The sequence below is a fragment of the Pseudacidovorax sp. NFM-22 genome, from assembly GCF_021401245.1.
In the GTDB taxonomy this organism is placed as follows: Bacteria; Pseudomonadota; Gammaproteobacteria; order Burkholderiales; family Burkholderiaceae_C; genus Xenophilus.
The window spans coordinates 55,027-112,697 of the sequence record NZ_JACBFY010000001.1; the positions used below are offsets into that span (position 1 = coordinate 55,027).

The following is a 57,671-nucleotide window of genomic DNA, read 5'->3' on the forward strand; positions in this document are numbered from 1 at the left end:
GCCGTCGATGACCTTGTCGAACATCGCCTCGGTGACGCCGACCTCGGCCAGGCCCTTGGGCAGGCCGAGGCGGGCATTCATGTCGCGGATCGCCTCGCCGATGTCGCCCGGCTGGTCGAGGTGCATGGCGCGGGCCATGCGCTGCAGGCGCAGTTCCTTCTGGACCGACTCGGCGCCCGCGTTGAAGCGCACCACGGCGGGCAGGAAGAGGGCGTTGAGGGTGCCGTGGTGCAGGCGCGGATCCACGCCGCCCAGGCTGTGGCTCAGGCTGTGCACGCAGCCCAGGCCCTTCTGGAAAGCCATCGCGCCCTGCATCGAGGCGCTCATGAGGTTCAGGCGGGCCTCGCGGTCGCTGCCGTCCTTGGTGGCGCGCTCGATGTGGTTCCAGGCGCGCTCCAGGCCGTCGAGTGCGATGCCGTCGGCCGGCGGATTGAAGGCGCCGGCCATGAAGGTCTCCATGCAGTGGGCGATGGCGTCCATGCCCGTGGCGGCCGTCAGCCTGGCGGGCAGGCCGAGGGTGAGTTCGGGGTCGCAGATCGCGGCCTTGGGCATCAGATGCCAGCTGTGGAAGCCCAGCTTGCGGTGGTCGTCCACGATGATGATGGCGCCGCGGGCCACTTCGCTGCCGGTGCCGGCCGTGGTGGGCACGGCGATCAGCGGCGCCACCTGCTCGGTGATCTTCGGCGAGCCGCCTTCGATGGTGGCGTAGGTCTTGAGCGGCCCCTCGTGCGTGGCGGCGATGGCCACGCCCTTGGCACAGTCGATGGCCGAGCCGCCGCCCACGGCGATCAGCCCGTCGCAGCGGCCCTGGCGGTACACCTCGACGGCGGCGCGCACGGCGGCCTCCGTGGGGTTGGAGGGCGTCTGGTCGAAGACCGAGGCCTGCAGCCCGCCGAGTGCGGCGAGCGTCCTGTCCAGCAGGCCGGCGGCACGCACGCCGGCGTCGGTCACGACCAGCGGGCGTTCGATGCCGATGCGCCGGCATTCGTCGGCTAGCAGGCGCAGCGCGCCGAACTCGAACTGGATCTGGGTGAGGTAGTTGATGAGCGCCATCGTCGGTTGTCTCCGCGTTGAGGATTCGCCCGCATCCTAAAGCGAAGCCCCGCCGCGGCCATTCAACCCGGAGACAGGCTGCAGGTCCTCGGCCCCATCGCTGCGCGCTGTTGCCCCCGCGACCGGGGCCGCGCGCGACCGTCCACTACGATGGCGCACCGTTTCGCTGACCCTTTTCCCCACTTCGCATGCCTCCCGAATCCTCGGCCATGGCCGGCCTCACGCCCCGCATGGCGGGCGTGGTCGAGCGCATGGCCCGCGCCGGCCACCCGCCCCTCAACGCCCTCACGCCCGCCCAGGCCAAGCAGGCCTACGAAAAGGGCGCCGCCGTGCTCGAAGTGCCCCGGCCAGAGCTGGCGCGCATCGAAGACCTGCACATCCCTGCGCGCGACGGCACGCTGCTGCCCGCCCGGCTGTATGCGCCCTCCGCGGGGCGCCTGCCGGTGCTGCTGTACTTCCATGGCGGCGGATTCGTGGTCGGCAGCGTCGCCACCCACGACACGCTGTGCCGCGTGCTGGCGCAGCGCTCGGGCTGCGCGGTGCTGTCGGTCGACTACCGCCTGGCGCCGGAACACCGCTTTCCCACCGCCGCGAACGATGCCTGGGACGCCTTCCAGTACATCGCCGGCCATGGCGCCGAGGCCCTGGGCCTGGACGGCGCGCGCCTGGCCGTGGGCGGCGACAGCGCCGGCGGCACGCTGGCCGCGGTCTGCGCCATCCTGGCCCGTGACGCGGGGTTGCCGCTGGCCCTGCAACTGCTCTTCTACCCGGGCACCGGGCCGTCGGCCGACACTGATTCGTACCGCCGCTTCGCCGAGGGGCCGGTGCTCACCAAGGCGCTGGTGGACTGGTTCTTCGCCCAGTACATCGACGCCGCGGACCGCCACGACTGGCGCTTCGCGCCGCTGCTGGCCGAAGACCTGGACGGCGTCGCGCCGGCCTGGATCGGGCTGGCCGAGCACGACCCCGTGGTCGACGAGGGTGTGGCCTATGCCGACCGGCTGCGGCTGGCGGGCGTGCCGGTCTCGCTCGAGATCTACCGCGGCGTCATCCACGAATTCATCAAGATGGGCCGCACCCTCCCCGAGGCGCAGCAGGCCCATGCCGATGCCGCGCATGCCCTGGCGGCCGCGCTGCAGCCCTGATTCCCATGCCGGCCCGGCCGGACCTTCCCATTCCAGGACCATGAGCACCGAGACATTGCCCCGCCGCGCAGACTTCCGTTTCTTCCACCGCCTGCGCGTGCGCTGGGCCGAGGTGGACATGCAGAAGATCGTCTTCAACGCCCACTACCTGATGTACTTCGACACGGCCATCGCCGACTACTGGCGGGCGCTGGCCATGGCCTACGAGTCGTCGATGCATGCGCTCGGCGGCGACCTGTACGTGCGCAAGGCCACGGTCGACTACCGCGCCTCGGCCCGCGTGGACGACGTGGTCGACGTGGCCATGAAGTGCGTGCGCATCGGCAATTCGTCGCTCGTGTTCGAGGGCGCGCTGTTCCGCCAGGACCAGTACCTGGTCGGCTGCGAGCTGGTCTATGTGTATGCCGACCCGGCGACGCAGACTTCGAAGCCGGTGCCGCCCGTCCTGCGGGAGATCCTTCTTGGCTACGAAGCCGGCGAGCCTGTGTCGGAGGTGCTCACCGGCGACTGGGCCACGCTCGGCGAGGCGGCCGGCGCGCTGCGCCGTGCGGTCTTCGTGCAGGAGCAGGGCATTCCCGAGGCGCTCGAATGGGATGACGACGACGCCACCAGCCTCCACGGCGTGGCGCGCAACCGCCTCGGCCACGCCATCGCGACCGGCCGGCTGCTGCCGGCGGATACGCAGGGCGTCGCGCGCATCGGCCGCATGGCCGTCGAGCGCGTGCTGCGCGGCCAGGGCCATGGCGAGCGGGTGCTGCGTGCGCTCGAAGACGCCGCCCGCGCCCGCGGCGACAAGGCGGTGGCGCTGCATGCCCAGCGCAGCGCCGAGCGTTTCTATGCGCGCTTGGGCTACGAGCCCGTGGGCGAGCCCTTCGAGGAGGCGGGGATCGCGCACATCACGATGCAGCGGGCCCTGTAGTCCATCCACGCGCGGCGGCGCACGGGCCCGCATCCGGCCCGTTCACCTTTTCAGATGTCTTCCAGCAGCGGATAGGGCAGGGGCTGGACGGTCAGCGGCGCATCGCCCGCGCGCAGGGGGCCGGCCTCCAGGGCCGCGGTCTGCATCGACACGAACGCCGCCCAGCCGCCGCCCGGTGCCGGGGCCGCCGCCGCCACGGTGCCGACGGGCTGCTCGGGGTCGGTGCCGAAGACCTCCTGGCCGGCCGCCAGGGGCGCCTCGGCCGTCATCACATAGCCGCGCCGCTTGAGCGTGCCGCGGAACTGGCTGCGGGCCACCACCTCCTGGCCGGGGTAGCAGCCCTTCTTGAAGTTGACGCCGCCCACGGACTCGTAATTGAGCATCTGCGGCACGAAGGCATCGACCACCGGCGCGCTGATGGCCACCACGCCGCTCCTCACCTCGCTCCAGGCCCAGGTCTCGGGGCTCAGCGCGGTGCCGGCCGGGGCGGGCGTGCCCGCCGGGGCCAGCCACAGGGCACGCGGCACGCCTTCGCAGCCGTGCAGGGCCACGACGCTCAGGCCCTCGGCGGGCGCCAGGCGCTGGCCGGGCGCCGCGGCAGGGTCGGCGCCGGCCGCCGCGATGGCCGCACCGGCCAGGCCGCGTACATCGAAGTCGGCCGTGGCGTCGCTCAGCTTGACCTTGGCGCGCAGCACGAACATCGACAGCCGCTTGAGCGTGGGCGCCAGCAGGTCGCGCGCGCAGACCAGCAGGAACTGATCCGGCGCCTGCCGCCAGGCGACGAAGCTGGCCAGCATGCGGCCCTTGGGCGAGCACAGCGCCGCCAGGCGGGCCGTGTCGTCCTTGAGCAGCAGGAAGTCCTGCGTGAGCTGGCCATGCAGGAAGGCCGCCGCATCGGCGCCCTCCGCGCGGATCACGCCCAGCGCCGCAAGCGGGGGCGTCACACCTTGAAAAAGGGGAGAGGTCATGCCTGAATTATCATGGCCGGCTTTTGGCGGCGCCTTGCGCGGGACACTCGCTCCAGCCCGCGCCGCCGGCCCCGGCGGCCCGCCGATCCCGCCCTTCGGCCGTTCCCGATCCACCCATCCGCCGTGCGTCGCTTCTTCGCCTCCCTGTTCCTGCTGGTCTTGCTGTCGGTGCTGGCCGTGGGCGGCTGGGCGCTCTGGTGGCTGCACCAGCCCCTGCGTCTGCCAGCGGCCAGCGTCGACCTCTCGGTCGAGCCCGGCACCACGCCGCGCGGCGTGGCGCAGGCGGTGGCTGATGCGGGCGTGGCGGTCGATCCGCGGCTGCTCTATGCCTGGTTCCGTGTCTCGGGCAAGGACAGGCAGATCCGCGCCGGCAGCTACGAGATGGACGCCGGCGTCACGCCGCGCCTGCTGCTGGAGATCCTGGTGCGCGGCCGCGAGGCCACGCGCAGCGTGGTGCTGGTCGAGGGCTGGAACATCCGCCAGGTGCGCGCGGCGCTGGCCAAGGCCGAGATGCTCAAGCCCGAGACTGCCGCACTCTCCGATGCCGACCTGATGGCGCGCCTGGGCCGGCCGGGCCAGCATCCGGAAGGCCGCTTCTTCCCCGACACCTACACGTATTCCAAGAACTCGACCGACGTGGCGCTGCTGCAGCGCGCCCTGCGCGCCATGGACCGCAAGCTCGACGCCGCCTGGGCCGCCCGCGCGCCCGACCTGCCGCTCAAGTCGCCCGAGGAGGCGCTGATCCTCGCCAGCATCGTCGAGAAGGAAACCGGCAAGGCCAGCGACCGCGCCGAGGTGGCCGGCGTCTTCATCAACCGGCTGCGCATCGGCATGCCGCTGCAGACCGACCCGACCGTGATCTACGGCCTGGGCGATGCCTTCGACGGCAACCTGCGCAAGCGCGACCTGCAGACCGACACGCCCTGGAACACCTACACGCGCCAGGGCCTGCCACCCACGCCCATCGCGATGCCGGGCAAGGCCTCGCTGCTGGCGGCCGTGCAGCCGGCGCGTACCAAGTCGCTGTACTTCGTGTCGCGCGGCGACGGCACCAGCCAGTTCAGCGAGACGCTCGACGCGCACAACCGTGCGGTCAACCAATACCAGCGGGGAGGGCGGTGAGCATGGATCAGCAGGCGGGCCGGGGACGCTTCATCAGCCTGGAGGGCATCGACGGCGCCGGCAAGTCCAGCCACCTCGATGCGATCGAGCGGCTGTTCGCTGAGGCCGGTCGCGAGGTCGTGCGCACGCGCGAGCCCGGCGGCACGCCGCTGGCGGAGTCGCTGCGCGCGCTGGTGCTGAACGAAGCCATGGACCCGCTCACGGAGTCGCTGCTGGTCTTCGCGGCCCGGCGCGACCACGTCGTGCAGGTGATCCAGCCGGCCCTGGCGCGCGGTGCCGTGGTGCTGTGCGACCGCTTCACCGATGCCACCTTCGCCTACCAGGGCGCGGGCCGCGGCTTCGACCTTGCGGTGCTGCAGACGCTGGAGCGCTGGGTGCAGCAGCAGGAAGCCGGCGCCGCCTTGCTGCAGCCCGAACTCACGCTGTGGTTCGACCTGGCGCCCGAGGTGGCCGCCGAGCGCCTGGCCGGCGCCCGCATGCCCGACCGCTTCGAGGCCCAGCCGGCCGAGTTCTTCCGCCGCGTGCGCGAGGGATACGCCAGGCGCGCCGCGGAAGAGCCCGGCCGCTTCGCCCGCATCGACGCCGACACGCATCGCGAGGCGGTCTGGGCGCAGGTCGAAGCCGCCCTGCAGGAGCGCGGATGGCTGAAGTGAACGAGGCGCCCGCGCTCTCGCCCTGGCTGGCCCGGGCCCGCGACCAACTGCTGCGCCAGCGCGGCCATGCGCTGCTGCTGCAGGGGCCGTCGGGTCTCGGCCAGTACGACCTGGCGCTGGCCCTGGCCGCCGCGTGGCTGTGCGAGCAGCCCACGTCCGAGGGCGCCTGCGGCCACTGCCCGAGCTGCCATGCCATCGCCGTGCGTACCCATGCCGACCTGGCGGTGCTGATGCCCGAGGTCGCCATGATGGAGCTGGGCTGGCCCATCGACGAAAAGGCCCAGGCCGAGATCGACGACAAGAAGCGCAAGCCCAGCCGCGAGATCCGCGTCGAGGCCATGCGCGATGCCGTGGGCTTTGCCCAGCGCACCAGCGGCCGCGGGCGCGGCAAGGTGGTGCTGGTCTATCCGGCCGAGCGCATGAATGCCATCTCCGCCAATGCGCTGCTCAAGACGCTGGAGGAACCCGTCGGCGACGTGCGCTTCGTGCTCGCCACCGAAGCCGCCTGGCAACTGCTGCCCACCATCCGCAGCCGCTGCCAGGCCTTCACGCTGCCCTGGCCGGCCGAAGGCGAATCGGAAGCCTGGCTGGCGACGCAGGGCGTGCCGGCGGCCGAGGCCCATGCGCTCCTGCGGGCGGCAGGCGGCCGGCCCTCCGACGCGCTGCGCCTGGCGCGCGGCGGCACCTCGGCCAAGGGCTGGTCGCTGCTGCCGCAGGCCATGCGCCGCGGCGACGTGACGGCGCTGGCCGACCAACCGCCCCCCGCCGCCATCGACACGCTGCAGAAGCTCTGCCACGACCTGATGGCCGTGGCCGGCGGCGGGCAGCCCCGTTTCTTCGAGGCCGCCTCGCTGCCGGCACCGCCGTCGGCGCCGGTGCTGGCGCGCTGGTCGGCGTCGCTGCTCAAGGCGGCCCGCACGGCCGAGCATCCGTTCAACGCGGGGCTGATGATCGAGGCCCTGGTGAGCGAGGCGCAGGCCGCCCTAAACTCCCGCAGCCCCGAACGCCCATGAACGCGACCGCCGCCCCGTCCGCCCCGATCCCGCGGCCCAGCGTCATCCAGCTGGCCATCAAGGAGAAGGGCGCGCTGTACGCGGCCTACATCCCGCTGTTCGCCGATGGCGGCATCTTCATTCCCACCGCGCGCGAGTACCGCCTTGGCGACGATGTCTACGTGCTGCTGACCCTGCCGGAGGATCCGCAGCGCTACCCGGTGGCGGGCAAAGTGGCGTGGATCACGCCGCCACAGGCCGCGGGCAACCGCTCGCCGGGCATCGGCATCCGCTTTCCGGGCGACGAGAAGTCGCGCCAGCTCAAGGCCCGCATCGAGGAGATCCTCGGCGCCAGCCTGGCCTCCGACCGGCCCACCCAGACCCTCTGACGCGCCGGCCTCGCACGAGGCGCCGCGTCCCTTGCCTTCTTCTTTGCTTCGCCCATGTTCGTCGACTCCCACTGCCACCTCACCGAGCCCTCGCTGCTGCACGACATCGACCGCATCCGCGCCGACATGGCACAGGCGCAGGTCGACCGCGCGCTGTGCATCTGCACCACGCTGGAGGAGTTCGAGGCCGTGCAGGGCCTGGCCGCGCGCTTCGACAACTTCTGGGCCAGCGTGGGCGTGCATCCGGACAACGAGGACGTGCGCGAGCCCGACGTGGACCTGCTGGTCGCGCTGTCGGCGCAGCCCAAGGTGGTGGCCATCGGCGAGACCGGCCTGGACTACTACCAGATGGACGCCCGCAAGGGCGGTCGCACCGTGGCCGACCTGGACTGGCAGCGCGAGCGCTTCCGCGTGCACATCCGCGCCGCGCAGCGGGTGGCCAAGCCGCTGGTGATCCACACGCGCGAGGCCTCGGCCGACACGTTGGCCATCCTGCGCGAGGAGGGTGAGGACGGCCGCGAGGGCGCCGCTGGTGGGGTCTTCCATTGCTTCACCGAGACGGCCGAGGTGGCCCGCGCCGCGCTCGACCTGGGCTTCTACATCTCCTTCTCGGGCATCCTGACCTTCAAGAACGCCCAGCACCTGCGCGATGTGGCCGCCTTCGTGCCCATGGACCGCGTGCTGATCGAGACCGACAGCCCCTACCTGGCGCCCGTGCCCTATCGCGGCAAGACCAACAACCCGTCGTACGTGCCCTATGTGGCCCGGCAGATCGCCGAACTGCGCGCCATGACGGTCGAGGCGGTGGCCGAGGTCACCAGCCGCAACTTCGAACAGCTTTTCAAGGTCCACGCCCAATGAGCCTTCCTGCCCGCGCCTCCATCGCCCGCCGCACCCTGTTCGCCTTCGCGGCTGCCCTTGCCGCGGCCTCCTGCGCCACGGCCAGCCCCAGCGACGACTTCTTCCGCGCCGTCATCAGCGACAACCCCGGCGCAGTGGAGCGGCTGCTCAAGCAGGGCTTTGACCCGAACGGCCGCGATCCCAAGGGCCAGACCGGCCTGCTCCTGGCGCTGCGCGAGCCTTCGCCGCGCGTGGCCAAGGTGCTCATCGCCTCGCCGCGCGTCAACGTCGACGCCACCAACGCCAGCGACGAGACGCCGCTGATGATGGCGGCCCTCAAGGGCCAGAAGGAATACGTCGACCTGCTGCTGGCCCGCGACGCGGCCGTCAACAAGCCGGGCTGGGCGCCGCTGCACTACGCGGCCACCAACGGCCACATCTCGATCATGAAGCAGCTGCTGGAGCAGCATGCCTTCATCGATGCGCAGTCGCCCAACGGCACCACGCCGCTCATGATGGCCGCCATGTACGGCTCGGCCGAGGCCGTGAAGCTGCTGCTGGACGAGGGCGCCGACATCGCCATGAAGAACCAGCTGGGCATGACGGCGCTGGATTTCGCCAAGCGGGGCAACCGTCCCGACGCAGTCGAAATGCTTACCCGCGCGCAGCAGCTCAAGCCCCGTCCAGCGGGCGCCGGCAAGTGGTGAAAGGCCGCTCCTAGAACTTTCGGATTCAACGCTTCGCCGGGCTGACAAGCCCGGTTCGAAAGTGCTTGCAAGCGTGCGGCAAGCGATGGCCCAATGCCCGCGTAACGTCCCGTTTCAAGGTGATATCGGGCGTGCGGCTTGACGGCCGTGCCGCCACGATGCCGCCCTGTCCTGCGGCCCGGGCGTGGGGCCGCCGTCCAGTGTCTATGAGTTCCCTTTCCGTCTCTGCTCCGGCCATGCATGCCGAGCACCTCGACGCGGCCGAGTTGCGTCGCATGGTGCGGCACGACCAGATGGTCGCCGTGCGCCACAGCGTGCTGGCCGCCATTCCCATCAATGCCGTGCTGACCGTGGCGGCGCTGCTCATGGCCTACAGCGGTGGCGAGCTGGCCATGGGCGTGGTGTGGGCGATGCTGTCTGCCCTGGTCAACATCACCCGCGCCATCGTGTGCCGGCTGCCGTACCGTGGGTCCGAAGAGGTCACACCGGGCCAACCCGCCGCGCCGGCCCTGAGCGGGCGCTGGTGGCGCACGCGCAGCGTCGAATGGCACCTGCGCGCCGCGGCGCTGCTGGGCCTGTGCTCGGGCGGGGTGTGGGCACTGGTTCCGCTGCTGTGCGACGGCTACACCTCGCCGCAGACCCTCTTCTACCTCACGGTGGTGTGCGGCATCACCGCCGGCTCGGTCACCTACGGCATCGCCTATGCGCGGGTGCCCATCCTCTTCATCACGCCGGCCCTGCTGTCGGTGGCGGGCTGCCTGCTGGTCGCTGGCGGCTTCGAGCGGCAGATGCTCGCGCTGATGGTGTTCGTCTACCTGGCCGCACTGATCCGCAGCGGCGTGCAGAGCGAAGCCGCCTTCAAGCGCGGCAGCCTGCTCAAGAACGAGGCCACCGCCATGGCCGAACGCCTGCGCCAGGCCCACGAGTCATCGCAGGCGGCGGCGCGGGAGCTGGAGTTCCGCGCCATGCACGACCCGCTCACGCGGCTGTTCAACCGCGACGGCTTCACGGATACCGCCGGCCGTCGCCTTCAGGCGGCCGGCGAGCGCGAGCAGTGCCTGCTGATGCTGGACCTGGATGGCTTCAAGGCCATCAACGACGTGTTTGGCCATGGGGTGGGCGACCGCGTGCTGCAGGACGTGGGTGCCTGGCTCAGCCGCGAGCTGGAGCGGCTGGATGCCGTGGTGGGGCGCTGGGGTGGCGACGAGTTCGTGGTGCTCTACGACGTGCCCGGCTCGGCGCAGTCGCCCGAGCAGCTGGCGCGGCTGCTGACGCAGCGCATTCCGCAGGCCAGCGTGATGGAGGGCGGCCAGCTGGGCGTGAGCGTGGGCCTGTGCGTGGGACGTGGCCTGGGCGTGATGGACATGCTGAGCTTCGCGGACGAGGCGCTCTACAGCGCCAAGCGCGCGGGCGGCGACAGCTTCCGCTTCTTCGACCATGGGCTGCAGCAGGCGCTGATGGTGCGCCGCGACGTGGAGCGCGACCTGGGCCTGGGGCTGGAGGCGGGCGGCATCGTGCTGTGGTACCAGCCCATCTTCACCGCGGGCGGCGAACTGCACAGCTTCGAGGCGCTGCTGCGCTGGCTGCATCCGCGGCACGGCTGGGTCTCGCCCGAGCAGATCGTGCATGCCGCGGCGGCCACGGGCCTGGCGCGGCGGCTGCTGAACCATGTGCTCACCCAGGTGTGCCTCGCCGCGCGCCAGCTCGATGCCGCCGGCATGGGCCATCTGCCGCTGGCGGTGAACGTCTCGCCGCGCGAGATGGCGCATCTGGATGTGGACGAACTGGTGCTCGACACGCTGCAACGCCATGGCGTGCCGCCGCGGCGCCTGCAGTTGGAGATCACCGAGGAGGTGGCCCTCAACGCCGAGAGCACGCAGGGCAAGCTCGCGCGGCTGGCCGCCGCGGGGGTGGCGATTTCCATCGACGACTTCGGCGTGGGCTATTCCTCGCTGGCCTCGCTGCGCGGGGACCATGTGCGGCAGGTCAAGATCGACCGCAGCTTCATCTCGGGCCTGGATGCCTCGCGCGACAACCGCCTGCTGGTGGGCACCATCCTGCAGATGGGCCGCTCGCTGGGCATCGACGTCGTGGCAGAGGGCGTGGAGCGGGTGGAGGAGCTGATGGCCCTGCGGGCGCTGCAATGCCCGCTGATGCAGGGCTACCACCTCTGTCGCCCGGCGCCGCTGGACGAGATCGTCCACACGCGCTGAGCCGCGGCGCCCGCAGCAGCGCCTGCCTCAGGTGCCGGCCGCGGCCAGCAGCCGCCGCGCCGCCGTCGCGATGGCCGCGGCATCCACCCCGAAGAAGTCGCGCAGCGCGGCCCGCGTGTCGCTGCGGCCGAAGCCGTCGGTGCCCAGCGTGAGGTAACGCCGGCCCTCGGGCACGTAGGCGCGGATGGACTCCGGCACCGCGCGCACGTAGTCGGTGGCGGCGATCACCGGGCCTTCGCTGGCCGCCAGCAGGCGGGTGATGAAGGGCTCGATGCGCACGGCCGCGGCCTCGCTGGTCAGCAGCCGCGCCTCGCAGGCGACGCCCTCGCGCGACAGCTCGCTCCAGCTGGTGATGCTGAACACCGTGGCCTCGATGCCTTCCATGGCAAGCGCCTGCGCCGCCTTGACCACCTCGGTGAGGATGGCCCCCGAGCCCAGCAGCGTGACGCGCTGCGTGGCCGCCGGTGCGCCGTCGGGCCGTTGCCAGCCGTCGTAGCGCCAGCCGCCGCGCAACAGGTCCTCGTGCGCGCTCTCTGGCACGTCGGGCTGGGCGTAGTTCTCGTTCATCAGCGTGATGTAGTGGAAGACGTCGCGCTGCTCCACCAGCATCTCGCGCATGCCGGCATCGACGATCACGGCCATCTCGCCGGCGAAGGCCGGGTCCCACGCGCGGCAGTTGGGAATGGTGGCCGCCACCAGGTGGCTGCTGCCGTCCTGGTGCTGCAGGCCCTCGCCGCCGAGCGTGGTGCGGCCGGACGTCGCGCCCAGCAGGAAGCCGCGCGCCCGCTGGTCGGCTGCCGCCCAGATGGCGTCGCCCACGCGCTGGAAGCCGAACATCGAGTAGTAGATGTAGAAGGGCAGCATGGCCAGGCCATGCACGCTGTAGCTGGTGGCGGCGGCCGTCCAGCTGGCGATGGCGCCGGCCTCGCTGATGCCTTCCTCCAGGATCTGGCCGTCGATGGCCTCGCGGTAGCTCAGCACCGAGCCGATGTCCTCCGGCGCATAGCGCTGGCCCACGCTGCTGTAGATGCCCACCTGCTTGAACAGGTTGGCCATGCCGAAGGTGCGTGCCTCGTCGGCCACGATGGGCACGATGCGCGGGCCCAGCTCGCCGTCCTTGAGCAGGTTGCCCAGCAAACGCACGAAGGCCATGGTGGTGCTCATCTCCTTGCCGGCGGCCTCGGTGGCGAAGCGGGCGTAGCTCGCCAGCGGCGGCACGGGCAGCGTGGCGCAGTCGGTGCGGCGCTGGGGCAGGGCGCCGCCCAATGCGGCGCGGCGCTCGCGCAGGTAGCGCATCTCGGGGCTGTCTTCGGCCGGCTTGTAGAAGGCCAGCGAGGTGGCCTGTTCATCGCTCAAGGGCAGGTTGAAGCGGTTGCGGAAGCCGATCAGGTCGGCCTCGTCCAGCTTCTTCTGCGAGTGTGTGGTCATCCTGCCCTGGCCGGCCGTGCCCATGCCGTAGCCCTTCTTGGTGTGGGCCAGGATCACGGTCGGCTGGCCGCGATGCGCGGCGGCCGCGGCATACGCTGCGTGGATCTTCACCAGGTCGTGCCCGCCGCGCTTGAGGCGGTCGATCTGCTCGTCGGTCATGCCCTGGGCCAGGCGTTGCAGGGCCTCGTTCTGGCCGAAGAAATGGTCGCGGTTGAAGCGGCCGTCCTTGGCGGCGAAGGTCTGCATCTGGCCGTCCACCGTCTCGGCGAAGGCGCGCAGCAGGGCGCCGACGGTGTCGCGCGCGAACAGGCCGTCCCAGTCGCTGCCCCAGACCAGCTTGACCACGTTCCAGCCGGCGCCGGCGAAGAGCTTTTCCAGCTCGTCGATGATGCGGCCGTTGCCGCGCACCGGGCCGTCCAGGCGCTGCAGGTTGCAGTTGACCACCCACACCAGGTTGTCCAGCTTCTCGCGCGCGGCGAGCGTGAGGGCGCTCATGGACTCGGGCTCGTCCATCTCGCCATCGCCGAAGAAGCCCCAGACCTTGCGTCCTTCGCAGTCCAGCAGGCCGCGGTGGGTGAGGTAGCGCATGAAGCGCGCGTGGTAGATGGCGCTGATCGGCCCGATGCCCATGGAGCCGGTCGGGAACTGCCAGAAGTCCGGCATCAGCCACGGGTGCGGATAGCTCGACAGGCCCCGGGCGCCGTTGATCGGCGCGGTGATCTCCTGGCGGTAGTGGGCCAGGTCGTTTTCCGTCAGGCGGCCTTCGAGGAAGGCGCGGGCATACACGCCCGGCGCGCTGTGCGGCTGGAAGAACACCAGGTCGCCCCCGTGCACGTCGGTGCGGCCGTGGAAGAAGTGGTGGAAGCCCGTCTCGAACAGGTCGGCCGCGCTGGCATAGCTGGCGATGTGTCCACCGAGCTCCCCATAGGCCTGGTTGGCGCGCACCACCATCGCGAGCGCGTTCCAGCGCATCAGCGAGCCGATGCGCTCTTCGATGGCCAGGTCGCCAGGGAAGGGGGGCTGGCGATCCACCGGCACGGTGTTGGCATAGGGCGTGGCCAGCTCCGGTTGCCAGCCGATGCGCTGGGCGCGGGCCAGGCGGGCCAGCTCATCCAGCATCCAGCGGGCGCGCTCGGGGCCATGGGCATGCACCAGCGCGACGAAGGCCTCGCGCCATTCGGCGGTCTCGACAGGGTCGGCGTCGGCGGAACTGGAGTCGGTGGCGGCGAGGGCCAGCAGTTGCGCGGCGGGGATGGAGGCGTTCATGCCAGGCACTTTAGGCAGGCAGCCGGCGAATGTGCTGTCGGAATCGGGCGCGTCGACCCGGAGGCCGCGGCATAAACTGCCGCCAAACTGTTTGGATGCCGCATGAACAACTTCCCGCTCGACGCCACGGACCTGCGCATCCTCGACGAGCTGCAGCGCGATGGCAGCCTGTCGAACGTGGAACTGGCCCGGCGCGTGCATCTGTCGCCCTCGCCGTGTCTGGCGCGCGTGAAGGCGCTGGAGGCCGCGGGTGTCATCGCCCGCTATGTGGCGCTGTGCAACGCGCCGGCCCTCGGCCTGGGCCTGAACGTCTTCATCTCCATCAGCCTGCGCACGCAGAGCAAGGAGTCGCTCGCGTCCTTCGAGCGACGCATCGCCGAGCACGACGAGGTGATGGAGTGCTACCTCATGACGGGCGACAGCGACTACCTGATCCGCGTCGCCGTGGCCGACATGGCGGCGCTGGAGCGCTTCATCCTGGAGCAGCTCACGCCGATCCCCGGTGTCGAGAAGATCCGCTCCAGCTTTGCGTTGAAGCAGGTCCGCTACAAGACGGCACTGCCGCTGCCGTTGCGCTGAGCGTACCGGTCCGCAGGGTCCGGCAGGGGTTTAAGTCGTGCCTAAGCGATGGCTTCCACAGTCACGCCATCGCAACTCGACACGCAGCCAGGAGGCTCACCATGAACACCCAGACGATCCTGCAATCGCCCAAGCGGCTGGTGATCGCCCTTGCTGCCGCAGGCGTGCTCGGCGCCGCGGCCGGCGGGGCCTACACCAGCGCCCATGCCCTGGGCTCCGCACCCCAGCCGCCGGTGGTGGCCGCCGCGCCCATGGTGGCGCCCATCGCCGCGCCCGACTTCTCGGTCATCACGGCCCAGCAAGGCCCGGCGGTGGTCAACATCAGCGTCTCGGGCATGACCAAGACGGCGCTGGACACCAGCGGCGATGACGACGACAGCGGCAGCGCCGCCATGCCACCCGGCATGTCGCCCAACGATCCGTTCTACCAGTTCTTCCGCCAGTTCGGCGGCGTGCCCGGCCACCGCCAAGGGCCCCAGCGCTCGGTGCCCACGCGGGCCGAAGGCTCGGGCTTCATCCTGAGCCCCGACGGCATCATCCTGACCAACGCCCACGTGGTCGATGGCGCCAAGGAAGTGACCGTCAAGCTCACCGACCGCCGCGAATACCAGGCCAAGGTGCTGGGCGCCGATCCCAAGACCGACGTGGCGGTGCTCAAGATCAATGCCAAGGACCTGCCCACGGTCAAGCTCGGCAGCCCCAAGGACCTGAAGGTGGGCGAATGGGTGTTGGCCATCGGCTCGCCCTTCGGCTTCGAGAACAGCGTGACGGCCGGCGTGGTCAGCGCCAAGGGCCGCTCGCTGCCCGACGACGGCTTCACGCCCTTCATCCAGACCGACGTGCCGATCAACCCCGGCAACTCGGGCGGCCCGCTGTTCAATGCGCGCGGCGAGGTGGTGGGCATCAACTCGCAGATCTACAGCCGCAGCGGCGGCTACCAGGGTGTCTCGTTCTCGATCCCGATCGACATCGCGATGCGCGTGAAGGACCAGATCGTCGCCACCGGCCATGCCGACCATGCCAAGCTGGGCGTGGCCGTGCAGGAGGTGAACCAGGCCTTTGCCGATTCCTTCAAGCTCGACAAGCCGCAGGGCGCGCTGGTGTCGAACGTGGAGAAGGGCGGGCCTGCCGACAAGGCCGGCCTCCAGTCGGGCGACGTGATCCTGAAGGTGGACGGCGCGCCGATCACCACCTCGGGCGACCTGCCGGCCATCATCGGGCAGATGGCGCCGGGCCAGAAGGCGCGCATCGAGGTCTGGCGCGATGGCAGTGCCAAGGAGCTGACGGCCCAACTGGGCAACGCCAGCGAGAAGACCAAGGTGGCCAAGGCCGACGAGACCGTCGGCAAGGGCAAGCTGGGTCTGGCGCTGCGCCCGCTGCAGCCCCAGGAGCAGAAGGAGGCCGGCACCAACGGCGGCCTGCTGATCGAGGACGCGCGTGGCCCCGCCGCCAGTGCCGGCATCCAGCAGGGCGACGTGCTGCTCGCGATCAACGGCACGCCGGCCAGGAGCGTGGACCAGGTGCGCCAGGCGGTCGCCAAGTCCGACAAGTCGGTGGCCCTGCTGATCCAGCGCGGCGACGAAAAGATCTTCGTGCCGGTGCGCATCGGCTGAGGCGGTAGGCGGGCTCAGCCGGCCGGCCGGCGGGCGGCCCGCGGCACCGCCACCCCCAGCCGCCCCGCCAGCCGGGCAAGGTTGGCCCGGTCCATCCCCAGGGCGCGGGCGGCGGCCGCCAGGTTGCCGGGATGGGCGGCGAGGGCGGCCTCGACCTTGCGGCGCTGGAAGCCATCGACTTCCTGGCGCAGATCGCAGGCGGCCACGGTGCCGCCTGCGGCCGTTTCCGTGCCTCCGGCCATCGCGCCGCCCGGGGTCGATGGCGCCTCCGCGGCGTCGAGCGCCAGGTCCTCCCGCTCGATGCTGACGATGGGGCCGAGCCCCGAAGCCAGCCCCGTGCCCCCATCGCCACGTGCCCGCGCACGCAGCGCGGCCCGGGCGACCAGGTACTCCAGCTCCCGCACATTGCCGGGCCAGTCGTGGGCCAGCAGCGCGTCCTGCGCGTCGGCCGACAGGCGCAGCCCGCGCAGGCCCATGCGGCGGCGGTTCTCCTCGATGAAGCTGCCGGCCAGCAGCAGCACGTCCCGGCCCCGCTCGCGCAGCGGCGGCACACGCAGCGGAAACACCGACAGCCGATGGAACAGATCGGCGCGGAAGCGGCCCGCTTTCACCTCGGCCGCCAGGTCGCGGTTGGTGGCGGCGACGAGCCGCACGTCCACATGGTGCTCGCGGTCGGAGCCCACGCGCTGCAACTGGCCCTCCTGCAGGGCCCGCAGCAGCTTGGCCTGGACGGCCAGCGGCAGCTCGCCCACCTCGTCGAGGAACAGCGTGCCGCCATCGGCCATCTGGAACTTGCCGTGCCGGTCGCCCACCGCGCCCGAGAAGGCGCCCCGCACATGGCCGAAGAGTTCGCTTTCGACCAGGTGCTCCGGCAGCGCCGCGCAGTTGATCGTGACCATGGGCTTGTCGGCCCGGCCCGAGCGTGCGTGCAGCTGGCGCGCCACCAGCTCCTTGCCGGCACCGGTCTCGCCGGTGAGCAGCACCGTCAGGTCGGCGGGCGCCACCAGGTCGATCTCCGCGGCCATCTGGCGGAAGGCGGGGCTCTGGCCGACCAGCGTGGCCGGTGCCGGGGCGGCGCCGTGGCGGTAGGCATCGGCCCGGCGGCGCTCGTCCTCGACCCGCAGCGACAGCTGCTGCAGCCGGCGGGTGGCGGCCACGGTCGCGGCGGCCAGGCTGGCGAAGGTGTCGAGCAGCGCCAGCTCCGCGCCGGAGAAGCGGCCGGCATCCAGCGCGTCGAGCGTGAGCAGGCCCCACTGGGCGCCATCCACCCGCAGGGCGCAGCCCATGCAGTCGTGCACGTCCAGGTGCTCGGCCGCCCCCTCGATCAGCCCGTCGTAGGGATCGGGCAGCGCACAGTCCAGCGGAAAGCGCAAGGCGCCCGGTGCATCGAGCAGCGCCCGCAGGCGCGGATGCGCCGCCACCGCGAAGCGACGGCCCAGGGTGTCGGGGCTCAGGCCCTGCACCGACACCGGCACCAGCGCGTCGCCCTCCAGCCGCAGCAGCGCGGCCGCGTCGCAGGGCAGCAGCTGGCGCAGCACGGTCAGCAGCCGCTGGCAGCGCAACTCCATGGGCAGGTCATGGGCCAGGTCCGCGATCAGCGGGGCGATCAGGGCGAGGGGATTGGCGGGGGAGGTCATCCTGACTCGAAGTGCAGCCGCAGCAGGTCGTTTACGCAGGTCGATTTGACCTGATCGGCGCTGCAAGTCCTTGATCCACCTCATGGCATGGCCTGGCATCGCTCATGCGAAAGGGAGGACATCGTTGAACCCCGAGGACATCCATGCTCACCGACGCCCAGCGCGACATCGTCAAGGCCACCGTTCCCCTGCTCGAAACGGGCGGCGAGGCGCTCACCACCCATTTCTACCGTGTCATGCTCGGCGAATACCCGCAGGTGCGCCCGCTCTTCAACCAGGCGCACCAGACCGCCGGGACGCAGCCGCGGGCCCTGGCCAACGCCGTGCTGATGTACGCCCGCCACATCGACCGGCTGGAGGCGCTGGGGCCGCTGGCCTCGCAGATCGTCAACAAGCATGTGGCGCTGCAGATCCTGCCCGAGCACTACCCCATCGTCGGAGCCTGCCTGCTGCGCGCCATCCGCGAAGTGCTGGGGGCCGAGGTGGCCACAGATGCCGTCATCGACGCCTGGGCCGCCGCCTACCAGCAACTGGCCGACATCCTGATCGGCGCCGAGGCGGCCGTGTACGACGCCCTGGCCGCCGCGCCGGGCGGCTGGCGCGGTGGGCGCGCCTTCACGGTGGCGCGCAAGGTGCGCGAGAGCAGCGAGATCACGTCCTTCCACCTGGTGCGGGTGGATGGCGGCCCGGTGGTCGACTTCAAGCCGGGCCAGTACATCGGCCTGAAGCTGGTGGTCGGCGGGCAGGAGGTGCGGCGCAACTATTCGTTGTCGGCGGCGCCCAACGGCGCGAGCTACCGCATCAGCGTCAAGCGCGAGCCCGAGGGCGTGGTGTCGACCCACCTGCACGACCAGGTGGGCGAAGGCGATGTGCTGGAACTCTTCCCGCCCGCGGGCGACTTCACGCTGGACGCGAGCCTGCGCCCGCTGGTGCTGATCAGCGGTGGCGTGGGCATCACGCCCACGCTGGCGATGCTGGAGTCGGCCCTGGCCGACTCGCAGCGCGAGGTGGTGTTCGTACACTACGCCCGCAATGCCGAGGTGCATGCCTTCGGGGGTGTGCTGGACGACTGGGCCCGGCAGCATGCCGATCGCCTGCGCGTGCACACCGTCTACGAGCAGCCGGCGCCTGCCGGCCCGCGCGCGCCTGCGGCCATCGGCCGGCCCGCGGCCGACCAGCTGGCGGCCTGGCTGCCCCCCGGCCGCGACTTCGACGCCTACTTCCTCGGCCCGAAGCCCTTCATGGCCTTCATCAAGCGCACGCTGCAGGACATGGGCGTGCCGCCCGAGCGCGCCCGCTACGAATTCTTCGGCCCGGCCGAGCAGTTGGGCTGACAGCGCGGCCCCGGCGCCGTGGGGGGATCGGCGGCCGATTCAGTTTCGGCTAAGTGCGGGGCCGCAGCATGGGTTCAAGCCGGGCCGTGGGGCCCGTGCTCCACTGAAAGGAATCCCATGCAACTCAAGGACAAGGTCGCCTACATCACCGGCTCGGCCAGCGGCATCGGCAAGGAGATCGCGACGCTCTTCGCGCAGGAGGGCGCCAGGATCGTCATCGCCGACCTGAACAAGCAGGCGGCGGACGCCGCAGCCGCCGAGCTGAAGGCGGCAGGCGGCCAGGCCATCGGCGTGGCGGTGGACGTCACCGACGAGCAGCAGGTCGATGCGTCCGTGGAAGAGGCGGTGAAGGCCTTCGGCGGCATCGACATCCTGGTGAGCAATGCCGGCATCCAGATCGTCCACCCGGTGGAGGAATTCGGCTTTGCCGACTGGAAGAAGATGCTGGCCATCCACCTGGATGGCGCCTTCCTCACCACCCGCGCCTGCCTCAAGCACATGTATGCGCAGGGCCGCGGCGGCAGCGTGATCTACATGGGCTCGGTGCACTCCAAGGAGGCCTCGATGCTCAAGGCACCCTATGTCACCGCCAAGCATGGCCTGATCGGCCTGGCCAAGACGGTGGCCAAGGAAGGCGCCAAGCACGGCGTGCGGGCCAACGTGATCTGCCCCGGCTTCGTGCGCACGCCGCTGGTGGAAAAGCAGATTCCCGAGCAAGCCAAGACGCTGGGCATCTCCGAGGAGGAGGTGGTCAAGAACGTGATGCTCAAGGAGACGGTGGATGGCGAATTCACCACCACCGACGACGTGGCCCGCGTGGCGCTGCTGTTCGCTGCCTTCCCGAGCAATGCGCTGACCGGCCAGTCGCTGGTGGTCAGCCACGGCTGGTTCATGCAGTGAGCGTCATCGACCAGCGCTCGGCCACCAGCGGGCCGCTGCCGTAGCCCTCGTGCGGCTCGCTGGTGTCGAGCGCAAAGCCGCGTGCGGCATACATGGCGCGGGCGGCTTCGAGGCAGCTGTGGGTCCACAGGATCATCTGCGTGTAGCCACGGGCGCGGGCGAAGGCGATGCATGCGTCGACCAGCTTGCCGCCCAGGCCCAGGCCCCGCGCTTCGGGCCTCAACACCAGCAGGCGCAGCTGCGCCACGCCGGGGCTGTGGCGGATCACGAAGACGGAACCGACGCGCTGGCCGTCCAGCTCGGCGATCCAGCCTTTCTCCCAGGCGGGGTCGGTGGTGCGCAGCCATTGGGCGGCGATGTCGGCGACGGCGGCCTCGAAGCGGCCGTCCCAGCCGTACTCGCGGGCGTAGACCTCGCCATGCTGCTGCACCACCCAGCCCAGGTCGCCCGGGGCAGGGTCGCGCAGCACGGCAGTGCGCAGGGGCGCGGGCCTGGCGTCGAACAGCGTCTCCACCCGTGCAAGGGCCCGGACCAGCTCGTCGCGCGCTGCTGGCGCGAGCGGCGCCAGCAACGCGGCCGCGGCATCGCGCGAGCGCTGCTGCAGCGGTGAGAACGCCGCATGGCCCGCCTCGGTGAGCGACAGCCGCTGCTGCCGCGCGTCGCGCGCATCGGCGGCCCGCGCGAGCCAGCCCAGCGACTCGAAGCGCTTGAGCAGCCGGCTGAGGTAGCCCGCATCCAGGCTCAGCGCCTGGGCCAGCTCGCGGGCGGTCAGCTCGGGCTGGTGCGCCAGCTCATAGAGCACCCGCACCTCGGTCAGCGAGAGATCGCTGCCGAGGTAGGGCTCCAGCACGCCGATGCGCTGGGTGAAGAAGCGGTTGAAACGGCGCAAGGCCTTGACGGCCTCCACCGGAACGGCGGAGGCGACGGGCGACGAGGCAGAAGCGGGCAGTTCAGGCATGCGTGCCATTGTCAACCAATGAAGTTGACGAAAGCAACTAAAACGGCTTCTGCCTTGCCTCGCACGTCCTCAAAGCGCTTGCGTGTCCCCATCCGCCGCCAGCCGCTCGGCGCTGCGGCGGCCGAACAGCCAGAACAGCGCCGGCGTCAGGAAGGTGTCGAGCAGCGTGGCGCTCACCAGTCCCGAGAAGATCACCACCGCCACCGGATGCAGCACCTCGGTGCCCGGCCGCTCGGCCTCGAACAGCAGCGGCGCCAGCGCGAAGGCCGTCACCAGCGCCGTCATCAGCACCGGCGACAGCCGCTCCAGCGAGCCGCGCACGATCATGCGCGGGCCGAAGGACTCGCCCTCGAAGCGCATCAGGTTGACGTAGTGGCTCACCTTGAGGATGCCGTTGCGCACCGAGATGCCCGCCAGCGTGATGAAGCCCACCAGCGCCGCCACCGACAGCGGCTGCCCCGACAGCGCCAGGCCCGCCACGGCCCCCACCAGCGCCAGCGGGATGTTGGCCATGATGAGCACCGACAGCACCGCCGAGCGGTAGCGGCTGTAGAGCACCACGAACATCAGCGCCAGCGAGACCAGCGACAGCAGGCCGACCAGCCGCGAGGCCTCTTCCTGCGCCTGGAACTGCCCGCCCAGGGTGATGAAGTAGCCGGCCGGCAGCGGCGTCTGCGCCACCACCGCCCGCATGTCGGCCACCACGTCCGACAGCGGCCGGCCCGAGGCATTGGCCGAGAGCACGATGCGCCGCCGCCCGTCGTCGCGGCTGACCTGGTTGGGCCCGTCGCCTTCCTCGATGGTCGCCAGGCGCGACAGCGGCACCGGGCCCAGCGGCGTGTCGATCAGCAGCCGGCCCAGGCCGTCGACCGAGCGCGCCGGCTCGGGCAGGCGCAGCACCAGCGAGAAGCGGCGGCCGTCCTCCACGATCTGCGATAGCTTCTCGCCCTCGACCATGCGTTCGAGCGTCTGCAGCACCTGCGGCGCCGGCACGCCGTACTGGGCGGCGCGGTCGTAGTCCACGCGCACCTTGATCTGCGGCGCCAGCACCTGCTTCTCGACCTCCAGGTCGGCCACGCCGGGAATGGCGGCCAGCCGCGCCCGCAGCAGCTCGGCCTGGCCGCGCAGCACGTCCAGGTCTTCGCCGAAGACCTTGATGGCGATCTGCGCCCGAACGCCCGAGAGCATGTGGTCGATGCGGTGCGAGATCGGCTGGCCGATGCCGATGGCGGCCGGCAGCGGGGCCAGGCGCTGGCGGATGTCGGCGGTGATGGCGGCCATGGGGCGCGTGAGTTCGCTGACGGGCTTGAGGCCCACGTCCAGCTCGCTCACGTGCACGCCCTCCGCATGCTCGTCCAGCTCGGCCCGGCCGCTGCGGCGGCCGACGTGCGTCACCTCCGGCACCTGGCGCACCAGGCGCTCGGCCTGGCGGGCGAGGGCGCTGCTTTCCTCCAGCGTCACGCCCGGGTTCAGCCGCAGGCCGACGAGCAGCGTGCCTTCGTTGAAGGGCGGCAGGAAGGTGGTCGGGAAGAAGGGCACGGCCACGGCCGCGGCCGTCACGGCCACCGCTGCGGCGGCCACCGCGATGCGGGGCCGGCGCAGCACCGCCTCCAGCCCGCGCGCATAGCGGGCCTTGAGCCAGGCCAGCAGCCGCGTGTCGCCGTGCTCCAGCCGCTTCATGCGCGGCAGCAGCCAGTAGCTCAGCACCGGCGTCACCGTCACCGACACCAGCAGCGAGGCCAGCGTGGAGACGATGAAGGCGATGCCCAGCGGCACGAAGAGCCGGCCTTCCAGCCCTGGCAGCGCGAAGAGCGGCACGAAGACCAGCACGATGATCACCGTCGCATAGAGGATGGCCGAGCGCACCTCCATCGAGGCGCGCGTGACCACCGTCAGCACGCCCAGCCGCTCGGCCTCGGGCCGGGCGCGGTTCTCCTTCAGGCGCCGCATGATGTTCTCCACGTCCACCACCGCGTCGTCCACCAGCCCGCCGATGGCGATGGCCAGGCCGCCCAGCGTCATGGTGTTGATCGACAGCCCGAAAGCGCGGAACACCAGCGCCGTCGCCAGGATGGAGACCGGAATGGCCACCAGCGCGATCAGCGTGGGCCGCAGCGTGCCCAGGAAGAAGAACAGGATCAGCGCCACGAACACCGCCGCGCCCACCAGCTTGCCCTGCAGGGTGTCGATGGAGGCCTCGATGAAGCTGGCCTGGCGGAAGGTGACGCGCGGCTTTTCCATGCCGGGCGGCAGTGCGGCGGCCAGGCCGTCGAGCGCGGACTCGATCTGCCGCGTGAGCGCGATGGTGTCGGCCGCCGGCTGCTTCTGCACGCCCAGGATGACGGCGGGCCGGCCTTCGAAGCCGGCGTCGCCGCGGCGGATGGCGGGCGCGAAGTCCACCTGCGCCACCTGCTGCAGCAGGATCGGCTGGCCGTTGCGCGCGCCCAGCGCCAGGCGGCGCAGGTCGTCCAGCCGCGCGGTGCGGCCCAGGTGGCGGATCAGGTACTCGCGGCCGTTGAGCGACAGGAAGCCGCCCGAGGTGTTGGCCGCGAAGCCGCGCAGCGCGGTGGCCAGCGACTCGGCCGAGATGCCCAGCTGCGCCATGCGCGCCGCATCGGGCTGCACCTGGAACTGCCGCACCTCGCCGCCGATGGGAATGACCTGCGCCACGCCCGGCACCGACATCAGCCGCGGGCGCAGGACCCAGTCCGCGTACTCGCGCACGGCCATGAGGGATGTGGCCCCCACGCTCTCTTCGCTCGCTGCCCCCCGAGGGGGCGCAGCCTGGCTTGGGAGCGGCCCGGCGCCAGGCTGGATCTTCTGCGGATCGACCGGAATGGCGATCTGCATGATCTCGCCCATCACCGAGCTGACCGGGCCCATGCGCGGCACGGTACCGGCGGGCAGGCCTTCCTCCATGGCCGACAGGCGTTCGGACACCAGTTGCCGGGCGCGGAAGATCTCGGTGCGCCAGTCGAAGGTCACGTACAGGAAGGACAGGCCGGCCGAGGACACCGAGCGCACCGTCTCCACGCCGGGCAGGCCGCTCATGGCGGTCTCCAGCGGGAAGGTGATGAGCTGCTCCACCTCTTCGGGGGCCATGCCGCCGGCTTCGGTCATGACCGTCACCGTGGGCTTGTTGAGGTCGGGGAACACGTCCACCGGGGTGCGCGTCAGCGTGTACGCGCCATAGGCCATCGCCGCGAGGGCGAGCACGATCACCAGCAGCCGGTTGCCCAGGCTGCGTTCGAGGAGCCACTTGAACATGGTGGGTGCGGCCTCAGCGGATCTGGTTGATGAGCGTGGCGCCGTCGGTGACGACGCGCTCGCCGGGCGCGACGCCCGATGTCAGGGCCACGCGCACGCCGTCCAGCGGCGCGGTGGTGACGGTGCGCGGGGCGAAGCGCTCCGGCGCCGTCTTGACCCAGACGATGGTCTCGTTGGCGGCGTTGCGCATCAGCGCGGCGCGGGGTACGGCGATGGCCTCGTGCGTGCTGCGGCTGTGCACCTGCAGGCGCACCGGCTGGCCCACGGCCAGCGTCGACAACGCGGCGCCCGGGGCGCGGAAGGCCAGCGGCAGGGCCTGGTCGCGCAGCGCGCGGGCGGCGCCGACGAACTGCAGCGGCACCTGCGTGCCGCCGACCGCCAGCGAGGCGCCGCCGATGTCGCTGGTGAGCGCCGGGTCGTAGGCCAGGGCCTCGATGCGCAGGCGCGCCGGGTCGACGATCTCGAACACCAGCTCGCGCGCATCGACCACCTGGCCGGCGACCACCGACGAGGATGCGATGACGCCCGAGGCCGGCGCGACCAGCGCATCGCGGCCCGACAGGCCGGCGCCGATGGCCCCGGCCCGCTCGCGGGCGGCGGCCACTTCGCTTTCGAGCGCCTCGATCTCCTTGCGGGGCACGGTGTCGGCGAGCTCGCGCAGGCGGACCAGGCGCTTTTCGGCCAGCGTGCCGGCGGCCCGCAGCTCGGCCAGCTGGGCGGCCTGCGTGGCCCGCTCCAGGGGCGCTGCTGCCGGCTGCACCCAGGCCAGCACCTCGCCCTTGCGCACGGCCTGGCCAGGCTCGGGCAGGCCGCGCGGACCGGGCTCGATGCGGCCGGCCACCAGCGCCTGCACCTTGCCACCGCTCTGCGGATCGCTCACCACGCGGCCGTCCAGCTCGATGCTGCGCGGCAGTGCGACGAGGGTGGTGACGACGGTGCGCACCGCCAGTTGGCGCTGGCTGGGCTTGGGCAGGAAGACGCTGCCGTCCGGCTGGCGCTGCGGGCCGTTGGCGGCTGCGGCCGGCGGTGCGCCGCCGTGGTCGTGGCCGGCGTCGGCCAGGGCGCCCGTCGGCAGGGCCAGGGCGAGCAGCAGGGCGAGGGTGGCGGCATCCGGCCGCCGGGTCGAGAAAGCGGGAAGAAGGCGGTTCATGCGGCGGCTCCGGGGGCGTGACGGCGGCGCAGCAGCCGGGCGGCTGCGGCGGCGAGGACGAGGGCGACGAGGGCCGCGGCGGCCCAGGGCAGCAGGCGGCGCCAGGCGGGGGTGGCGTCGGCGTCGTGGCCGTGGCCGTCGGCGGCCTCGATGTGCCACTCGCCGCGCAGCTCGTCGCGCGCATCGCCCACGCTCAGGCGGGCGACCAGCGGCAGTTCGCCGCTGGCCTCGGCCGTGGCCTCGTCCAGTTCCAGTTCATAGGTGCCTTCGCCGTGCGGCTCGGCCACGAAGTCCTTCTCGCCGATGCGCAGCGCGATGCGGGCGTCGTTGACGGGCTGGTTGTCGGCATGCCGGTCCAGGTAGAGCGTGAGTTCATGGCCCTGGCGCACGCCGACCAACTCGAAGGCCTCGGATTCGAGGGCGAAGCGGGGCAGGGCGGCGGCGGCCGGTGCGGCGGGCGCCGCGTCGTGGCTGTGGCCTTCGTCGGCCAGGGCGGTGGGCAGGAAGACGGCGGCGGCCAGGGCCAGCGCGGTGCCTGCAAGGAAGTGGAAGTTCATGGAAGGGTTGGGTGTCGGGTTGTCATTCGGGCAGCAGGCCCAGGGCCTGGCGCCATTGCGAGACGGCGGTCGCCAGCTCGACGCGGCTGGCGGCCAGCTGGCGGGCGGCGTCGCCGGCTTCCTGCGTGGTGCGCAGGCGGGTGGGCAGGTCGGATTCGCCGAGGCGGAAGGACTTCTCGATCAGGCCCAGGGTCTGGCTGGCGAGGGCGTCGCGTTCCTCGGCGGCGGCCAGGCGGATGCGGGCCGCGTCCACGCGGGCCCGGGCGGCCTGCTGTTCGGCGGCGAGGCGGCTCTCCTCCAGCCGCCACTGCGCCTCCAGCTCGATGGCCTCGGCCAGCGCCGTGGCCTGGCGGGACTCCTGCCGCGCGCTCGCGCCGAAGGGAATGCGCAGGCCCACGTTGAGCGTGCTGCGCGCCGGCTCGTCGGCGCTGCCGCGTTCGCGGGTGGTGCCCAGCGTCAGCTCCGGGTTGCCGGCGCCGTGGCGGGCCGCCAGTTCGGCCTGGGCACGGGCGATGGCCAGGCGCTGGGCGAGTTCGGCCAGGGCGGGGTGGGCGGCGGTGGGCGCCCCGGGCTCTGCGCGCGGCTCGGGTTCTGCCTCGGCGCCGACGTCGTCGACTTGGCGCGCAGGCCCGGCTTCGGACCCGGCGGTGCTGCCGGCCGGCGTGGACCTGGCGGCCACCTCGCCCTGCCGGTTGGCCGGCGCGGATTCGGCGGGGATGGCCGCCCCTCCGATGCCGGCCTGCGGCAACGCCGCGCCGGAAGCGCATGCGGCTGTGCCGGTCAGCGCCTCCCAGCGGAGCGCGGCTTCGACCGCCGCACGCGCCGCCTCGGCCTGCGCAGCACGGGCCGCGGCCACCGTGCCCTGTGCCTGCAGCAGGTCGCTGCGGGCCAGGTCGCCGGCGCGCCAGCGGCGTTCCACGTCGGCGGCCAGGGTGCGGGCGTGGGCCAGTTGGGCATCGGCCACCTGCTGCTCGATGCGGGCGCGGGCCCAGGGCCACCAGGCCTCGCGCAGCGCGCCGGCCAGCCGCAGCCGTGCAGCCTGCTCGCGCAGGAACACGGCGGCCGCCTCGGCCTGCGCCACGGCCTGGCCGCGGCTGCGCTCGCCCGGCCGCCAGAGCGGAATGGCCAGGCCCGCCTCCCATTCGCGCTGGCCGTCGTTGGCGTTGGCGCGGTCGGTGCGGTGGCTGAGTTCGAGCGCCATCGGCTCGGGCGTCCAGGCCGACGCGGCGCGCTGGCCAGCCTCGGCCGCCTGCTGGCGCGCCGCCAGCGCACGGGCTTCGGGCTGGCGCGCCCAGGCCTGTTCGAAGGCCTGCCGTAGCGGACCGGGTGCCGCCGCGGCGGCAGGGGCCGGCAGCGCTGGCGGTTGGGCCAGCGCCCAGGGCGCCAGCAGAAGCCCAAGCGTCAGCGCAAGCCGCGGCCGCCAGGCAGGATGGGGCCGGGGCGACAAGCGCCACGGCCGATGGGGTGTGAAAGGCATTCCAGTTCTCCAAGGCAAATCGATGTGCGAGGGAGACCGGCAGGCCGCACGCACCCCGGAGGGGGCGCGCGCATGCAGCGCGTCACTGGCGCGCCGGGCGCGTCAGGCGGAAGGGAAGGGGGGTGAAGCTGCAGGCCTTGCCGGTCAGGCAAGGCCGGGCCACTGGGGCCGTTCGGGCGGGGCCAGCGCGCGCACCGCCAGCGGAGCAGCGGCGCCTTCGCGCAGTTCGGCCTTGGGAATGGCCGGGGTCTCGGGCACGATCGCGGTGGCCAGCGCGACGCAGTGCGCGTGGCAGTGGCCGCAGTCCAGGTGGCCCAGCGCCGGTGGCGTGCCCGGCTCGTCGTCGTTGTCGGCGACGTCGAAATGCTGATGCTCGTGGTGGCCCAGGTGCGTCATGCCGCCGGCCTCGTGCTGGCAGTAGGCCTTCAGCGCAGCAATGCTGAACTGAAGCGGCATCAAGACCAGCAGGAGGATGAAGAAAAGGCGGCGCACGACGGGCGCGGATTCTAGGGGTGGCCCGTGTCCCGCTCGCGCGGCTTCCCTTCGGCATGAGGGGAGAAGGCCCCGGCCCTTAAAATCGCCGCCTTCTTTCCGCCCGGGCGCCAGCGCGGTTCCCGAACGCAGCATCACAGCGCAGCGCCGCCCTCCCGCGCCGCCGGATCCACCCCACGCATGAACGCACCCGTCGACGTCTCCTTCTTTGCGCGCGCCGCCAAGCCGATCACCAGCTACCGCAAGTATTGGGCGCAGCGCTTCGGCACGGCGAAGTTCCTGCCGACCTCGCGCGAGGAGATGGCCGCCCTGGGCTGGGACAGCTGCGACATCATCGTGGTGACCGGCGACGCCTATGTGGACCACCCGAGCTTCGGCATGTCCGTCATCGGCCGGGTGCTGGAGGCGCAGGGCTTTCGCGTGGGCATCATCGCCCAGCCCGACTGGCAGAGCGCCGAGCCCTTCCGCGCGCTGGGCAAGCCCAACCTGTTCTGGGGCGTCACCAGCGGCAACATGGATTCGATGATCAACCGGTACACCGCCGACCGGAAGATCCGCAGCGACGATGCCTACACCCCCGGCGACGTGGGCGGCAAGCGCCCCGACCGCGCCGCCATCGTCTACAGCCAGCGCTGCCGCGAGGCCTTTCCGGAGGTGCCCATCGTGCTCGGCGGCATCGAAGGCAGCCTGCGCCGCATCGCCCACTACGACTACTGGAGCGACAAGGTCCGCCGCTCGATCGTGGTGGACAGCAAGTGCGACCTGCTGCTGTACGGCAACGCCGAGCGCGCCATCGTCGAGGTGGCGCATCGCCTGGCCGCCCGCGAGCCGGTGCAGCAGATCACCGACGTGCGCGGCACCGCCTTCGTGCGCCGCGAGACGCCGGAGGGATGGTTCGAGCTGGACTCCACCGAGGTCGACCAGCCGGGCCGCGTGGATGCGCACCTGAATCCCTACCTGATGGTGTCGGAGCAGGCCAAGGCGCAAGGGCAGACCTGTGCGCGCGAGGACGAGGCGAATGCGGTGGCGGCGGATGCCAATGCGCGGGCCGCTCAGGGCGCGCCTCAGTCCGTTCAGGCTGGGCCCGGGTCCGTTCAGGCTGAGCCCCCCTCAGTTCAGGCCGAGCCCCACCCCGTTCAGGCTGAGCCTTTCGAAGCCCGGTCCGGCGCTTCGACAGGCTCAGCGCGAACGGTTGTGGCGGTGCAACCGGCAGGTGCCGCGGGCGTCACCCGCAGCGCCCCCGGGGCAACCCAAACCGCCGCCCAGCCCATCCACTTCATCGCCAACCCCGCCGTCCGCCTCAAGGCCCCCGCCCGCGAGAAGACCGTGATCCGCCTGCCCAGCTACGAGCAGGTCAAGGCCGACCCGATCCTCTACGCCCACGCCAACCGCGTGCTGCACCTGGAGACCAACCCCGGCAACGCCCGCGCCCTGGTGCAGGCCCATGGCGAAGGCACCACAGCCCGCGACGTGTGGATCAACCCGCCGCCCATCCCGCTGACCACGGCCGAGATGGACTACGTGTTCGACCTGCCCTACGCCCGCAGCCCGCATCCGCGCTATGCCGACGCGCAGGGCCGCCACGACGGCGCCACCAAGATCCCGGCCTGGGAGATGATCCGCTTCAGCGTGAACATCATGCGCGGCTGCTTCGGCGGCTGCACCTTCTGCTCCATCACCGAGCACGAGGGCCGCATCATCCAGAGCCGCAGCGAGGACTCGATCATTCGCGAGGTCGAGGACATCCGCGACAAGGTCGAGGGCTTCACCGGCGTCATCTCCGACCTGGGCGGTCCCACCGCCAACATGTACCGCCTGGGCTGCCGCAGCCCCGAGATCGAGGCCGCCTGCCGCAAGCCCAGCTGCGTGTATCCGGGCATCTGCCCGAACCTCACCACCGACCATGGCCCGCTGATCCAGATCTACCGCCGGGCGCGGGCGCTGCGCGGCATCAAGAAGATCCTGATCGGCTCGGGCCTGCGCTACGACCTGGCCGTGAAGTCGCCCGAGTACGTCAAGGAGCTGGTGCAGCACCACGTCGGCGGCTACCTCAAGATCGCGCCCGAGCACACCGAGGAGGGCCCGCTCTCCAAGATGATGAAGCCCGGCATCGGCAGCTACGACCGCTTCAAGAGCATGTTCGAGAAGTACAGCGCCGAAGCTGGCAAGAAGCAGTACCTCATCCCGTACTTCATCGCCGCCCACCCGGGCACGCGCGACGAGGACATGATGAACCTGGCGCTGTGGCTCAAGAAGAACGGCTTCCGCGCCGACCAGGTGCAGACCTTCTACCCCAGCCCCATGGCCACCGCCACGGCCATGTACCACTCGGGCCGCAACACGCTGACCAAGGTGCGTCGGACCATGCGCGACGAGGACGAGGAGTCGGTGGACATCGTGCGCGGCGAAAAGCGCCGCCGCCTGCACAAGGCCTTCCTGCGCTACCACGACCCCAACAACTGGCCGCTGCTGCGCGAGGCGCTCAAGGCCATGGGCCGCGCCGACCTGATCGGCAACGGCAAGCATCACCTGATCCCGACCTTCCAGCCGGCGACCGATGGTGGCTACCAGAGCGCGCGGCGCAAGAACTCGACGCCTGCGCCCTCCGCGTCTTCGGTGCCGTCCGGCGCCCGCCGCGTCGGCGCCGCGCCGCGGCCGGGCACCGTGCTCACACAGCACACGGGCCTGCCGCCGCGCGAGACGGGCAACCGACCGATGGCTGGCAAGGGCGTCGGCAAGCCGGGCGCGCCGCGCGGCCCTGCCGCTGCGCCGGGTCCGCGTGCCCCGCGCCGGCCGCGCTGAGCGATCGCAACGGCGCGGCACGAGGGGCCCGTGCTCGGGCTTCGCGCTGCGCGGCGCCAAGTGCGATTGGGTCCAGTCCCTCAGCGCGTGAGCTTGCCTGTGACTAGGACTTGAACCGGTCGATCACGTCCAGCACCGCCGTCACCGCCGGGTCGGCCATGCCCGCCTGCCGGCTGGCCACCGCCATCGGCCGCATCAGCGGCGGCGCCATCGGGCGGATGCACACCTCCGGCGTGTCCGCCAGATCGGCCACTTCCTCGAATGGGAGGATGGCGGCGGCCTGCGCGGCGGCGGCCAGGCTCTTGAGGGCGCCGGGATAGCTCAGTGCCAGGTAGGGCCGGGGGCTCAGGCCCGCCTGCCCGAACCAGCCGGCGATCAGCCCGTGCATCTGCGTGGCCGGCGTGAAACTGGCCCAGCGCCGGCCGGCCAGCCATTCGGGCGTGATCGTGTCCGGTGGCGTCCAGGCGGCGGGCAGCAGCACCACCATCGCGTCCTGCCGCCAGGGCTGCAGCCGCACCTCGGGCGCGGCCGGTTGCGGGCTGGCGACGATGGCGATGTCCAGCGTGCCGGCCTTCAGGCGCCGCATGGCCTCGGCGGAGCCCACGGCCTCCAGCCGCAGTTCGATGTCGGGGCTCTGGGCGTTGAGCTGCTGCAGCATCAGCGGCAGCAGCTGCGTGCTCACCCCGGCCGACACGGCCACCCGCACCATGCCCGCCCGGCCGGCAGCCCTACGGCGCACCCGGTCGACCAGGTCGTCGCTGGCGGCCATCAGCTTGCGGCCTTCCTGCACCAGCACGGCCCCGGCCGGCGTCAACTCGGCCTGGCGGCGGCCACGGACGACGAGCACGGTGTCGAGCCAGCTTTCCAGTTCCTTCACATGCAGGCTGACCGTGGGCGGCGCCAGGTGCAGTGCCTGCGCGGCTGCGGCGAAGGTGCCCAGGTCGGCAATGGCGATCAGGGTCTGGAGCTGGTCGAGGTTGAGTTGACGCATCAGAAATGATGAAGTGAATGCTCAGTAAATTCAACTTTACGCAATGTTGGACGAGCGGGAGCATCCTGGGCATGTCGATTCCTGATGCTGCCCACCCCGCTGAGAACCCCACCGACGCGGAGCGCGGTTCCCCGACGAGCGCCACGGCCGGCACAGGCGCCGGGCACCGGCAGGACGCCAGGAAGAGTGGGGCCGGAGAGGTTGGCGAGGAGATCGTCGACGCGCCGCGCACGGGGCGCCGCTGGCTCGACGCGCTGGTCGGCCTGATGGAGCGCGCAGAGGCCCGCGTCGGCGCCAACTTCCGCGTGCCGCCGGGTGGCGGCTGACCCGCAGTTTGGCTTGGACGGACACCCCGGACCTATGTAGGACGCCGCCCAGTCCACCCCCCCGTGCTGCGGTTGGGATGACGCGCTTTGCCTTCGCGCTCTAATTGACAGACAAAGAAAGACAATCGGTCGGCTTTAGCAGTAGATTCCGACTCCGTAAAAAAAATAGCCGCCGATGGCGCGTTTTAGCGCTGGCTGTTGGTGGCAAGAGCGATCACAAAAAGAATCTTTGCGAGATTTTCCGACGCTGCGGCCAGCGGAGAATGGAATCTATTGCATAAGAGCACGCTCACGCTGTCTTTAGGTCATGGGACTCAGAATGTCTACTACCAAATGGTAGATACGGCTAGTACTTTAAAAGTTATAATTTAATGATTAAATAGTAATTTGTCAAAGATAATAATTTATTGTTAGATAATAGCAGGAAATAAAGAATTACCAGTAGGAGATGTTGAGGTTTATATGAAATTTCATGATCTAAGAAAGCAATTTTCAAGCAAAGAGCGTTCGATTCAAGATCTCGCCCGATTTATAAAAAATAGGACCGACCATAACCCGAATTACTGCCTCTTGATGGGCGCTGGATGTTCAATTACGTCGGGGATTCGAAGCGCGGCAGAACTAGTCAAAACCTGGCGAGAACAGTCATGCAGCGAATACGGGATGCAGCTTCCAGCAAATGAGGAAGAGCAAAAAGAATTCTTGCGAGGTAAAGCGTCAGAATGGTATGACGTGAATAAGGAGTATTCGTCCCTATTCGAGCGACGTTTTGATCTACAGCGTCAGCGAAGAGTTTTTGTTGAATCTGAGGTTGCGGGGAAGTTGCCTTCCATCGGATATGCGTACCTTACTTCGTTAGTGGATGATAGATATTTCAATACCATTTTTACCACTAACTTTGACGACCTTGTCAACGAAGCCTTCTATTTGTTTTCTACGGAAAGGCCTATCGTATGTGCCCATGACTCAAGTATCAACAGTGTGACAGTTACTTCAAGCCGTCCTAAAGTAATAAAGCTCCACGGTGACTATTTATTTGATGATTTAAAGAGCACGTTGCGGGAGACAGAAAGCCTTGAACAAAACATGAAGGCTAAATTGGCAGAATTTTCAAAAGACCACGGATTGATCGTAATAGGATATTCTGGATCTGATAGATCTATTATGGATAATCTGCAAACTTTGCTCAGAAACGATGAGTATCTTAAATCAGGAATTTATTGGTGCATGCGCGAAGATGCTGATGTACCCGAAGAGCTTAGAAAGCTTCTATTCCGTGATAGGGTTTACTACGTCAAAATTGGTGGATTTGACGAATTAATGGCCGAGCTCTATGCTTCTTTCAATCCTGGAAAATTTGTCCCAGACACCGCTCTTATGATTAACAGACGGTCCAGCGACACGTTAAAGAAGCTGCTCAACTCTGCTAAAGGTGTACCACAGACGACGGATTTATTAAAGAAGGCGCGAACTAGGCTTGAGAGACATTCAAAGCGCGCTGCCATAGCTAGCCTTATAGCTAAAGATGATAGAGGAGATGAGCCCGACGTTGGTGGCACCGAGTACACCGACGACGAACTCCTCTTAATCAGCGAGATCTCTGAACTGGTCGCAACTGAAAGGTACGAAGAAGTTCTTCAGCGTGCGAGAGAAGAGTTGATGGCGACCTTGCGTCCTCCGATAAGACGCGAGCTAATTGAACGATGTATCACCGCAAACATATGTCTCGACCGTAGAGATGCGGCCCTAGGTTTGGCAGATGAAATTATTAGAGAAAATCCAAATAGGGCATCTTCTTATGTAAAAAAATCAACAATCTACGTTCGCCACTCTGACAAGCGCGAAGTTCTTGATAAGGCAATTGCCTGTGATGAATACTCAGTTGAGGCGTGGCTCGCTAAAGGGCGATTAAATGTTGATGAGGCAGGTGAGTATTATGGTGCAAGAAGGCGAACCCTTTTAGATGAAGCATTAGCAAATTTCGATAGGGCCATAAAAATTGATCCGTCGAGAATTAATCCTGCATGGCGAGAAAAATTTTCTTTAGTTAAAGACTTGGAAACTGATCGGAAAAGGCGAGAGGATCGGCTTCATGAAATTATAAGCAGTCTTTCTGACCAGAATCCTTTTTCTCCGCTGGTTCTGGATATGAGGCGCAGTTTCATAGCCTTATCAAATGAGAAAAATTCGCGTGAACAATATGTTGCTCTGTTGCAAGACTTAGATGGAGCAGAGAAGCGATACCCCGAATCCGAGAGCTACAGTCGGACTAGAATGAGGGTGTATGCAGCGATGGAAGACTATAGAGAATTAAGGCAAATCATTTCGGCTAAGACGGAATTGATAAACAAGGACCCCGACCTAGCTGCGCTGGTTGCGCGGCTCCAACGGCAAGCTTTAGGTGACGACATCGGAGCTATAAAAGTATTGCGGGATTCGCTAAGACTTCTTCAATTTGACTGGGAAGTTGCCACTCAACTGGTTGTGGCGCTTTGCGACACAGGGCAGGTGGAAGAGGCGCAGCAAACTTTTGACCGCTGGCAATTACGTCTGGGTGAAGAGCAAAAAAATCAGATGACTATTGCGCTTCTTGAAGCCCGTGGGGATTTTGATGGCTGCATTAGCGAGATTAGGAGCTACCAATCAAAAATCGGCCTTGAGCCAAATAGTAGAGAGGCGTATTTTCAGCTATGTAAGGGTGACGCACCTGCTGCTAAGGCTGCTCTGAGGGCCTATTTGAATCCGCTTAATTACACGCCTGAAGCAGTTGTGGAAATCTGCAATCTTGAATTGGCTCGAAAATTGACGGGAGAAAAGGTCGATGCCAATCGGCTTACCAAGGTTCTTGATTATTCTGATGGATATGATGTTAAGGTCGCCGTCTATGCTCTCTTAGAAAACAAGGTCGAGCTATATGCGGCCTTACGGAAACTCGTAACACAAGACAAAACGAGGCGCTACGACTTGCGGAGGTGGCCGGTGCTTTCTAGCTATCGGACCGACCCCAACGTGGAATCGATCATCAATGCTTCCTTTTCATATTGATTCGTTCGCTGCGGCCTCCCCTGTGGAATATTTTGGTTACAACTTGCATGTCGAGAGTTAAGGAGTACGAACATGGCTGCCATGTACTAAATATCTCGTCGCCCCCGCCGTCCTCACCACCGCCGACAGCAACGACCGAAACCACACATGCCCCGGCGCCAGCTGCGTGCGCCCATGCCACAGCTGATAGAAGCGCATCGGCGGAAAGTCCACCGGCGTGGGCACGATGGCCAGGGGCAGCAGGCCGGCGTAGTACTGCGCAAAGTGCCGGCTGGTGGTGAAGATCAGGTCGGTGCCGGGCAGCAGGTGCGGCGCGAGGCCGAAATAGGGCACGGTGACGGTACCGGTACGGCTCATGCGCTGCGAGGCGAGGGCGGTCTCGACCACGCCGCGCTGGGTCACGCTGTACAGCAGCGGCACCACGTGCGAGCCCTGCAGGTAGTCGGCCAGCGTCATGCGTGCGGCGAAGGGGTGGCGTTCGTCGACCAGGCAGACGATCTCGTCCTCCAGCAGCAGCGTGGTGCGCAGGTGTTCCGGCGGCTGGGGCCAGTTGCCGATGACCACGTCCAGCTCGCCTTCGGCCAGCGCGGCCTCGAAGTCGTAGTCGGGGCCCAGCGGCTGCAGTACCAGGCGGGCCGCGGGCGCGGTCTCGCGCATGTACTGCGCCACGGCGGCCATCAGGGGCGGGGCCAGATAGTCGGGCGTGCCGATGCGGAACACCTGCCGCGTGGTGGCGGGATCGAAGCTGGATTCGGGCGCGAGCAGCGCGTCCAGTTCGCCCAGCACCAGCCGCACCGACGCATGCAGCTGCATCGCCCGCTCGGTGGGCACCATCCGCTGCTTGTCCTTGATGAGCAGCGGATCGCCAAAGATCTCGCGCAGGCGCTTGAGGGCGCTGCTGATGGCGGGCTGCGATTGGTTCATGCGCGCGGCGGTGCGCGAGACGCTGCATTCCGCCATCAGGGTATGGAAGACGCGCAGCAGGTAGGTGTCGAAAGGGTCGTCGGGTCGGGACATGCGGTGGTGGCCTGCACCGCCTTGGTGCCTCGCCGTTGGAATGGCGGGCCGCCAGCGCCTTGCGGCTGATACGGTGCATTCGGTCTTGGCAATTGGCGTGCCGGAGGGCGCTTCGAACAATGCGGGCATTCCCATTGCTTGCGGCGCCCACCATGTCCGAATCCTTTCTGCCTACCTCTTCATCGTCCCTGCCGCGCCTTCACCGCCGAGGCGTCCTGCGCCTGATGGCGGCCGGGGCGGCGGCGGGTGCCCTGCCTGCCTTCGCCCAGTGGCCCGAGCGGCCGATCAAGATCGTCGTCACCTTCGCGCCCGGCGGTGCCAGCGACATCCTGGCGCGCGTGGTGGCCGAACAGCTGGGCCGCAAGCTGGGCCAGCCGGTGGTGGTGGACAACCGCCCCGGCGCGGGCGGCACCATCGGCGGCCAGGTGGTGGCCACGGCGGCGCCGGACGGCTACACGCTGATGCTGTCCAACACCACGCCGATCGCGCTGGGTCCTTTCACCCTGGACAAGCAGCCCTACGACCCGGTGGCCGCCTTCAGCCACGTGGCCTACCTGGGCTCGGCGCCGCTGGTGGTCATGGCCAGCAAGGAGTCCGGCATCAAGAGCTGGGCCGACCTGGAGGCGCGAGCCAAGAAGGAGGGGCGGCTGGACTTCGGCTCCGGCGGCCCGGGCTCGGTCGGCCACATCCATGGCGAGCTCATCAAGCGGGTGACGGGCGCCAACATGGTGCACGTGCCCTATCGCGGCGGCGCGCCCATGACCACCGACCTGCTGGCCAACATCGTGCCCGTGGGCATCGACGTGATCACAGCCTACGTGCAGTACTTCAAGACCGGCCAACTGGTGCCGCTGGCCGTCACCGGCACCACGCGCTCGCCGCTGATGCCCGAGGTGCCGACCATGGTCGAACTGGGCCAGCCCAAGCTGGTGCTGGAGAACTTCTTCGGCATCTCCGGCCCGGCCAGGCTGCCGGCCGAGACGGTCGCCCGCCTGCACGACGCCGCCAACGAGGTGCTGGCCATGCCCGAGGTGCAGAAGAAGATGGTCGACCTGGGCATCGTGGCCCAGCCCGAGAGCACGGCGCGCTTCGAAGGCTTCGTGCGCGAGCAGGTGGCCGTGCTGGGCCCGACGGTGAAGGGCGCGGGCATCAAGCTCTGAGCCCGGGTCGGGGCCGCCGTGGGCGGCCCCACAATCCGCAGCTTTGCCCCAGGAGCTGCGATGACCGATTCCGCCATGCCCGTGCTCGGGCTGATCGTGCCGCCCGCCGCCGGCGAGGTGCCGCCCGAAGGCCCGGCGCTGTACGACGGTCGCGCGCGCTTCATCGCCAGCGGCCTGGCACTGGCGGGCATCCATCCCGAAGGCTTCGACGAGGTGGAAGGGCGCATCGTCGACCTGGCCCGCGAGCTGAAGGCAGCCGGCGCGCAGGCCGTCTCGCTCATGGGCACCTCGCTCAGCTTCTACCGCGGCGCCGCCTTCACCGAGGATCTCCGTGCCCGGATGGCGGCCGCGACCGGCCTGCCGTGCACGACCATGAGCCATGCCATCGTGCGCAGCCTGCGCCAACTGGGCGTGCGTCGGGTGGCGGTGGCCACCGCCTACATCGACACGCTCAACGACCGGCTCGCCACCTACCTGGAAGGCGAGGGCTTCGAGGTCACGGCCATCCGCGGCCTGTCGATGACGGGCGTCGAGGCGGTCGGTCAGGTCGATGCCGGGACGCTCGCCCAGCTGGCCCGCAGCGTCAGCGTTGAAGGGCAGCCGGACGGCCTGCTCATCTCCTGCGGCGGCCTGCGCACGCTGGACCTGCATCCGCGACTGGAGCGCGAACTGGGCCTGCCCGTCACCTCCAGTTCGCCGGCCGGCTTCTGGGACCTGATGCGTACCGCCGGCCTGGATGCTGGCTCGCCCGGCCACGGCCGCCTCTTCGATGCCTGAGGGCCTTCAGCTGGACCTGGCCACGCTGCGCGTCGTGGTCACGGCGGCCGAACTGGGCTCGATCAGCGCCGCGAGCGACCGGCTGAACCTGGCCATCGCTGCCGCCAGCGCCCGCATCAGCGCGCTGGAGGAATCGCTGGGCCTGCGCATCTTCGAGCGCTCGTCGCGCGGCGTGCGGCTCACGCCCGCCGGGCAGATGCTGGTGCGCCGCGGGCGCGAGTTGCTGGCCGATGCCGACCGCCTGTCGCTCGACCTGCACGACCATGCCCGCGGCCTGCAGGGTCATGTGCGGCTGGCGGCCAACACCTCGGCGCTGGTGGAGGTGATGCCCGCCCACCTGCAGCACATGGCCCGCGCCCATCCGCTGATCCGCATCGACGTGGAAGAGCACGGCAGCCTCGACATTCCGCTGCTGCTGCTCGAAGGCCGCGCCGACCTGGGCATCGTGCACATGGCGCATGCGCCGCACGGCATCGCGCTGACCGACTGCTTTGTCGACACGCTGGTGCTGGTGGTGCCGCAGGGGCACGCACTGGCCATGCGCGAGGCCGCCGCGCTGGCGGATGCGCTGGACGAAGACTTCATCTCCCTGGGCGACGGCACCGCGCTCTCCAGCCGGCTGGCCGCCGCCGCGTCGGTGGCGGGCCGCCTGCTCAAGATCCGCATGCAGATGCGCAGCTTCGACGTGGTCTGCCGCATGGTGGCCGGCGGCCTGGGCGTCGCGGTGCTGCCGCGCGAGGCCGTGGCACCGCAGCTGGCCAGCCTGCCGATCCGCGCCGTGCCGCTGACGGACGCCTGGGCCGTGCGCACGCACCGCATCGCCGTGCGCGAGGGCGTCGAGCTGGCGCCCCCCGCGCGCACGCTGTTCGACGTGCTGGCCGGCCGCGCGCCGCGCCCCGCGTAAACCCTCGTCTTCGCGGATCGCGAAAGCGGCCTTCGCGCCGCGGCGTTGTGGCGGGCGGGGGCGGCTTCCTAGACTGGCCGCGTTCCCCCGAAGACCCGAAGCCAGGAGACACCGCCCCATGAAGATTGCCCGCGTCCACGCCACGCCGCTGAACCTGCCGGTCAGCGTCGGCCATGGCGGCCGCACCAAGACCACCTCGCTCTCGCTGTGCCTGGTCGACATCGAGACCGACGATGGCCGCATCGGCACCGGCATGACCGCCATCACCGAGGAAGAGGCCGTCGCCGCCATCGTCAACGAGGTGGTCGCCCATCACCTGGAGGGGCTGGACCCGCTGAACCACGAGCAGGTGTGGGAGCGGCTCTACTGGCTGCTCACGCCCCGCGGCCAGTCGGGCTATGCCAGCCACGCCATCGCCGCCATCGACCTCGCGCTGTGGGACCTGAAGGGCCAGGCCCTGGGCCAGCCCTGCTGGAAGCTGCTGGGCGGCGCACGCGCCCAGGTGCCGGTGTACGCCACCTTCGGCTTCGCCTTCTACGACCGCGACGAGCTGGCCCAGGCCGCGCGCGACTGGGTGGGCCGCGGCTTCACGCGCCTGAAGATGACGGTGGGTCACCACGGCCTGGCGCGCCGCGACGAGCCCCGGCCGCTCGACACGCTGATCGCCGAGGACGTGCAGCGCATCCGTGCCGTGCGCGAGGCCGTGGGCCCCGACGTCCAGATCTACATCGACGCCAACTGCAGCCTGGACTATTTCCACGCGCTGTCGCTGGCCCGCCGGGTGGAGGCCTTCGACATCGCCTTCTTCGAGGAGCCGGTGACGCAGAACGACATTCCCAACTTGGCCAAGCTGCGGGCCAAGACGGCGATCCCGCTGGCGGCCGGCCAGAACGAGGGCCATGCCAGCCGCTTCCGCGACATGCTGGTGGCGCAGGCGGTGGACGTGGTGCAGCCCAATGCCTGCATCACGGGTGGCTTCACGCAGTGCGCGCGCATCGCCGGCATGGCCGCGGCCTTCAACACGCGCTTTGCCAACGGCGGCGCCTGGCCGCACCACAACATGCACCTGCATGCGGGCCTGGCCAATGGCTCGCTGGTCGAGTACCACTCGGTGGCGGTCGAATGCTGCAAGCAGGTGTTCGACGGCCTGCCCGAGCCGCAGGCCGGCGTGCTGGACCTTCCGCAGGCGTCGGGCCTGGGCTTCGCGCCCAACCGCGAGCGGCTGCGCGAGCTGGCCAAGCGCCCGGGTTCGCGCGGTGCCGGAAAAGCGTGACATGAAGTGCCGTCGCATAGCCAGTTCCCCGAACGTTCGTTCCGCGTCCCCACACCGGTTCGAGACATTCGGGTGAACCGCGGCGCCTCAACCCGTTCGCCCTGAAACCGCGGCGCCCCGACCCGTTCGCGCTGAAACTGCGGCGCCCCAAGCCGTTCGCCCTGAGCCTGTCGAAGGGCAGAACGGCGCGCAGCCCAAGTCCGCGCCCGAACAAGAAAAGGAGACAACCATGACGACCCATCCATTGACTCGCCGCCACGCCTTCGCCCTGGCCGCCGCGATGCTGGCCGCCGCGCCGGCCGTGCAGGCGCAGTCCGGCACGTATCCCGAGCGCCCGGTGCGCCTGCTGGTCGGCTATTCGGCCGGCGGCGGCGTGGACGCCATGGCCCGGCTGCTCACGCCGCGCCTGTCCACGTTGCTGGGCCAGCAGGTCGTGGTCGAGAACCGCGCGGGCGCGGCCGGCCTGATCGCCGGCGACCTGGCGGCCAAGGCGCCCGCCGACGGCTACACGCTGCTGCTGGGCGACAGCTCCACGCTGATCGCGCAATACATGCAGCCGAAGATGTCCTTCGACCCCATCAAGAGCTTCGTGCCGGTGGCTGGACTGTTCACGCTGCCGCTGATCGTCGTGGCGGGCAACGACTTTCCGGCGAAGACGCCGCAGGAGCTGGTGGCCGCCCTCAAGGCCCGGCCCGGCCACTATTCCTTCGCCACCTCGGGCGTGGGCACGGTGCAGCACCTGGGCTTCGAGCTGTTCAAGGGCAAGACCGGCACCTTCGTCACGCACATCCCGTATCGCGGCGCGGCACAGATCGTGCCGGACGTGATCAGCGGGCAGGTGCCGCTGGGCGTCGTCAGCGCTACGTCGGCCCTGGCGCAGGCCAAGGGCGGACGGCTCAAGGCGCTGGCGGTGATGAGCCCGGTCAAGCTGGCGGGTGCCGAGGACGTGGCGCCGCTGGCAGCCGCCGTGCCGGGCTTCGATGCCGCGCCGCGCGTGTTCCTGCTGGCACCGGCGGGTACGCCCGATGCGGTGGTCGAGCGGCTGGGCAGCGCCGTGCGCACGGTGATGGCTGCGCCCGACCTGGCCCAGGTCGCTGCGCAGCAGGGCGCCGTGCCGGCCTTCGAGCCGCCGGCCGAACTGGGCCGCAGCCTCGTGCAGGAGTCGCAGCGCTGGGGCCAGCTGATCCGTGAGCAGAACATCGTCGCCCAATGAGCCCCCTTGCACCGTCGCCGAGCGGTTTGGCGCGGAGGACGTTCGCATGAGTGCGCCGGCCGCACTGGCGCGCATGACCTGCGTGGAGGACCTGCGCCAGGTGGCCCGCGCGCGGGTGCCGCGCATGTTCTACGAGTACGTCGATTCGGGCTCCTGGCGCGAATCGACCTACCGCGCCAACGAGCGCGATTTCCAGCAATTGCTGCTGCGCCAGCGCGTGGCGCGGGACATCTCGCAGCGCACCGTTGCCACCACGATGCTCGGCCATCACGTGGCCATGCCGGTGGCGCTGGCGCCGACGGGCCTCACGGGCATGCAGCATGCCGACGGCGAGATCCTGGCTGCGCGCGCCGCACGCGACTTCGGCGTGCCCTTCACGCTCTCGACCATGAGCATCTGCTCGCTGGAGGACGTGGCCGCGAGCACGGGGCGGCATCCCTTCTGGTTCCAGCTCTACGTGATGCGCGACCGTACGTTCATCGAGGCGCTGATCGAGCGGGCCAGGGCGGCCAACTGCAGCGCGCTCCAGCTCACGCTCGACCTGCCGGTGATGGGACAGCGCCATGCCGACATCCGCAACGGCCTGTCGGTACCGCCGCGGCCCACGCTGCGCAACCTGCTGGACCTGGCCCTGCGCACGCGCTGGTGCCTGGGCATGCTGGGCACGCGGCGGCGCAGCTTCGGCAACATCGTGGGCCATGTGAAGGGCGTGGACGACATGGCCTCGCTGGCCGCCTGGACCAACGCCCAGTTCGATCCCACGCTGTCGTGGGCGGACGTGGAATGGATCAAGCGCCGCTGGGGCGGGCCGCTGGTGCTCAAGGGCATCCTCGATGCGGAGGACGCGCGCCGGGCCGTGGACTGCGGCGCGGATGCGATCGTGGTCTCCAACCATGGTGGCCGCCAGCTGGACGGGGCGCCCTCCGCCATCCGCGCGTTGCCCGCCATTGCCGATGCCGTGGGGCGGGAGACCGAGGTCTGGCTCGACAGCGGCGTGCGCAGCGGCCAGGACGTGCTCAAGGCCCGGGCGCTGGGCGCCCGCGGCACGATGATCGGTCGCGCCTTCCTCTACGGGCTCGGGGCCTTCGGCGAGGCGGGCGTCACGCGGGTGCTGCAGATCATCCGGCGCGAACTGGACCTGACCCTGGCCTTCTGCGGCCGCACGCACATCGACGACGTGGATGCGTCGATCCTGCTCGGGCCGCAGCGTACCGGCCCCTGGGACTGAGGGCGGCCACGCCGGCGAGCAGGGGCCGCGTCAGAGCCCCAGCGTGTCGAACTGCGCGTAGACCTGCACCAGCCAGCCCTTGACGCGCTGGCGCTCCAGCAGGCCGAGGGCCTCGGGGCCGGTCTTGTCGTTCACGGCCTTCCAGAAGCTCGTGTTGTTGGCGTCGATCTTGCGCATCGTCGCTTCCTGCAGGCGGGGCAGGGTGATGAACTGGGCGCCGTGCTCGCGGGCCTTGATCTGGGCGGGGGAGCCGTCCAGCGTCGAGAAGTCGCTGCCGCGGCCCTGGTTCTGCACCACCACGTAGCGGGCGCGCGTGCCGTAGGTGTCGACCAGGCGGCCCAGCATGTCGGTGGAGTCGCGGCCGTCGTCCATCACGTGCCAGAACACGACCGGAATCTCCAGTTCGTCGAACACGTCGAAGAGCTGCGATTCGTCGATCCAGCGCGCCAGCGGTGCCTGCGTCTGCGCGGCCAGGTCGACGATCACGCTGCGCTCGGGGTGCTCCTCGAAGCCGTTGACCACCGTGTCCAGCCCTTCGAAGCTGTCCACTGCCACCGGCGAGGCGAAGCCTTCGTAGAAGCGGGTGAAGGAGTTGTGCGAACGGTCGGTGTCGAAGCCGATGAAGGGGCGGCTGCGATCGATGAAGTACTGGGCCAGCAGGCGCGAGGTGACGGACTTGCCGACGCCGCCTTTTTCGCCACCGATGAAGTTCAGGGTGCTCATGTGCAGGAGGGGAGGTGGTGGAGAAGATGCGCGCCGCGCGGTGCGGAAGCCGGGTTTGCACGGGTTGCGCGGCGCATTCTAGAAAGCGGTCTGTGTCGATGGTGTGCAAAGACGGCCGGCGCGAAGGGTCGGCGCGGCGCCCGCGCTCAGCGCGGCACCATCGCCAGCAGCGGCCCCAGGTTGCCCATCAGCCAGTTCTGGCTGAAGTCCAGCGCGGCGCGGCGGTATTTCTCGTCGGCCTGGGCGGCCAGCAGATCGAGCCGCGCCACCACCTTCGACAGTTCCCGGTCCACCACCAGATTGCGGCCCCGCTCGCTGATCTCGGTGGACAGCAGCAGCGGCTGGCCGTCGGCGCCGGTGCGCGAGCTCAGCAGCCACAGCGAGATCTCGAAGTTGCGCGCGGCGCGGAAGGCGTTTTCGGCGCTGACGCCGTCGATCATGGTCTGCCGCCAGGTGTCGCCGTTGGCCTGCTTGAGCATGGCGGCCCAGCCGACGACGAGTGCCGCCACGCGGTCGCCGGCGTAGGTCTCGGGCGGCGCAAAGGCCAGGCGCACGGCCTCGATGCCGGTGGCGCCGCGCAGCCAGGGCAGCGGCGGGCCCTGGTCGATGGCCTGCCAGGTGCGGGCCACGGCGTCATCGGCGCTCGCGGCCCATTTGCGCCATTCGCGCGGATTGCGGCGGTACAGCGACAGCTGGACCCGGCGCACCGATTCCAGGTTGTCCCGCAACGCGAGGTTGGCCACGCGGTTGGCGCCGGACTCCATCCATTCGCCCTGGGTGTAGGGCTCGGCGCGCTTCGTGTCGTGGAACATGCCGCAGCCGGCGAGCAGGGCGCAGGCACCGATCAGGCCGGACAGCAGCAGGTGCCGCGCGGGCATGGGCGCGAGGGAGGCGGGCAGGGGAAGGCGCATGGGCGCACGTTATCATCCTGCCCTTGCGCGGCAAGGCACGGCCTGCGCACTTTCTCCTTGAATATCAACATCTTGGCCTTGCTGCCCGTCTGCGGTGCGTCTCAACTCCATCAAGCTTTCCGGGTTCAAGTCCTTCGCTGAGCCGACCAACTTCATGCTCCCGGGCCAGCTGGTGGGCGTGGTGGGCCCCAACGGCTGCGGCAAGTCCAACATCATGGACGCGGTGCGCTGGGTGCTGGGCGAGTCGCGCGCCTCCGAGCTGCGCGGCGAGTCCATGCAGGACGTGATCTTCAACGGCACCACCAGCCGCAAGCAGGCCAGCCGGGCCAGCGTCGAGCTGGTGTTCGACAACGCCGACCACCGTGCGGGCGGCCAGTGGAGCCAGTTCACCGAGATCGCGGTCAAGCGCGTGCTCACGCGCGACGGCAACAGCAGCTACTTCATCAACAACCAGCCGGTGCGCCGCCGCGACGTGCAGGACGTGTTCCTGGGCACCGGCCTGGGCCCGCGGGCTTACGCCATCATCGGCCAGGGCACGATCAGCCGGATCATCGAATCCAAGCCCGAGGAACTGCGGCTCTTCCTCGAAGAGGCCGCCGGCGTCTCCAAGTACAAGGAGCGCCGCCGCGAGACCGAGAACCGCCTGTCGGACACGCGCGAGAACCTGACCCGGGTCGAGGACATCCTGCGCGAGCTCAACGCCAACCTCGAGAAGCTGGAGAAGCAGGCCGAGGTGGCCGCGCGCTACAACCAGCTGCAGGCCGAGGCCACGCGCAAGCAGCACCAGCTGTGGTTCCTCAAGCGCGCCGACGCCGAGGCCGACCAGCTGCGCGTGCAGGCCGAGGGCCGCCAGGCCGTCAACGACCTCGAATCGCGCATGGCCGACCTGCGCCACATCGAGGCCGAGCTGGAGACCATCCGCCAGGCCCACTACGGCGCCGGCGACCAGGTCAACCAGGCCCAGGGCAAGCTCTACGAGGCCAGCGCCGAGGTGGGCCGGCTGGAGGGCGAGATCCGCTACGTGGTCGAAGGCCGCCAGCGCGTGCAGCAGCGCCTGGCCCAGCTGGCCGAGCAGATCCAGCAGTGGGACACCCGCCGCGCCGATGCCGAGGTCGAGCTGGAGAACCTGGCCGGCGCGGGCATGGACGCCGAGGAGCAGGCCGCCATCCTGGCCGCGCAGCTGGAAGAGCAGGAAGCCCGCCTGCCCGAGCTGGAGGACGCCCGCCAGCGCGCGCAGGAAACGGCCAACGCCCAGCGCGGCGCGGTGGTGCAGGTGCAGCAGCAGATCCAGGTGCTGGCCGCCGACCAGCGCAACATCGACGACCAGGTGCGCCAGCTCAGCCAGCGCAGCGACCGCCTGCGCGCCGACCGCCAAGCACTCAACGCGCCCGACGAGGCCAGGCTGGAGGCGCTGCGCGAGGAATTCGCCATGGCCGAAGAAGCGGCCAGCGAATCCGAGGCGCGCCTGATGGACTTGCAGGAACGCGTGCCGCAGCTGGACGACGACCGCCGCGCCCGCCAGCAGGCCGTCAACACCGAAGGCGCGCGCCAGGCCGAACTGTCCGCCCGGCTGGAGGCGCTGCGCGCCCTGCAGGAGAAAGTGAAGACCGACGGCAAGCTGCGCCCCTGGCTCGCCAAGCACGGCCTGGATGGACTGCAAGGCCTGTGGAGCCGCCTGCATGTGGAGCCCGGCTGGGAGGCCGCCCTCGAAGCCGCCCTGCGGGACCGAATGGGCGCGCTGGAGATCTCGCGGCTGGAAATGGCCCGTGCCTTCGCCAACGACGCGCCGCCGGCCAAGCTCAGCTTCTACACGCCGCCATCGGCGCCGGCCGCCGCCGCTCCAGGCGCCATGCCCTGCCTGGCCGACCTGCTGCGCCTGCACGACGCCGGCCTGCAGTCGCTGCTGGCCGACTGGCTGCACGGCTGCTTCACCGCCGCCAGCCTGGACGAGGCCCTGGCCGCCCGCGAGCGCCTGCAGCCCGGCGAGGCCATCTACGTGGCCGCCGGCCACGTCGTCACGCGCCACAGCGTCGGCCTCTATGCGCAGGACTCCGAACAGTCCGGCCTGCTGGCCCGCCAGCAGGAAATGGAGAACCTGGAGCGCGAACTGCGCGCCCAGGCCCTGATCGCCGAAGAGGCCCGCACGGCCCTCGTGCGCGCCGAAAGCGCCTATGGCGAGGCAGCCGGCCGCCTGGTCGGCGCACGGCGCGAGGCCGACCAGACCCGCGCCCGCGCCCACGAACTGCAGGTCGAGACGCTGCGCCTGTCGCAGCAGGCCGAGCAGGCCCGCGCCCGCAGCGAACAGCTCAATGCCGACCTGGGCGAGGTCGAGGCCCAGCTCGAAGAGCTGCAGGAGCGCCGCGTCGCCGCCGAGGCCCGCTTCGAGGAGCTGGACCTGCAACTGGCCGACAGCCAGGAGCGCCATGCCGAGCTGGAAGAGCGCGTCATCGAGGCCAGCCGCAAGCTGGACGCCGCCCGCGAGCAGCACCGCAGCCTGGAGCGGCAGGTGCAGGAATCCACCTTCTCCCAGCGCACGCTGGAGGCGCGCCGCGCCGAACTCGGCCGCGGCATCGACACCGCCCGCCAGCAGACCGTGGCCCTGGCCGACGAGCGTGAGCGGGCCGAGGGCGAACTGGCCCGCCTGTCCGACGCCGCCGCGCAGGCCGGCCTGCAGGACGCGCTCAACCTCAAGGCCGAGCGCGAAGCCGCGCTGGGCGCCATGCGCAGCCAATACGACGACCTGACGCAGAAGCTGCGCGCCAGCGACGAGCGGCGGCTGCAGATCGAGCGGGCGCTCGACCCGCTGCGCCAGCGCATCACCGAGATGCAGCTCAAGGAACAGGCCGCGCGCCTGGGCCTGGAGCAATACGAACAGCTGCTGGTGGACGCCCAGGCCGACCGCGAGGCCATCGCCGCCTCCATCGAGGCCGACAAGGTGCGCCTGACCGGCCTGCAGGGCGAGATCGACCGCCTGCACCGCGAGGTGGCCGGCCTGGGCGCCGTCAACCTGGCGGCGCTGGATGAACTGACCAGCGCCCGCGAGCGCAAGACCTTCCTCGACGCCCAGTCGGCCGACCTGAACGAGGCCATCACCACGCTGGAAGACGCCATCCGCAAGATCGACGGCGAGACGCGCGAACTGCTGGGCGGCACCTTCAACACCGTCAACGAGCACTTCAGCCGCATGTTCCCGGAGCTGTTCGGCGGCGGCAATGCGCGGCTGATCATGACCGGCGACGAGATCCTGGACGCAGGCGTGCAGGTCATGGCCCAGCCGCCCGGCAAGAAGAACCAGACCATCCACCTGCTCTCGGGCGGCGAGAAGGCGCTGACGGCCATCGCGCTGGTGTTCGCCATCTTCCAGCTCAACCCCGCGCCCTTCTGCCTGCTGGACGAGGTGGACGCACCGCTGGACGACGCCAACACCGAGCGCTATGCCCGCCTGGTGTCGGCCATGAGCCGCGGGACGCAGTTCCTCTTCATTAGCCACAACAAGATCGCCATGGAGATGGCGCAGCAGCTGATCGGCGTGACCATGCAGGAGCAGGGCGTCTCGCGCATCGTGGCGGTGGACATGGAATCCGCCGCCGGCATGGCCGAAGTCGGCTGACGCGCGGCACCGTCCGCGCGCATTACAACAAGAACACGGAAGAGCAATCCCAATGAGCAATCTCACGATCGCCGTGGCCATCGCCGGCGGCCTGGTGCTGGCGGCCCTGATCGCCTACAACACCTGGACGCTGCGCCGCAACGCCCCGCGCCAGCCCGAAGGCGAAGGCCCGCATTCCGGCGTGGCGCCGCTGGATGGGGCGCAGGGCGGCCCGGACGATCCGGTGCTGCATGCGGACCCGAACGACGTGCATTCGGCCGACCGGCACGAGCCGCTGTTCGACCCCGACCTGCCGCCGCCCACCGGCCAGCCCGGTGCGGCCGCGCTGCTGGGCAGCCGCCGTGGCGGGCTCGATCCGCTGATCGACGTGATCGCGCCGGTGGCGCTGGAAAGCCTGGTCTCCGGGGCCGCCGTGCTGGCGGCCACGCCCGCCACGCGCCGCGCGGGCAGCAAGCCCATCGCCGTCGAGGGGCTGCGCGATGGCGCCGCCGAATGGGAGCCGCCCGTCGCCAGCGCCCGCTACCGCGCGCTGCAGATCGGCGTGCAGCTGGCCAACCGCACCGGCGCCCTGAACGAGATCGAGTATTCGGAATTCGTCGTCAAGGCCCAGGCCTTCGCCGATGCGCTCAATGGCGCGCCCGAGTTCCCCGAGATGCTGGACGAGGTCGCCCGCGCCCGCGAGCTGGACCAGTTCGCCAGCGCGCACGACGCGCAACTGGCCTTCGTGCTGCGCGCCCGTCACGCCGCCTGGAGCCCCGGCTACGTGCAGCAGAACGCCGCGCGCCTGGGCTTCGTGCCCGGCATGCTGCCCGGCCGCATGGTGCTGCCCAACACCGATGCCGGCGCGCCGCCGGTGCTCGGCCTGGTCTTCGACACCCAGGCCGCGCTGGCCGACGACCCGGCCCAGTCCGCCATCCGCGAGCTGATGCTGAGCCTGGACGTGCCGCAGGTCGACCGCGCGCTGGAGCCCTTCGCCCGCATGCGCGAGATCGCCGAGGCCCTGGCCCGCGAAATGGACGGCGTGGTCACCGACAGCGACGGCCAGCCGCTGCGCACCGAGACGCTGGATGCCATCGGCCAGGATCTGGAGCAGCTCTACGACACGCTGGACGGCCGCGAGCTGTCCGCCGGCTCGGCGCTGGCGCGCCGCCTGTTCTCCTGATCCGCACACCGACCGCGATGACCGACACCGTTCCCGCAGCGGTGGCCCAGGAGGCCGCCGAGCTGCGCATTGCCCTGAACCATCACGCGCACCAGTACTACGTGCTGGACGCGCCGCAGATCCCGGACGCCGAATACGACCGGCTGTTTCGCCGCCTCTCCGAGCTGGAGGAGGCGCATCCTGCACTGCGTACGCCCGACTCGCCCACCCAGCGCGTGGGCGGCGCGGTGCTGCCTTTCTTCGCCAAGGTGCGGCACCAGGTGCCGATGCTGTCGATCCGCACCGAGACCGACATCGAGGCCAGCGGCGCCGAAGCCTTCGACGCCCGCGTACGCCGGGAACTGGGCCTGGCTGCCGACGCGCCGGCCGTCGAATACGTGGCCGAACTCAAGTTCGACGGCCTGGCCATCAATCTGCGCTACGAGAACGGCACGCTGGTGCAGGCCGCCACCCGCGGTGACGGCGAGGTGGGCGAGGACGTGACGCAGAACATCCGCACCATCGGCCAGATTCCTTTGAAGCTGCCGAAGGATGCGCCGCCCGTGCTGGAGGTGCGCGGCGAGGTCTACATGAAGCGGGCCGACTTCCACCGCCTCAACGAGCGCCAGCGCCAGAAGATCGAGGCCGGCCAGAAGAACGAGAAGACCTACGTCAACCCGCGCAATGCCGCGGCCGGCGCGGTGCGCCAACTCGACCCGGCCATCGCGCGGCAGCGGCCGCTGTCCTTCTTCGCCTACGGCTGGGGCGAGGTCACGGCGGTGGAGCAGGGCGGCCCCGACTTCGGCACCCAGTACCAGGCGCTACTGACGCTGCGCTCCTGGGGCTTTCCGGTGTCGGACCGGACGCAGGTCTGCAACGGCCCGCAGGAGCTGGCCGAGTTCCACCGCCAGGTGGGCGCGCTGCGCGACCAGCTGCCCTTCGACATCGACGGCGTGGTCTACAAGGTGAACAGCCTGGCGCTGCAGCGGCAGCTGGGCTTCGTCTCGCGCGAGCCGCGCTGGGCCGTGGCCCACAAGTACCCGGCGCAGGAGCAGATGACTCGCATGCTCGACATCGATGTGCAGGTGGGCCGCACCGGCAAGCTCACGCCGGTGGCGCGGCTGGACCCGGTGTTCGTGGGCGGCACCACGGTCTCCAATGCCACGCTGCACAACCTGTTCGAGCTGCGCCGCAAGGAGCTGCGCGTGGGCGACATGGTGGTCATCCGCCGCGCGGGCGATGTGATTCCCGAGGTGGTCGGCCGCGTCCCGCCGGCCGGCGTGGCGACAGCGCGCGCCGAAGGCACGGCCAGCGAGGCGGCCATCGACCAGGCAGTGGGCGAGGGCGAGAGCCACCGCCTGCCCCCACGTGACCCCTACGTGCCCAACTTCCGCATGCCGCGGCAATGTCCGATCTGCGGCAGCGCCGTGGTGCGGGAGAAGGGCGAGGTCAACCACCGCTGCTCGGGCGGCCTCTTCTGCGGGGCACAGCGTAAACAGGCCATCCTGCACTACGCCCAACGCCGCGCCGTGGACATCGAGGGCCTGGGCGAGAAGCTGGTCGACCAGCTGGTGGACGCCGGCATCGTCAAGACGCTGCCCGACCTCTATCGCATCGGCCTGACGGCGCTGGCGGCGCTGGACCGCATGGCGGAGAAGTCCGCCCAGAACGTGCTGGAGGGGCTGGAGGCGTCCAAGACGACCACGCTGCCGCGTTTCCTGTACGGCCTGGGCATCCGGCATGTGGGCGAGACCACGGCCAAGGACCTGGCGCGCCACTTCGGCCGGCTGGACGGCATCATGGACGCCAGCGTCGAGCAGCTGCTGGAGGTGAACGACGTCGGCCCCATCGTGGCCGAGGCCATCCGCACCTTCTTCGACCAGCCCCACAACCGCGAGGTGATCGAGCAGCTGCGGGCCTGTGGCGTGCAGTGGCCGGAGGGCGATCCCGCCCCGCGCGCGGCGCTGCCGCTGGCGGGCAAGACCTTCGTCATCACAGGCACGCTGCCTACGCTCTACCGCGAGGACGCGAAGGAAAAACTCGAGGCGGCTGGCGCCAAGGTGGCCGGCTCGGTGAGCAAGAAGACGCACTATGTGGTGGCCGGCGAGGCGGCGGGCAGCAAGCTCGACAAGGCGCGCGAGCTGGGCGTCGAGGTGCTGGACGAGGCGGGCATGCTTGCGCTGCTGGCGGCCGGCTGAGGGCTTGGGGTGGCACTGACGACGCGCTGACTCTTACGGCGTGTTACGCCCACGCAGGGACCCTGGCGTCGGCACCCGCGCTCCAACCGCGTTGTGTACCCATGGCTTCGGCCAGGAGGAAAACTCGATGACGACGACATTCAGACGTGGAGGGGCGGCCCTGCTGGTGGCGGGCGCGGCCCTGGTGCTGGGCGGCTGTGCCGCCTACGAAGAGCCGGGCTATGCCACCTACCCGGCCTATCCGGGGTACTCCACCTACCCGGCCCAGCCCTACTACGGCCAACCGGCGGTGGTCCCTGGCGGTTACGTGGGCGTGGACGTCTACCGCGACCCCGGTCCCCGCTACTGGGATCGTCGGCCGGTGGCCCCCTATCCCTACCCGCCAGCCTACGGGCGGCCGGGGTGGAACGACCGGGACAGGGACCATGACCGAGGCCGCGGCTGGCGGGGAGCACCGCCGCAGGCGCAGTTGCCCGGCGCCGTTCCGGTGGTGCCGCCACGCGGCCCCGGTGCCGGCCGGCCCGGCGGGCCCCACGCCGTTCCCTTCGGCGACCCGCGCGTGGGCACCGGTACGGTCATCCCTCCGCCGAAGCAGGACTCGGGCAACACGCCCTGAGCGTCGCGCGCCCCCGGCCTGTGGCCGCGCGGCGCGTCCACAATGGGCTGATGACGATCCGCGAAATCCTGAAGATGGGCGATCCCCGACTGTTGCGCGTCGCGCAACCGGTCGGCGCCTTCGATACCGACGAACTGCACCTGCTGGTGCGCGACATGTTCGAGACCATGCATGCCGTCAACGGCGCCGGCCTGGCGGCCCCGCAGATCGGGGTGGACCTGCAACTGGTCATCTTCGGCACCGACCGCCCCAATCCCCGCTATCCCGAGGCGCCAGTCGTCCCCCGCACCGTGCTGCTCAACCCGGTGATCGAGCCACTCGGCGACGAAGAGGAGGAGGGCTGGGAGGGCTGCCTGTCCGTGCCGGGCCTGCGCGGCGTGGTGCCACGCTGGCAGCGCATCCGCTACAGCGGCTTCGATCCCTACGGCGATCCCATCGACCGCATGGCCGAGGGCTTCCATGCCCGCGTGGTCCAGCATGAATGCGACCACCTGATCGGCAAGCTCTACCCGATGCGCGTGCGGGACTTCACCCGCTTCGGCTTCACCGAGGTGCTGTTCCCCGGCCTGGACGCGGCCGACGACGATTGAATCGTGCGGCCCGGCCGCTCAGTTGAAGCGGCCGCCGGCGCCGATGCGGCCGCCGCCGATCATGGCGCTGGCCAGCGCCGCCACCAAGAACATGCCCTGCAGTTCCAGCGCCCAGCCCCCGGTGCCGTTGAACTTGCCCAGGTCGCCCATGTGCACCAGCCAGATCGCCACCACCATGTTGATGGCCACCACGAGCGCCGCGGGCCGGGTGAAGAAGCCGACGATCAGCAGCACCGGCGCGACGATCTCTCCCACGAACACCAGGTAGGCCAGCACCGAGGGCACGCCCTGCGACGCCAGCATGTGGCCGATACCGTCCACCCCCTTGGGCAACTTGGCGATGCCGTGCAGCAGGATCAGCACGCCGAGCGTGGCGCGCAGGAGGAACTTGCCGATGTCGTCGGTACGGTTCATGGAGGCGGGGGAAGAAGAGACTGAGGAAAAAGATGGCCGCAGAGGCCGCGAGCGCGCGATGTTAGCGGCGCGCGTCACCGTGCCATGGGGTCAGGGCCGCACGACTTCCAGAAGCCGGTCCAGCCCGCCTTCGTTGATCGCCACCATGGCCTGCTCGCGCACCTTCGGCTTGGCATGGAAGGCCACCGACAGGCCGGCCTCGCCCATCATCGGCAGGTCGTTGGCGCCGTCGCCCACGGCGATGGTCTGCGCGGGCGAAAGGCGCAGCAGCGAGGCCACTTCCAGCAACGTACGGCGCTTCTCGGCGCCGTCGCAGATGTCACCCCAGTCCTGCGCACGCACGCGGCCCGTCAGCCGGCCGCCGTCTTCCTCCAGCAGGTTGGAGCGTGCGAAGTCGATGCCCAGCCGGGCCTTCACGCGGTCGGCGAAGAAGGTGAAGCCACCCGACACCAGCAGCACCTTGAGCCCCGCCTCGCGGCAGGCGCCCACCAGCTCGGGCGCGCCGGGCGACAGGCGCAGCCGCTGGTCGTAGACCTCCTGCAGCGCGCCCACCGGCACACCTTCGAGCAGGGCGACGCGGCGGCGCAGGCTTTCCTTGAAATCCTTGATCTCGCCGCGCATGGTGGCCTCGGTGATGGCCGCGACCTCCGACTTCTTGCCCGCCGCATCGGCGATCTCGTCGATGCACTCGATGGTGATCAGCGTCGAGTCCATGTCGAAGGCGATCAGGCCGAAGTCGGCCAGCTTCAGCGGCCCGGGGATGTGCCGGACGACAAGGCCTGGCGAGATGGATGGCGTGGAAACGGCGACAGTCATGGCGTCGATTTTCTCATCGCTCTCCCCGGAGGCCGGCGTCGCAGCGCGCTGCGACGGGCCTCGCCGCGATGCTGCAGGACGCGGTGGCTTACTGCGGCACCAATCCCGCTGCCTTCACCAGCTGCGCGTGCAGCTTGATGTCGGCGGCGATGATGCGCTGCAGTTCCTCGGGCGAACTGGGGGCGACCTCGATGCCGTTGGTGGCCAGCTTGGCCTTGAGGTCTGCATCCAGTGCGGCGCGCACGGCTGCGTTGAGCTGGTCGATGAGGGGCCTGGGCGTGCGGACCGGGGCCAGGATGCCCACCCAGGCCGAGAGGTTCAGGTCGGGGATGCCGCTTTCGGCCATGGTCGGCACATTGGGCAGCACGGGCGAGCGCTGCGGGCTCAGCACACCCAGTGCGAACAGCTTGCCCGCCTGCACATGCGGCAGGGCTTCGGGCATGACGGCGAACATGCCGTCCACGCTGCCGGCCAGCGTGTCGTTGATGGCGGGCGCGCCACCCTTGTAGGGCACGTGGAGCATCTTCGCGCCGGTGCGGGTCTCGAACATGAGCGCACCCAGGTGCTGGGGGCTGCCGTCGCCCGACGACGCGTAGGTGAGCTTGCCCGGCTCCGCCCTGGCGGCGGCCAGGAAGGCCGCGACGGTGGGGTACTTGGCCTTGTCCTTCACGATCAGCACCATGGGCTGGTTCACGATTCGCGAGATCGGCGCGAAGTCGGCCTCGGGGTCGTAGGGCAGGGTCTTGAAGACGCTCTTGTTGGTCGTGAGGAAAGAGGCGGGAGAGACGGTGAGCGTGTAGCCGTCCGGCGCCGCGCGGGCCACCGCAGGCATGCCGATCTGCCCCGACGCCCCCGCGCGGTTGTCGACCACGAAAGGCTGGCCGAGCGCCGCGCCGAGCTTCTGGCTCACCTCGCGCGCGATCATGTCCGCGCTGCCGCCCGCGGGCAGGCCCACGATGACCTTCACGGGGCGGTCGGGGTACTTGGCCTGCGCAAACGCCCGGCCGCTGGCGGCCAGCGTCCCCAGTGCGCCCGTGAACATCAGGGCTTGTCGTCGGGTCTGCATCGCTTCTCTCTCCGTTGTGTTTTGGAACGGTGAGTTTTAGCAAGCCCTGTGCCGATGCAAGCTTTCGCGCAGCCGACCCGGCGGACGAAAGCGACTGGCCACCCGACTCCTTCAGGGCTCGGAGCGGCCCGAGCGCCCCTCAGGCCGCCACCGCCTCGGTCTTCGGCTGCCCCAGCGAGCGCAGCACGTCGCGCACCATCTGCGCCCGGTCCTTCGGGTCCTTCAGCTCGCGCTCGATGCGCAGCTTGTCGTTGCCGGCCAGCTTGATGTGCTTGTTCTTCTGGATCAGCCCGATGATGGCCATCGGGTCGATGGGCGGGTTGGGCTTGAAGCTGATGTTGATCACGCCGGGCGCCGCGTCCACCTTGGTCACGCCATAGGGCCGCGCCAGCACGCGCAGGCGGTGCACGTCGATCAGCGTCTGCGTCTGCGGCGGCAGCTTGCCGAAGCGGTCCACCAGCTCTTCGAGCAGGGTGTCGATCTGGTCCGTCGTCTTGGCCGTGGCCAGCTTCTTGTAGAAGGACAGGCGCAGGTGCACGTCGCCGCAGTAGTCGTCGGGCAGCAGGGCGGGGGCGTGCAGGTTGATCTCGGTCGTGGCCGACAACGGCGCCAGCAGGTCGGGCTCCTTGCCGGCCTTGAGCGAGGCCACGGCCTCGGCCAGCATCTCGTTGTAGAGCTGGAAGCCGATCTCCATCATGTTGCCGCTCTGGTGCTCGCCCAGCACCTCGCCGGCGCCGCGGATCTCCAGGTCGTGCATGGCCAGGTAGAAGCCGGAGCCCAGCTCTTCCATGGCCTGGATGGCGTCCAGCCGTTGGGCGGCCTGCTTGGTCAGGCCCTCGATGTCCGGCACCATCAGGTAGGCATAGGCCTGGTGGTGGCTGCGGCCCACGCGGCCGCGCAGCTGGTGCAGCTGCGCCAGGCCGAACTTGTCGGCCCGGCTGATGACGATGGTGTTGGCGCTCGGCACGTCGATGCCGGTCTCGATGATGGTCGAGCACAGCAGCAGGTTGAAGCGCTGGCCCACGAAGTCGCGCATGACGCGTTCCAGCTCGCGCTCGGGCATCTGGCCGTGGGCCACGGCGATGCGCGCCTCGGGCAGGATCTCCTGCAGCTTCTGGCGCCGGTTCTCGATGGTCTCGACCTCGTTGTGCAGGAAGTACACCTGCCCGCCGCGCTTCAATTCGCGCAGCACGGCCTCGCGGATCACTCCGGTGCCCTCGTTGCGCACGAAGGTCTTGATGGCCAGGCGCCGCTGCGGCGCGGTGGCGATGACCGACAGGTCGCGCAGCCCCTCCAGCGCCATGCCCAGCGTGCGCGGGATGGGCGTGGCGGTGAGCGTGAGCACGTCCACCTCGGCGCGCATGGCCTTCATGGCCTCCTTGTGGCGCACGCCGAAGCGGTGCTCCTCGTCGATGATGAGCAGGCCCAGGTTCTTGAACTTGACGCTCTCGCTGAGCAGCTTGTGCGTGCCCACGACGATGTCCACGCTGCCGTCGGCCAGGCCCTTGGCGGCGGCCGTGATCTCCTTGGCGGAGCGGAAGCGGCTCATCTCGGCCACCTTGACCGGCCACTTGGAGAAACGGTCGACCAGCGTCTGGTAGTGCTGCTCGGCCAGCAGCGTGGTGGGCGCCAGGAAGGCCACCTGCTTGCCGCCTGTGATGGCCACGAAGGCCGCCCGCAGCGCCACTTCGGTCTTGCCGAAGCCCACGTCGCCGCAGACCAGACGGTCCATCGGCTGGGGCGAGACCATGTCCTGGATCACGGCATGGATCGCAGCCTTCTGGTCGGCCGTCTCCTCGAAGCCGAAGTCGTTGGCGAAGACCTCGTAGTCCGCCGCCTGGAAGCGGAAGGCATGGCCCTCGCGCGCGGCGCGGCGGGCGTAGATGTTGAGCAGCTCGGCCGCGGCGTCGCGCACCTGCTCGGCGGCCTTGCGCTTGGCCTTGTCCCATTGGCCGCTGCCCAGCTTGTGCAGCGGCGCCTCGTCGGCGCTGACACCGGTGTAACGGCTGATCAGGTGCAACTGGCTCACCGGCACGTAGAGCGTGGCCTTGTCGGCGTACTCCAGGTGCAGGAATTCCTGCATCAACGGCTTGCCGTCCGGACCTGTGCCCTGGCCCAGGTCCATGTTGACCAGGCCCTGGTAGCGGCCGATGCCATGGGCGCTGTGCACGACCGGGTCGCCCAGGGCGAGTTCAGAGAGGTCCTTGATCAGCGCGTCGACATCGCTCGTGGCCTCCTGCCGCTTGTTGCGGCGGCGGCCGCTGCCGGTGCCGGTGGCGAAGAGCTCGGTCTCGGTGACGAAGTCGATGCCGGCCTCGTTCCAGGCAAAGCCCGCGGCCAGCGCGGCGGTGGCGATGCCGATCTTCTCGCTCGCCTCGGCCTCGAATTCGGCCAGGGTGTCGAAGGCCGGCGGGCTGACGCCGCTGGCGCGCAGGAAGTCCAGCAGGCTCTCGCGCCGGCCGGCGGTCTCGGCCAGCAGCAGCACGCGGTGGCGCGTGGTCCGGATGTGCTCCTTGAGGCGGGCGAGCGGGTCGTCGGCGCCGCGCACGGCGGCCATCGGCGGGAGTTGCGCGAATTCGGGGAAGGCTTCGACAGGCTCAGCCTGAGCGGATGCAGGCCGCAGCGACAGTTGGCGGTGCGGCTTGGTCTGGCCGTAGAACTGCTCGGCATTGAGGAACAGCGCCTCGGGCGGCAGTACGGGCCGCTCCGGGTCGCCGTGGGCCAGGCGGTAGCGCTCGCGCGTGTCCTGCCAGAAATGCTGGAAGGCGGCCTCCAGGTCGCCGTGCAGCACCAGCGTGACGGAAGAAGGCGCATCGCCGTCCCGGCGGTCCGCACCAGCACCGGCCAGATAGTCGAACACCGTCGCCGTCTGGTCGAAGAACAGCGGCAGGTAGTACTCGATGCCGGCGGTCGCTACGCCGTTGCCCATGTCCTTGTAGATGCGGCTCTTGGTCGGGTCGCCTTCGAGCAGCTCGCGCCAGCGGCTGCGGAAATGCGCGCGGGCGTCGTCGTCCATCGGGAACTCGCGGCCGGGCAGCAGGCGCACCTCGGGCACGGGGTACAGACTCCGCTGGCTGTCGGGGTCGAAGGTGCGGATCGAGTCGATCTCGTCGTCGAACAGGTCGACGCGGAAGGGCTGCGGCGAGCCCATCGGGAACAGGTCGATCAGCCCGCCGCGCACCGCGTATTCG

Annotated in this window: 45 protein-coding genes (2 of these 45 only partly in view); 27 read left to right on the forward strand and 18 right to left on the reverse strand. The window is 69.8% G+C overall.

The features are described from left to right. Positions 1 to 1,053 carry the 5' portion of an iron-containing alcohol dehydrogenase gene (locus tag L0984_RS00275; protein WP_234191802.1) on the reverse strand. 84 nt of this gene lie to the left of the window's left edge, so only the first 1,053 of its 1,137 coding nucleotides appear in the window; its start codon is at positions 1,051 to 1,053; its stop codon lies beyond the left edge, outside the window. 188 nt (positions 1,054 to 1,241) lie between these two features. Between L0984_RS00275 and L0984_RS00280 the strand changes: the two genes are divergently transcribed. Both L0984_RS00280 and L0984_RS00285 read left to right on the forward strand, forming a co-directional pair. Further along, positions 1,242 to 2,198, forward strand: a complete 957-nt coding sequence (locus tag L0984_RS00280) for an alpha/beta hydrolase (protein ID WP_234191803.1) — start codon at positions 1,242 to 1,244, stop codon at positions 2,196 to 2,198. Between the two features lie 40 nt (positions 2,199 to 2,238). Next, a complete protein-coding gene (locus L0984_RS00285) occupies positions 2,239 to 3,117 on the forward strand; it encodes a YbgC/FadM family acyl-CoA thioesterase (RefSeq protein WP_234191804.1) in 879 nt (292 codons plus the stop codon). Positions 3,118 to 3,167: 50 nt separating this feature from the next. Here the strand turns inward: L0984_RS00285 and ygfZ are convergent, their stop codons facing one another. Beyond that, a complete protein-coding gene (ygfZ, locus tag L0984_RS00290; protein ID WP_234191805.1) occupies positions 3,168 to 4,085 on the reverse strand; it encodes a CAF17-like 4Fe-4S cluster assembly/insertion protein YgfZ in 918 nt (305 codons plus the stop codon). A gap of 123 nt (positions 4,086 to 4,208) precedes the next feature. Here ygfZ and mltG point away from each other — a divergent pair, with 123 nt between their 5' ends. The 7 genes from mltG (at position 4,209) to L0984_RS00325 (ending at position 11,001) form a co-directional block, all read left to right on the forward strand. Next, a complete protein-coding gene (mltG, locus tag L0984_RS00295; protein ID WP_234191806.1) occupies positions 4,209 to 5,207 on the forward strand; it encodes an endolytic transglycosylase MltG in 999 nt (332 codons plus the stop codon). A gap of 2 nt (positions 5,208 to 5,209) precedes the next feature. After that, complete coding sequence (tmk, locus tag L0984_RS00300; protein WP_234191807.1) at positions 5,210 to 5,860, forward strand: dTMP kinase; 651 nt, start codon at positions 5,210 to 5,212, stop codon at positions 5,858 to 5,860. Next, positions 5,848 to 6,873, forward strand: a complete 1,026-nt coding sequence (locus L0984_RS00305) for a DNA polymerase III subunit delta' (RefSeq protein WP_234191808.1) — start codon at positions 5,848 to 5,850, stop codon at positions 6,871 to 6,873. Before tmk ends, L0984_RS00305 begins: the two co-directional genes overlap by 13 nt. Then, positions 6,870 to 7,241 (forward strand): PilZ domain-containing protein, encoded by a 372-nt coding sequence (locus L0984_RS00310; protein ID WP_234191809.1) that lies wholly within the window; start codon positions 6,870 to 6,872, stop codon positions 7,239 to 7,241. The genes L0984_RS00305 and L0984_RS00310 overlap by 4 nt, the downstream gene beginning before the upstream one ends. A gap of 54 nt (positions 7,242 to 7,295) precedes the next feature. Further along, entirely contained in the window at positions 7,296 to 8,102 is an 807-nt protein-coding gene (locus L0984_RS00315) for a TatD family hydrolase (RefSeq protein WP_234191810.1), read from the forward strand. Beyond that, positions 8,099 to 8,788 carry an ankyrin repeat domain-containing protein gene (locus L0984_RS00320; protein ID WP_234191811.1) on the forward strand — a complete coding sequence of 230 codons (690 nt, stop codon included), beginning with the start codon at positions 8,099 to 8,101 and terminating at the stop codon, positions 8,786 to 8,788. The genes L0984_RS00315 and L0984_RS00320 overlap by 4 nt, the downstream gene beginning before the upstream one ends. 206 nt (positions 8,789 to 8,994) lie before the next feature. Then, a complete protein-coding gene (locus tag L0984_RS00325) occupies positions 8,995 to 11,001 on the forward strand; it encodes a putative bifunctional diguanylate cyclase/phosphodiesterase (protein WP_234191812.1) in 2,007 nt (668 codons plus the stop codon). Positions 11,002 to 11,028: 27 nt separating this feature from the next. Here L0984_RS00325 and mdeB read toward each other — a convergent pair whose 3' ends face one another. Then, positions 11,029 to 13,695, reverse strand: a complete 2,667-nt coding sequence (gene mdeB, locus L0984_RS00330) for an alpha-ketoglutarate dehydrogenase (protein ID WP_234191813.1) — start codon at positions 13,693 to 13,695, stop codon at positions 11,029 to 11,031. A 102-nt stretch (positions 13,696 to 13,797) separates the two neighbouring features. On the opposite strand from mdeB, the gene L0984_RS00335 reads away from it, so the two are divergent. After that, on the forward strand, positions 13,798 to 14,274 hold the full coding sequence (locus tag L0984_RS00335) for an Lrp/AsnC family transcriptional regulator (RefSeq protein WP_234191814.1): 477 nt from the start codon (positions 13,798 to 13,800) through the stop codon (positions 14,272 to 14,274). A gap of 101 nt (positions 14,275 to 14,375) precedes the next feature. Continuing rightward, positions 14,376 to 15,887 (forward strand): DegQ family serine endoprotease, encoded by a 1,512-nt coding sequence (locus L0984_RS00340; RefSeq protein ID WP_234191815.1) that lies wholly within the window; start codon positions 14,376 to 14,378, stop codon positions 15,885 to 15,887. 14 nt (positions 15,888 to 15,901) lie between these two features. On the opposite strand, the gene norR is transcribed toward L0984_RS00340, so the two are convergent. Continuing rightward, complete coding sequence (norR, locus tag L0984_RS00345; protein ID WP_234191816.1) at positions 15,902 to 17,524, reverse strand: nitric oxide reductase transcriptional regulator NorR; 1,623 nt, start codon at positions 17,522 to 17,524, stop codon at positions 15,902 to 15,904. 143 nt (positions 17,525 to 17,667) lie between these two features. On the opposite strand from norR, the gene hmpA reads away from it, so the two are divergent. Together hmpA and L0984_RS00355 are read left to right on the forward strand one after the other, a co-directional pair. Further along, positions 17,668 to 18,858, forward strand: a complete 1,191-nt coding sequence (gene hmpA, locus L0984_RS00350; protein WP_234191817.1) for an NO-inducible flavohemoprotein — start codon at positions 17,668 to 17,670, stop codon at positions 18,856 to 18,858. A gap of 117 nt (positions 18,859 to 18,975) precedes the next feature. Next, positions 18,976 to 19,758 (forward strand): 3-hydroxybutyrate dehydrogenase, encoded by a 783-nt coding sequence (locus tag L0984_RS00355; protein WP_234191818.1) that lies wholly within the window; start codon positions 18,976 to 18,978, stop codon positions 19,756 to 19,758. Here L0984_RS00355 and L0984_RS00360 read toward each other — a convergent pair. From L0984_RS00360 to L0984_RS00385, 6 genes are all read right to left on the reverse strand, one after another. Continuing rightward, entirely contained in the window at positions 19,748 to 20,716 is a 969-nt protein-coding gene (locus tag L0984_RS00360; RefSeq protein ID WP_234191819.1) for a bifunctional helix-turn-helix transcriptional regulator/GNAT family N-acetyltransferase, read from the reverse strand. The genes L0984_RS00355 and L0984_RS00360 overlap by 11 nt on opposite strands. Before the next feature lie 69 nt (positions 20,717 to 20,785). Beyond that, positions 20,786 to 23,983, reverse strand: a complete 3,198-nt coding sequence (locus L0984_RS00365; RefSeq protein WP_234191820.1) for an efflux RND transporter permease subunit — start codon at positions 23,981 to 23,983, stop codon at positions 20,786 to 20,788. A 13-nt stretch (positions 23,984 to 23,996) separates the two neighbouring features. Next, on the reverse strand, positions 23,997 to 25,133 hold the full coding sequence (locus L0984_RS00370) for an efflux RND transporter periplasmic adaptor subunit (protein ID WP_234191821.1): 1,137 nt from the start codon (positions 25,131 to 25,133) through the stop codon (positions 23,997 to 23,999). Next, positions 25,130 to 25,690, reverse strand: coding sequence for a hypothetical protein (locus L0984_RS00375; protein ID WP_234191822.1), 561 nt, complete (start codon positions 25,688 to 25,690; stop codon positions 25,130 to 25,132). The genes L0984_RS00370 and L0984_RS00375 overlap by 4 nt, the downstream gene beginning before the upstream one ends. Before the next feature lie 22 nt (positions 25,691 to 25,712). Then, complete coding sequence (locus tag L0984_RS00380) at positions 25,713 to 27,167, reverse strand: TolC family protein (RefSeq protein ID WP_234191823.1); 1,455 nt, start codon at positions 27,165 to 27,167, stop codon at positions 25,713 to 25,715. 144 nt (positions 27,168 to 27,311) lie between these two features. After that, the gene (locus L0984_RS00385) at positions 27,312 to 27,659 is read right to left on the reverse strand and encodes a hypothetical protein (RefSeq protein WP_234191824.1); all 348 of its coding nucleotides are present in this window, start codon (positions 27,657 to 27,659) and stop codon (positions 27,312 to 27,314) included. 180 nt (positions 27,660 to 27,839) lie between these two features. On the opposite strand from L0984_RS00385, the gene L0984_RS00390 reads away from it, so the two are divergent. After that, the gene (locus L0984_RS00390) at positions 27,840 to 30,461 is read left to right on the forward strand and encodes a YgiQ family radical SAM protein (protein ID WP_234191825.1); all 2,622 of its coding nucleotides are present in this window, start codon (positions 27,840 to 27,842) and stop codon (positions 30,459 to 30,461) included. 103 nt (positions 30,462 to 30,564) lie between these two features. Here the strand turns inward: L0984_RS00390 and L0984_RS00395 are convergent, their stop codons facing one another. Continuing rightward, a complete protein-coding gene (locus L0984_RS00395; protein ID WP_234191826.1) occupies positions 30,565 to 31,452 on the reverse strand; it encodes a LysR family transcriptional regulator in 888 nt (295 codons plus the stop codon). A 17-nt stretch (positions 31,453 to 31,469) separates the two neighbouring features. On the opposite strand from L0984_RS00395, the gene L0984_RS00400 reads away from it, so the two are divergent. Together L0984_RS00400 and L0984_RS00405 are read left to right on the forward strand one after the other, a co-directional pair. Further along, positions 31,470 to 31,778: a hypothetical protein gene (locus L0984_RS00400; RefSeq protein ID WP_234191827.1), complete on the forward strand. Its 309-nt coding sequence runs from the start codon at positions 31,470 to 31,472 to the stop codon at positions 31,776 to 31,778. Between the two features lie 462 nt (positions 31,779 to 32,240). Further along, positions 32,241 to 34,823, forward strand: a complete 2,583-nt coding sequence (locus L0984_RS00405; RefSeq protein WP_234191828.1) for an SIR2 family protein — start codon at positions 32,241 to 32,243, stop codon at positions 34,821 to 34,823. Between the two features lie 57 nt (positions 34,824 to 34,880). Here L0984_RS00405 and L0984_RS00410 read toward each other — a convergent pair whose 3' ends face one another. After that, positions 34,881 to 35,840: a LysR family transcriptional regulator gene (locus L0984_RS00410; RefSeq protein WP_234191829.1), complete on the reverse strand. Its 960-nt coding sequence runs from the start codon at positions 35,838 to 35,840 to the stop codon at positions 34,881 to 34,883. 152 nt (positions 35,841 to 35,992) lie between these two features. Here L0984_RS00410 and L0984_RS00415 point away from each other — a divergent pair, with 152 nt between their 5' ends. The 6 genes from L0984_RS00415 to L0984_RS00440 all read left to right on the forward strand — a co-directional run bounded on the left by L0984_RS00415 (position 35,993) and on the right by L0984_RS00440 (position 42,395). Beyond that, positions 35,993 to 37,000, forward strand: a complete 1,008-nt coding sequence (locus L0984_RS00415) for a Bug family tripartite tricarboxylate transporter substrate binding protein (protein WP_370645862.1) — start codon at positions 35,993 to 35,995, stop codon at positions 36,998 to 37,000. A gap of 60 nt (positions 37,001 to 37,060) precedes the next feature. Beyond that, a complete protein-coding gene (locus L0984_RS00420; RefSeq protein WP_234191830.1) occupies positions 37,061 to 37,777 on the forward strand; it encodes an arylmalonate decarboxylase in 717 nt (238 codons plus the stop codon). Beyond that, positions 37,770 to 38,681 (forward strand): LysR substrate-binding domain-containing protein, encoded by a 912-nt coding sequence (locus L0984_RS00425; RefSeq protein ID WP_159444729.1) that lies wholly within the window; start codon positions 37,770 to 37,772, stop codon positions 38,679 to 38,681. Before L0984_RS00420 ends, L0984_RS00425 begins: the two co-directional genes overlap by 8 nt. 118 nt (positions 38,682 to 38,799) lie before the next feature. Beyond that, entirely contained in the window at positions 38,800 to 39,954 is a 1,155-nt protein-coding gene (locus L0984_RS00430) for a mandelate racemase/muconate lactonizing enzyme family protein (RefSeq protein WP_234191831.1), read from the forward strand. 229 nt (positions 39,955 to 40,183) lie between these two features. Next, the gene (locus L0984_RS00435; RefSeq protein ID WP_234191832.1) at positions 40,184 to 41,167 is read left to right on the forward strand and encodes a Bug family tripartite tricarboxylate transporter substrate binding protein; all 984 of its coding nucleotides are present in this window, start codon (positions 40,184 to 40,186) and stop codon (positions 41,165 to 41,167) included. 46 nt (positions 41,168 to 41,213) lie between these two features. Beyond that, positions 41,214 to 42,395, forward strand: coding sequence for an alpha-hydroxy acid oxidase (locus L0984_RS00440; RefSeq protein ID WP_304305912.1), 1,182 nt, complete (start codon positions 41,214 to 41,216; stop codon positions 42,393 to 42,395). A 30-nt stretch (positions 42,396 to 42,425) separates the two neighbouring features. Here the strand turns inward: L0984_RS00440 and L0984_RS00445 are convergent, their stop codons facing one another. Then, positions 42,426 to 43,118 (reverse strand): mobilization protein, encoded by a 693-nt coding sequence (locus L0984_RS00445; protein ID WP_234191833.1) that lies wholly within the window; start codon positions 43,116 to 43,118, stop codon positions 42,426 to 42,428. A gap of 146 nt (positions 43,119 to 43,264) precedes the next feature. Further along, the gene (locus L0984_RS00450; protein ID WP_234191834.1) at positions 43,265 to 44,029 is read right to left on the reverse strand and encodes a hypothetical protein; all 765 of its coding nucleotides are present in this window, start codon (positions 44,027 to 44,029) and stop codon (positions 43,265 to 43,267) included. Between the two features lie 94 nt (positions 44,030 to 44,123). Here L0984_RS00450 and smc point away from each other — a divergent pair, with 94 nt between their 5' ends. The 5 genes from smc to def all read left to right on the forward strand — a co-directional run bounded on the left by smc (position 44,124) and on the right by def (position 52,184). Continuing rightward, on the forward strand, positions 44,124 to 47,639 hold the full coding sequence (gene smc / locus L0984_RS00455; RefSeq protein ID WP_234191835.1) for a chromosome segregation protein SMC: 3,516 nt from the start codon (positions 44,124 to 44,126) through the stop codon (positions 47,637 to 47,639). A 52-nt stretch (positions 47,640 to 47,691) separates the two neighbouring features. Beyond that, positions 47,692 to 48,801 (forward strand): cell division protein ZipA C-terminal FtsZ-binding domain-containing protein, encoded by a 1,110-nt coding sequence (locus L0984_RS00460; protein WP_234191836.1) that lies wholly within the window; start codon positions 47,692 to 47,694, stop codon positions 48,799 to 48,801. 17 nt (positions 48,802 to 48,818) lie between these two features. Continuing rightward, positions 48,819 to 50,978, forward strand: a complete 2,160-nt coding sequence (gene ligA, locus L0984_RS00465) for an NAD-dependent DNA ligase LigA (protein ID WP_234191837.1) — start codon at positions 48,819 to 48,821, stop codon at positions 50,976 to 50,978. Between the two features lie 127 nt (positions 50,979 to 51,105). Beyond that, positions 51,106 to 51,594, forward strand: coding sequence for a hypothetical protein (locus tag L0984_RS00470; protein WP_234191838.1), 489 nt, complete (start codon positions 51,106 to 51,108; stop codon positions 51,592 to 51,594). Positions 51,595 to 51,644: 50 nt separating this feature from the next. Beyond that, entirely contained in the window at positions 51,645 to 52,184 is a 540-nt protein-coding gene (gene def / locus L0984_RS00475) for a peptide deformylase (RefSeq protein WP_234191839.1), read from the forward strand. A gap of 18 nt (positions 52,185 to 52,202) precedes the next feature. Here def and L0984_RS00480 read toward each other — a convergent pair whose 3' ends face one another. The 4 genes from L0984_RS00480 to mfd all read right to left on the reverse strand — a co-directional run. After that, entirely contained in the window at positions 52,203 to 52,598 is a 396-nt protein-coding gene (locus L0984_RS00480) for a DoxX family protein (RefSeq protein ID WP_234191840.1), read from the reverse strand. A gap of 90 nt (positions 52,599 to 52,688) precedes the next feature. Continuing rightward, positions 52,689 to 53,414, reverse strand: a complete 726-nt coding sequence (gene serB, locus L0984_RS00485; RefSeq protein ID WP_234191841.1) for a phosphoserine phosphatase SerB — start codon at positions 53,412 to 53,414, stop codon at positions 52,689 to 52,691. A gap of 88 nt (positions 53,415 to 53,502) precedes the next feature. Next, the gene (locus tag L0984_RS00490) at positions 53,503 to 54,480 is read right to left on the reverse strand and encodes a Bug family tripartite tricarboxylate transporter substrate binding protein (RefSeq protein ID WP_234191842.1); all 978 of its coding nucleotides are present in this window, start codon (positions 54,478 to 54,480) and stop codon (positions 53,503 to 53,505) included. Between the two features lie 139 nt (positions 54,481 to 54,619). Beyond that, positions 54,620 to 57,671 carry the 3' portion of a transcription-repair coupling factor gene (gene mfd, locus L0984_RS00495; RefSeq protein WP_234191843.1) on the reverse strand. Its footprint extends 476 nt past the window's final position, so 3,052 of the gene's 3,528 nt are visible here — the last part of the coding sequence; its start codon lies off the right edge, out of view; the stop codon is at positions 54,620 to 54,622.

Coding starts and splice junctions, on each gene's coding strand:
- L0984_RS00335 (WP_234191814.1), top strand. CDS start 13,798: ATGAACAACTTCCCGCTCGACGCCACGGACCTGCGCATCCTCGACGAG.
- L0984_RS00375 (WP_234191822.1), bottom strand. CDS start 25,690: ATGAACTTCCACTTCCTTGCAGGCACCGCGCTGGCCCTGGCCGCCGCC.
- L0984_RS00470 (WP_234191838.1), top strand. CDS start 51,106: ATGACGACGACATTCAGACGTGGAGGGGCGGCCCTGCTGGTGGCGGGC.
- L0984_RS00435 (WP_234191832.1), top strand. CDS start 40,184: ATGACGACCCATCCATTGACTCGCCGCCACGCCTTCGCCCTGGCCGCC.
- hmpA (WP_234191817.1), top strand. CDS start 17,668: ATGCTCACCGACGCCCAGCGCGACATCGTCAAGGCCACCGTTCCCCTG.
- L0984_RS00480 (WP_234191840.1), bottom strand. CDS start 52,598: ATGAACCGTACCGACGACATCGGCAAGTTCCTCCTGCGCGCCACGCTC.
- L0984_RS00310 (WP_234191809.1), top strand. CDS start 6,870: ATGAACGCGACCGCCGCCCCGTCCGCCCCGATCCCGCGGCCCAGCGTC.
- norR (WP_234191816.1), bottom strand. CDS start 17,524: ATGACCTCCCCCGCCAATCCCCTCGCCCTGATCGCCCCGCTGATCGCG.
- serB (WP_234191841.1), bottom strand. CDS start 53,414: ATGACTGTCGCCGTTTCCACGCCATCCATCTCGCCAGGCCTTGTCGTC.
- ygfZ (WP_234191805.1), bottom strand. CDS start 4,085: ATGACCTCTCCCCTTTTTCAAGGTGTGACGCCCCCGCTTGCGGCGCTG.
- L0984_RS00450 (WP_234191834.1), bottom strand. CDS start 44,029: ATGCGCCTTCCCCTGCCCGCCTCCCTCGCGCCCATGCCCGCGCGGCAC.
- L0984_RS00305 (WP_234191808.1), top strand. CDS start 5,848: ATGGCTGAAGTGAACGAGGCGCCCGCGCTCTCGCCCTGGCTGGCCCGG.
- L0984_RS00425 (WP_159444729.1), top strand. CDS start 37,770: ATGCCTGAGGGCCTTCAGCTGGACCTGGCCACGCTGCGCGTCGTGGTC.
- mdeB (WP_234191813.1), bottom strand. CDS start 13,695: ATGAACGCCTCCATCCCCGCCGCGCAACTGCTGGCCCTCGCCGCCACC.
- L0984_RS00315 (WP_234191810.1), top strand. CDS start 7,296: ATGTTCGTCGACTCCCACTGCCACCTCACCGAGCCCTCGCTGCTGCAC.
- L0984_RS00355 (WP_234191818.1), top strand. CDS start 18,976: ATGCAACTCAAGGACAAGGTCGCCTACATCACCGGCTCGGCCAGCGGC.
- L0984_RS00320 (WP_234191811.1), top strand. CDS start 8,099: ATGAGCCTTCCTGCCCGCGCCTCCATCGCCCGCCGCACCCTGTTCGCC.
- L0984_RS00400 (WP_234191827.1), top strand. CDS start 31,470: ATGCTCAGTAAATTCAACTTTACGCAATGTTGGACGAGCGGGAGCATC.
- L0984_RS00280 (WP_234191803.1), top strand. CDS start 1,242: ATGCCTCCCGAATCCTCGGCCATGGCCGGCCTCACGCCCCGCATGGCG.
- L0984_RS00440 (WP_304305912.1), top strand. CDS start 41,214: ATGAGTGCGCCGGCCGCACTGGCGCGCATGACCTGCGTGGAGGACCTG.
- L0984_RS00460 (WP_234191836.1), top strand. CDS start 47,692: ATGAGCAATCTCACGATCGCCGTGGCCATCGCCGGCGGCCTGGTGCTG.
- L0984_RS00420 (WP_234191830.1), top strand. CDS start 37,061: ATGACCGATTCCGCCATGCCCGTGCTCGGGCTGATCGTGCCGCCCGCC.
- def (WP_234191839.1), top strand. CDS start 51,645: ATGACGATCCGCGAAATCCTGAAGATGGGCGATCCCCGACTGTTGCGC.
- L0984_RS00360 (WP_234191819.1), bottom strand. CDS start 20,716: ATGCCTGAACTGCCCGCTTCTGCCTCGTCGCCCGTCGCCTCCGCCGTT.
- L0984_RS00415 (WP_370645862.1), top strand. CDS start 35,993: ATGTCCGAATCCTTTCTGCCTACCTCTTCATCGTCCCTGCCGCGCCTT.
- tmk (WP_234191807.1), top strand. CDS start 5,210: ATGGATCAGCAGGCGGGCCGGGGACGCTTCATCAGCCTGGAGGGCATC.
- L0984_RS00340 (WP_234191815.1), top strand. CDS start 14,376: ATGAACACCCAGACGATCCTGCAATCGCCCAAGCGGCTGGTGATCGCC.
- L0984_RS00430 (WP_234191831.1), top strand. CDS start 38,800: ATGAAGATTGCCCGCGTCCACGCCACGCCGCTGAACCTGCCGGTCAGC.
- L0984_RS00405 (WP_234191828.1), top strand. CDS start 32,241: ATGAAATTTCATGATCTAAGAAAGCAATTTTCAAGCAAAGAGCGTTCG.
- L0984_RS00445 (WP_234191833.1), bottom strand. CDS start 43,118: ATGAGCACCCTGAACTTCATCGGTGGCGAAAAAGGCGGCGTCGGCAAG.
- L0984_RS00395 (WP_234191826.1), bottom strand. CDS start 31,452: ATGCGTCAACTCAACCTCGACCAGCTCCAGACCCTGATCGCCATTGCC.
- L0984_RS00410 (WP_234191829.1), bottom strand. CDS start 35,840: ATGTCCCGACCCGACGACCCTTTCGACACCTACCTGCTGCGCGTCTTC.
- L0984_RS00370 (WP_234191821.1), bottom strand. CDS start 25,133: ATGAACCGCCTTCTTCCCGCTTTCTCGACCCGGCGGCCGGATGCCGCC.
- ligA (WP_234191837.1), top strand. CDS start 48,819: ATGACCGACACCGTTCCCGCAGCGGTGGCCCAGGAGGCCGCCGAGCTG.
- L0984_RS00365 (WP_234191820.1), bottom strand. CDS start 23,983: ATGTTCAAGTGGCTCCTCGAACGCAGCCTGGGCAACCGGCTGCTGGTG.
- L0984_RS00325 (WP_234191812.1), top strand. CDS start 8,995: ATGAGTTCCCTTTCCGTCTCTGCTCCGGCCATGCATGCCGAGCACCTC.
- L0984_RS00490 (WP_234191842.1), bottom strand. CDS start 54,480: ATGCAGACCCGACGACAAGCCCTGATGTTCACGGGCGCACTGGGGACG.
- L0984_RS00390 (WP_234191825.1), top strand. CDS start 27,840: ATGAACGCACCCGTCGACGTCTCCTTCTTTGCGCGCGCCGCCAAGCCG.
- L0984_RS00285 (WP_234191804.1), top strand. CDS start 2,239: ATGAGCACCGAGACATTGCCCCGCCGCGCAGACTTCCGTTTCTTCCAC.
- L0984_RS00380 (WP_234191823.1), bottom strand. CDS start 27,167: ATGCCTTTCACACCCCATCGGCCGTGGCGCTTGTCGCCCCGGCCCCAT.